51 protein-coding genes and 7 tRNA genes are annotated in these 50,965 nt (G+C 41.3%); 35 read left to right on the top strand and 23 right to left on the bottom strand.

Annotated elements, in window-relative coordinates; all coding sequences use genetic code 11:
• Positions 1–95: 95 nt before the first annotated feature.
• Positions 96–581, bottom strand: a complete 486-nt coding sequence (locus G3R48_RS16060) for a YajQ family cyclic di-GMP-binding protein (protein WP_153661464.1) — start codon at positions 579–581, stop codon at positions 96–98.
• A gap of 107 nt (positions 582–688) precedes the next feature.
• Here G3R48_RS16060 and G3R48_RS16055 point away from each other — a divergent pair, with 107 nt between their 5' ends.
• From G3R48_RS16055 to G3R48_RS16025, 7 genes are all read left to right on the top strand, one after another.
• On the top strand, positions 689–1,096 hold the full coding sequence (locus G3R48_RS16055; RefSeq protein WP_153662115.1) for a VanZ family protein: 408 nt from the start codon (positions 689–691) through the stop codon (positions 1,094–1,096).
• On the top strand, positions 1,089–2,042 hold the full coding sequence (locus G3R48_RS16050) for a ketopantoate reductase family protein (protein ID WP_212593396.1): 954 nt from the start codon (positions 1,089–1,091) through the stop codon (positions 2,040–2,042). The genes G3R48_RS16055 and G3R48_RS16050 overlap by 8 nt, the downstream gene beginning before the upstream one ends.
• A 140-nt stretch (positions 2,043–2,182) precedes the next feature.
• Positions 2,183–2,821, top strand: coding sequence for a phosphatase PAP2 family protein (locus G3R48_RS16045; RefSeq protein ID WP_153661466.1), 639 nt, complete (start codon positions 2,183–2,185; stop codon positions 2,819–2,821).
• Between the two features lie 611 nt (positions 2,822–3,432).
• Positions 3,433–3,819, top strand: a complete 387-nt coding sequence (locus G3R48_RS16040) for a tautomerase family protein (RefSeq protein ID WP_153661467.1) — start codon at positions 3,433–3,435, stop codon at positions 3,817–3,819.
• 285 nt (positions 3,820–4,104) lie between these two features.
• Positions 4,105–4,542 (top strand): GNAT family N-acetyltransferase, encoded by a 438-nt coding sequence (locus tag G3R48_RS16035; RefSeq protein ID WP_228497309.1) that lies wholly within the window; start codon positions 4,105–4,107, stop codon positions 4,540–4,542.
• Positions 4,543–4,900: 358 nt separating this feature from the next.
• Positions 4,901–5,908, top strand: coding sequence for a trypsin-like serine protease (locus tag G3R48_RS16030; RefSeq protein WP_212593395.1), 1,008 nt, complete (start codon positions 4,901–4,903; stop codon positions 5,906–5,908).
• Positions 5,909–6,358: 450 nt separating this feature from the next.
• Positions 6,359–6,571, top strand: a complete 213-nt coding sequence (locus tag G3R48_RS16025) for a DUF3955 domain-containing protein (protein ID WP_153661469.1) — start codon at positions 6,359–6,361, stop codon at positions 6,569–6,571.
• A 222-nt stretch (positions 6,572–6,793) separates the two neighbouring features.
• On the opposite strand, the gene G3R48_RS16020 is transcribed toward G3R48_RS16025, so the two are convergent.
• The 8 genes from G3R48_RS16020 to hemA form a co-directional block, all read right to left on the bottom strand.
• Positions 6,794–7,666, bottom strand: a complete 873-nt coding sequence (locus G3R48_RS16020; protein WP_153661471.1) for a multidrug transporter — start codon at positions 7,664–7,666, stop codon at positions 6,794–6,796.
• A 120-nt stretch (positions 7,667–7,786) separates the two neighbouring features.
• Positions 7,787–8,635 (bottom strand): 3-deoxy-8-phosphooctulonate synthase, encoded by an 849-nt coding sequence (kdsA, locus tag G3R48_RS16015; RefSeq protein WP_153661473.1) that lies wholly within the window; start codon positions 8,633–8,635, stop codon positions 7,787–7,789.
• A gap of 73 nt (positions 8,636–8,708) precedes the next feature.
• Positions 8,709–9,962 (bottom strand): DUF819 family protein, encoded by a 1,254-nt coding sequence (locus tag G3R48_RS16010; protein ID WP_153661477.1) that lies wholly within the window; start codon positions 9,960–9,962, stop codon positions 8,709–8,711.
• Positions 9,963–10,186: 224 nt separating this feature from the next.
• On the bottom strand, positions 10,187–10,978 hold the full coding sequence (locus G3R48_RS16005; protein WP_153661478.1) for a SirB1 family protein: 792 nt from the start codon (positions 10,976–10,978) through the stop codon (positions 10,187–10,189).
• An 11-nt stretch (positions 10,979–10,989) separates the two neighbouring features.
• Positions 10,990–11,385 (bottom strand): SirB2 family protein, encoded by a 396-nt coding sequence (locus G3R48_RS16000; protein ID WP_153661481.1) that lies wholly within the window; start codon positions 11,383–11,385, stop codon positions 10,990–10,992.
• A gap of 214 nt (positions 11,386–11,599) precedes the next feature.
• Positions 11,600–12,454, bottom strand: coding sequence for a peptide chain release factor N(5)-glutamine methyltransferase (gene prmC / locus G3R48_RS15995; protein ID WP_153661483.1), 855 nt, complete (start codon positions 12,452–12,454; stop codon positions 11,600–11,602).
• A 10-nt stretch (positions 12,455–12,464) separates the two neighbouring features.
• On the bottom strand, positions 12,465–13,550 hold the full coding sequence (gene prfA / locus G3R48_RS15990) for a peptide chain release factor 1 (RefSeq protein WP_153661485.1): 1,086 nt from the start codon (positions 13,548–13,550) through the stop codon (positions 12,465–12,467).
• 66 nt (positions 13,551–13,616) lie between these two features.
• A complete protein-coding gene (hemA, locus tag G3R48_RS15985) occupies positions 13,617–14,867 on the bottom strand; it encodes a glutamyl-tRNA reductase (RefSeq protein ID WP_153661487.1) in 1,251 nt (416 codons plus the stop codon).
• Positions 14,868–15,096: 229 nt separating this feature from the next.
• Here hemA and lolB point away from each other — a divergent pair, with 229 nt between their 5' ends.
• The 5 genes from lolB (at position 15,097) to G3R48_RS15960 (ending at position 19,371) form a co-directional block, all read left to right on the top strand.
• Positions 15,097–15,711, top strand: a complete 615-nt coding sequence (gene lolB / locus G3R48_RS15980; RefSeq protein WP_153661489.1) for a lipoprotein insertase outer membrane protein LolB — start codon at positions 15,097–15,099, stop codon at positions 15,709–15,711.
• A 13-nt stretch (positions 15,712–15,724) separates the two neighbouring features.
• The gene (gene ispE, locus G3R48_RS15975; protein ID WP_153661491.1) at positions 15,725–16,579 is read left to right on the top strand and encodes a 4-(cytidine 5'-diphospho)-2-C-methyl-D-erythritol kinase; all 855 of its coding nucleotides are present in this window, start codon (positions 15,725–15,727) and stop codon (positions 16,577–16,579) included.
• Between the two features lie 74 nt (positions 16,580–16,653).
• Positions 16,654–17,601: a ribose-phosphate pyrophosphokinase gene (locus G3R48_RS15970; protein WP_212593394.1), complete on the top strand. Its 948-nt coding sequence runs from the start codon at positions 16,654–16,656 to the stop codon at positions 17,599–17,601.
• 254 nt (positions 17,602–17,855) lie between these two features.
• Entirely contained in the window at positions 17,856–18,512 is a 657-nt protein-coding gene (locus tag G3R48_RS15965) for a DNA-J related domain-containing protein (RefSeq protein WP_153661493.1), read from the top strand.
• A 205-nt stretch (positions 18,513–18,717) separates the two neighbouring features.
• Positions 18,718–19,371 carry a thiol:disulfide interchange protein DsbA/DsbL gene (locus G3R48_RS15960; protein ID WP_153661495.1) on the top strand — a complete coding sequence of 218 codons (654 nt, stop codon included), beginning with the start codon at positions 18,718–18,720 and terminating at the stop codon, positions 19,369–19,371.
• Between the two features lie 297 nt (positions 19,372–19,668).
• Here G3R48_RS15960 and G3R48_RS15955 read toward each other — a convergent pair whose 3' ends face one another.
• The gene (locus G3R48_RS15955; RefSeq protein WP_153661497.1) at positions 19,669–20,193 is read right to left on the bottom strand and encodes a cytochrome b/b6 domain-containing protein; all 525 of its coding nucleotides are present in this window, start codon (positions 20,191–20,193) and stop codon (positions 19,669–19,671) included.
• Positions 20,194–20,213: 20 nt separating this feature from the next.
• Positions 20,214–20,735, bottom strand: coding sequence for a menaquinone-dependent protoporphyrinogen IX dehydrogenase (gene hemG / locus G3R48_RS15950; RefSeq protein WP_153661499.1), 522 nt, complete (start codon positions 20,733–20,735; stop codon positions 20,214–20,216).
• A gap of 450 nt (positions 20,736–21,185) precedes the next feature.
• On the opposite strand from hemG, the gene G3R48_RS15945 reads away from it, so the two are divergent.
• Positions 21,186–22,391 (top strand): MFS transporter, encoded by a 1,206-nt coding sequence (locus G3R48_RS15945; RefSeq protein WP_153661501.1) that lies wholly within the window; start codon positions 21,186–21,188, stop codon positions 22,389–22,391.
• Positions 22,392–22,637: 246 nt separating this feature from the next.
• Positions 22,638–23,465, top strand: a complete 828-nt coding sequence (locus tag G3R48_RS15940; protein ID WP_153661503.1) for a TIGR03899 family protein — start codon at positions 22,638–22,640, stop codon at positions 23,463–23,465.
• A gap of 79 nt (positions 23,466–23,544) precedes the next feature.
• Here the strand turns inward: G3R48_RS15940 and G3R48_RS15935 are convergent, their stop codons facing one another.
• The 11 genes from G3R48_RS15935 to G3R48_RS15885 form a co-directional block, all read right to left on the bottom strand.
• Positions 23,545–24,174 carry a PilZ domain-containing protein gene (locus G3R48_RS15935; RefSeq protein WP_153661505.1) on the bottom strand — a complete coding sequence of 210 codons (630 nt, stop codon included), beginning with the start codon at positions 24,172–24,174 and terminating at the stop codon, positions 23,545–23,547.
• A 490-nt stretch (positions 24,175–24,664) separates the two neighbouring features.
• Positions 24,665–24,739, bottom strand: a tRNA-Gln gene (locus G3R48_RS15930).
• A gap of 34 nt (positions 24,740–24,773) precedes the next feature.
• A tRNA-Leu gene (locus G3R48_RS15925) sits at positions 24,774–24,858 on the bottom strand.
• An 86-nt stretch (positions 24,859–24,944) separates the two neighbouring features.
• Positions 24,945–25,021 (bottom strand) — tRNA-Met (locus G3R48_RS15920).
• A 5-nt stretch (positions 25,022–25,026) separates the two neighbouring features.
• Positions 25,027–25,101 (bottom strand) — tRNA-Gln (locus G3R48_RS15915).
• Between the two features lie 28 nt (positions 25,102–25,129).
• A tRNA-Gln gene (locus G3R48_RS15910) sits at positions 25,130–25,204 on the bottom strand.
• Between the two features lie 47 nt (positions 25,205–25,251).
• Positions 25,252–25,336: transfer RNA gene (locus G3R48_RS15905), tRNA-Leu, on the bottom strand.
• Positions 25,337–25,451: 115 nt separating this feature from the next.
• Positions 25,452–25,528 (bottom strand) — tRNA-Met (locus G3R48_RS15900).
• 323 nt (positions 25,529–25,851) lie between these two features.
• A complete protein-coding gene (ychF, locus tag G3R48_RS15895) occupies positions 25,852–26,943 on the bottom strand; it encodes a redox-regulated ATPase YchF (protein ID WP_153661507.1) in 1,092 nt (363 codons plus the stop codon).
• Positions 26,944–27,016: 73 nt separating this feature from the next.
• Complete coding sequence (pth, locus tag G3R48_RS15890; protein ID WP_153661509.1) at positions 27,017–27,604, bottom strand: aminoacyl-tRNA hydrolase; 588 nt, start codon at positions 27,602–27,604, stop codon at positions 27,017–27,019.
• Between the two features lie 159 nt (positions 27,605–27,763).
• Positions 27,764–28,990, bottom strand: a complete 1,227-nt coding sequence (locus tag G3R48_RS15885) for an FAD-dependent monooxygenase (RefSeq protein WP_153661511.1) — start codon at positions 28,988–28,990, stop codon at positions 27,764–27,766.
• A gap of 211 nt (positions 28,991–29,201) precedes the next feature.
• On the opposite strand from G3R48_RS15885, the gene G3R48_RS15880 reads away from it, so the two are divergent.
• The 7 genes from G3R48_RS15880 (at position 29,202) to G3R48_RS15850 (ending at position 35,794) form a co-directional block, all read left to right on the top strand.
• The gene (locus tag G3R48_RS15880) at positions 29,202–29,564 is read left to right on the top strand and encodes a hypothetical protein (protein WP_153661513.1); all 363 of its coding nucleotides are present in this window, start codon (positions 29,202–29,204) and stop codon (positions 29,562–29,564) included.
• A 91-nt stretch (positions 29,565–29,655) separates the two neighbouring features.
• Positions 29,656–31,083, top strand: coding sequence for a tRNA (N6-isopentenyl adenosine(37)-C2)-methylthiotransferase MiaB (gene miaB, locus G3R48_RS15875; RefSeq protein ID WP_153661515.1), 1,428 nt, complete (start codon positions 29,656–29,658; stop codon positions 31,081–31,083).
• A gap of 146 nt (positions 31,084–31,229) precedes the next feature.
• Positions 31,230–32,315 (top strand): PhoH family protein, encoded by a 1,086-nt coding sequence (locus G3R48_RS15870; protein WP_153661517.1) that lies wholly within the window; start codon positions 31,230–31,232, stop codon positions 32,313–32,315.
• Positions 32,312–32,773: an rRNA maturation RNase YbeY gene (ybeY, locus tag G3R48_RS15865; protein WP_153661519.1), complete on the top strand. Its 462-nt coding sequence runs from the start codon at positions 32,312–32,314 to the stop codon at positions 32,771–32,773. Before G3R48_RS15870 ends, ybeY begins: the two co-directional genes overlap by 4 nt.
• A 49-nt stretch (positions 32,774–32,822) precedes the next feature.
• Positions 32,823–33,701, top strand: a complete 879-nt coding sequence (corC, locus tag G3R48_RS15860; protein ID WP_153661521.1) for a CNNM family magnesium/cobalt transport protein CorC — start codon at positions 32,823–32,825, stop codon at positions 33,699–33,701.
• A 3-nt stretch (positions 33,702–33,704) separates the two neighbouring features.
• Positions 33,705–35,282: an apolipoprotein N-acyltransferase gene (gene lnt / locus G3R48_RS15855; protein WP_212593393.1), complete on the top strand. Its 1,578-nt coding sequence runs from the start codon at positions 33,705–33,707 to the stop codon at positions 35,280–35,282.
• The gene (locus G3R48_RS15850; RefSeq protein ID WP_323741213.1) at positions 35,279–35,794 is read left to right on the top strand and encodes a prepilin-type N-terminal cleavage/methylation domain-containing protein; all 516 of its coding nucleotides are present in this window, start codon (positions 35,279–35,281) and stop codon (positions 35,792–35,794) included. Before lnt ends, G3R48_RS15850 begins: the two co-directional genes overlap by 4 nt.
• A 74-nt stretch (positions 35,795–35,868) precedes the next feature.
• Here G3R48_RS15850 and G3R48_RS15845 read toward each other — a convergent pair whose 3' ends face one another.
• Positions 35,869–36,369, bottom strand: coding sequence for a zinc ribbon-containing protein (locus G3R48_RS15845; RefSeq protein WP_153661523.1), 501 nt, complete (start codon positions 36,367–36,369; stop codon positions 35,869–35,871).
• A 120-nt stretch (positions 36,370–36,489) separates the two neighbouring features.
• On the opposite strand from G3R48_RS15845, the gene leuS reads away from it, so the two are divergent.
• The 14 genes from leuS to lipA all read left to right on the top strand — a co-directional run bounded on the left by leuS (position 36,490) and on the right by lipA (position 50,752).
• Positions 36,490–39,069: a leucine--tRNA ligase gene (gene leuS / locus G3R48_RS15840; RefSeq protein ID WP_153661525.1), complete on the top strand. Its 2,580-nt coding sequence runs from the start codon at positions 36,490–36,492 to the stop codon at positions 39,067–39,069.
• A gap of 174 nt (positions 39,070–39,243) precedes the next feature.
• Positions 39,244–39,750 carry an LPS-assembly lipoprotein LptE gene (locus tag G3R48_RS15835; protein ID WP_153661527.1) on the top strand — a complete coding sequence of 169 codons (507 nt, stop codon included), beginning with the start codon at positions 39,244–39,246 and terminating at the stop codon, positions 39,748–39,750.
• Positions 39,750–40,781, top strand: a complete 1,032-nt coding sequence (gene holA / locus G3R48_RS15830) for a DNA polymerase III subunit delta (protein ID WP_153661529.1) — start codon at positions 39,750–39,752, stop codon at positions 40,779–40,781. The genes G3R48_RS15835 and holA overlap by 1 nt, the downstream gene beginning before the upstream one ends.
• Positions 40,782–41,402 carry a nicotinate-nucleotide adenylyltransferase gene (gene nadD, locus G3R48_RS15825; protein ID WP_153661531.1) on the top strand — a complete coding sequence of 207 codons (621 nt, stop codon included), beginning with the start codon at positions 40,782–40,784 and terminating at the stop codon, positions 41,400–41,402.
• 175 nt (positions 41,403–41,577) lie between these two features.
• Positions 41,578–41,907, top strand: a complete 330-nt coding sequence (gene rsfS, locus G3R48_RS15820) for a ribosome silencing factor (RefSeq protein ID WP_212593392.1) — start codon at positions 41,578–41,580, stop codon at positions 41,905–41,907.
• Positions 41,907–42,377 (top strand): 23S rRNA (pseudouridine(1915)-N(3))-methyltransferase RlmH, encoded by a 471-nt coding sequence (gene rlmH / locus G3R48_RS15815; protein ID WP_153661535.1) that lies wholly within the window; start codon positions 41,907–41,909, stop codon positions 42,375–42,377. The genes rsfS and rlmH overlap by 1 nt, the downstream gene beginning before the upstream one ends.
• Before the next feature lie 83 nt (positions 42,378–42,460).
• Positions 42,461–44,317 (top strand): penicillin-binding protein 2, encoded by a 1,857-nt coding sequence (gene mrdA / locus G3R48_RS15810; protein WP_212593391.1) that lies wholly within the window; start codon positions 42,461–42,463, stop codon positions 44,315–44,317.
• On the top strand, positions 44,314–45,420 hold the full coding sequence (gene rodA, locus G3R48_RS15805; protein ID WP_153661537.1) for a rod shape-determining protein RodA: 1,107 nt from the start codon (positions 44,314–44,316) through the stop codon (positions 45,418–45,420). Before mrdA ends, rodA begins: the two co-directional genes overlap by 4 nt.
• A gap of 61 nt (positions 45,421–45,481) precedes the next feature.
• Positions 45,482–46,426: a lytic murein transglycosylase B gene (gene mltB / locus G3R48_RS15800; RefSeq protein WP_228497323.1), complete on the top strand. Its 945-nt coding sequence runs from the start codon at positions 45,482–45,484 to the stop codon at positions 46,424–46,426.
• Positions 46,416–47,258: a septal ring lytic transglycosylase RlpA family protein gene (locus tag G3R48_RS15795; RefSeq protein WP_153661541.1), complete on the top strand. Its 843-nt coding sequence runs from the start codon at positions 46,416–46,418 to the stop codon at positions 47,256–47,258. The genes mltB and G3R48_RS15795 overlap by 11 nt, the downstream gene beginning before the upstream one ends.
• Before the next feature lie 163 nt (positions 47,259–47,421).
• Positions 47,422–48,630, top strand: a complete 1,209-nt coding sequence (locus G3R48_RS15790) for a serine hydrolase (RefSeq protein ID WP_153661543.1) — start codon at positions 47,422–47,424, stop codon at positions 48,628–48,630.
• A gap of 123 nt (positions 48,631–48,753) precedes the next feature.
• Complete coding sequence (gene ybeD / locus G3R48_RS15785; protein WP_153661545.1) at positions 48,754–49,020, top strand: DUF493 family protein YbeD; 267 nt, start codon at positions 48,754–48,756, stop codon at positions 49,018–49,020.
• A gap of 114 nt (positions 49,021–49,134) precedes the next feature.
• On the top strand, positions 49,135–49,785 hold the full coding sequence (gene lipB, locus G3R48_RS15780; protein ID WP_153661547.1) for a lipoyl(octanoyl) transferase LipB: 651 nt from the start codon (positions 49,135–49,137) through the stop codon (positions 49,783–49,785).
• Position 49,786: 1 nt separating this feature from the next.
• Positions 49,787–50,752: a lipoyl synthase gene (lipA, locus tag G3R48_RS15775; protein WP_153661548.1), complete on the top strand. Its 966-nt coding sequence runs from the start codon at positions 49,787–49,789 to the stop codon at positions 50,750–50,752.
• Positions 50,753–50,965 lie beyond the last annotated feature (213 nt).

The following is a 50,965-nucleotide window of genomic DNA, read 5'->3' as shown; positions in this document are numbered from 1 at the left end:
ACATCTACATCTACATCTACATCTACATCTACATCTACATCTACATCTACATCTACATCTACATCTACATCAATTATCACAATGCCACAGCCAGATTAATCTCTGAAATTATTAAACTGAAACGGTTGGCCTAATTCTGATGTACGTGCAAGTTGCATCACCGCTTGTAAATCGTCACGTTTCTTACCAGTCACTCTGACTGAGTCGCCTTGAATGGCTGATTGCACTTTTAGTTTACTTTCTTTAATGATTTTAACTAATTTCTTTGCGATATCGGTTTCAATACCTTCTTTAAAACGCACTCGCAGAGAAAAGGTTTTACCTGTATGCAGGGCTTTTTCATCTACTTCCATCACTGCGGGATCAACATTACGCTTGCTCAAGTTCATCCGCAGGACATCAACCATTTGCTTACAGTAATAGTCATCATCCGCTGACAACGTTACCTGTAAGTCTTTAAATTCAATATTGACGTTTTTTCCGCGAAAATCATAACGACTGTCGATTTCACGGCGACTATTATCCACGGCATTGCGTAGTTCTACTGCATCGACTTCTGAGACGATATCCATTGACGGCATTAGCGGTTTCCTCAGTATAACCAAAAGACTTATTGTAAACCGAACCGCATGAAATTTGGGGATTAACAGGGTTAACAGTGACATTAAGCGTGAGTTTTTTTATGATGATGCTATTACACTTTTTAAAGAGGCCACTCAGGCTTGTGATGAATTATACAAACGTGTTTAAGTTGGCCTTATTAATTACCTTTGCGGTAGTCAGTTATTTGGTTTTTTCTAAGCCTAACTACCCTATTTATTTCACTAACATGGACAAATTAGGTCATGCAGGCAGTTTCTTCGCGTTGTCATACTTAGCTTATTATGCGTTCAAACCCAAATGGTACTGGTTAGCAAGCATACTAAGCTTATATGCAATGATGATTGAAGTGATTCAATCAATGTTACCTTACCGAAGAGCTTCAATTGCAGATGTCGCCGCTGACTTAGCAGGTATCACCTTTTTTTATTTATGCTTAATGTTGTATTCAAACGTTAAAGACTGGTATCAAACTAAGGCTAAAACAAGTGACTAAATCAACCTCGACTATCACTATTTTAGGTGCTGGTGCGATTGGGCAACTACTTTATCGGCAATGTTCAAGCCAAATTAACGCCGCCATTGATGTCCAGCTATTGGTAAAACAACACTCAACAAGCACACAAACTGCACTTGTATTTGATGATATTGAAGGTCATCGACATCAATACAACGGGCATGTTATCAGCCTTAGTGACAACGACTTAAGCGCACGCTTAGCATCAACTCAGTTACTTATTGTGTGTGTAAAAGCCTATCAGGTTAACAACGCTTTAAATAATGTCATTAACGCGCTACCAGGTGACTGTCATGTGTTATTGCTTCACAATGGCATGGGGCCACATTTAACCGTGGCCAATATACTCGCGCCTTTTACTGGGATGGGGCTATCAATCGGCACGACCTCACAAGCGGCACTTAAACACAGCCAGTGGCATATAGAACAAACAGGCAATGGCTTAACGACAATAGGCCACATACAAGGCACGCCAATAGCACCTCAATTAATGCAATTACTTAATGATGCCATTCCGGCATTAGCGCTAAGCGATAACATTCTCAATGCCTTATGGAAAAAACTGGTTATCAACTGCGCAATTAATCCACTCACCGCCATTGAACAATGCCGTAATGGCCAATTAAGTGAAAAACAATATCAGACACGTATTAATGCGATTATTGAAGAATGTGTCACGGTGGCAAAAGCTGATGACGTCGTCATTAACTTGACTGAAATGCAATCGATTGTCGCGAAGGTCATTGCATCAACGGCAAATAATTACTCGTCAATGCGCCAAGATATTCACTTTCAACGTCCAACTGAAATTCAACAAATTAACGGATATGTCGTTAGCCGCGCTGCAAAACATCAGCTTAATGTCCCGGTAAATCAAAAAATGGTCAATAAAATCATCATGATTGAAACGTTGCAGCACAGCTAAACGCATAATAATATTTCATCGCTGATCACTATCAGCGTTATTTTTCAGCGAGCTTACGTGCGTGTGGTGCACCTAGCCACCATTTGCGCGCCAATGACAACGATGACAATACGAACAACTGCAATGATAACAACCACAAAATGAATAACTGGATAACGCCCTCAGCACAACCGCTTGCCTTTCATCGACGTTATGTATTGGGCTACTTGCTGGCCAGCTTATTGGTAATACTCAGCGTACAATATGCTGACACACGTATTGCCACGTTTATGCATACCTATAATAGCGCCAACCTATTGTTTCATACTTTATCTGAAATACCGCTAGTACTAAGCATCATCGCGGCCAGTCTCATCGTGCTAGGGATGTTACCTAAGTGGCGACCCACATTACACCAAGTCAGTCGGCAATTAACTTGGTTGTTCATCATTGCGACGACAATTCGTGTGAGCAGCAAGGTTATCTTTGGCCGCACGTGGCCTGAAACCTGGATTAATCATAATCTGTCGTGGATTGATAACGGTATTGAAGGGTTTTACCCGTTTAACCTTGAGGCCGGTTTTCACTCTTTTCCTTCTGGACACACATTGTTCGCGTTTGCATTGGGCGGTATGTTCTGTCACTTAATGCCTAGACTGCGTGTTTTTTGGTTAGTGTTAATGTTTGCAACAGCATGTGGTCAATTAGGTCAAAACTACCATTACTTAGGGGATATTCTTGCTGGCGCGACGATGGGGTTACTGTTAGCGCATTGTTGTACCCATATTTCTAAGGTATGAAGTTACAACTGCACGTTCATAGTAACGCCGTGTCGCAACACGGAGAATATAAACGGCCAGTGAAACGGGTTTAATGTTCTTCAGGCACCAACATGGCAGGCCTAAGTTTACCTGACAGCGCATCATTGTTTAGTCATGCACAACAAGGGGGTTAATGGACAAGAAAAGTTGGCAATTTCACGCCACAGCCAATTTTAGTCAACCCTTTTTTGCTACTTATCGTGGCCTTGGTATGCAGCAAAATGCGGATGTAAAATGATTTAAACGGCAAAATGGGTAATCTTGATTCTTCAATGTATTACGTAAAATGTGATACGTCATCAACGGTGTCGGTCAACTCAAATACTGAGCCTCATACGCCTAAAGAAAATGTATCTCATTTTGCTCTGTTATTGCGAACATCAGCAATGATTCTGTTAGTCGATATTTTGGCTTGGCTGGCAGTAAAAGGCTTTTAAAGTCGTTATGCTAGGCACATACAATCAGTCGTTCAAGCGAAACAGCTAACCGTTTGCTCAGTTTCGCCTCACTACACCTTTTAGCAAACGGTTATCAGCCCCTTAAATGGGCATCATACGTTATGAAAATAGTGTATTCACAGGAAAATAATCATGATAGTTATTTATGGAATAAAAGAGTCTTTAAATCCGATAAAATCAACATTATCAGATATTATTCAATTTTGTATGTCGCAAGAATTAGGTTTACCAGAAAGTAAACGAGCCCACAGAATAATCCCAATGGACAAAAGTGATTTTTATTATCCACAAGGTCGTAATGATAGTTACACAGTCATAGAAATAAATATGATGTCGGGCAGACACGTTAAGACAAAGAAATCTTTAATTAAGCGTTTATTTTCAGAAATAGCGACTCAATTAAATATTTCCCCAATAAATATAGAAATCACGATTAAAGAACAAGAAGCCCACTGTTGGGGTTTTAGGGGAATGACAGGAGATGAAGTAATGGATTTGAAATATAAAGTCAACGTATAACGAGGACAAAACACAGCCGACGGTACTCGTTAGTCGAAACTCTATATTTTTAAATAGCTTAGCAAGTTATATGCATTTCCCTTTGTCAAATAATCGTATTCCGACAACAAATGCAGCGCTGCATTTGCGCTTGATTAGCTTGCAGCCTACATAAGGCCAATAAAAAGTATGTTATGTTTATTCATGCTGCTCTTCGATTTAGTTTCTTTGACAAAACGAGTCTGGCTCTGGCTTTGAGCTACTCCCCGATAAATTGCAAAGCACCATCTTTAGTGAGGCGTCATTATGTCTATGTTTTTTAGAATAACGAAAAGAAGTATAAAAATAAAAAAAATGACGACTGCAGATGTTTTACCCATTAGACATCAAGTGTTATGGCCAGATAAATCACCTTCATTTTGTGAAGTAAAAGGTGATGATTCAGCAATTCATTATGGTGTGTTTAATGACAATAAACTTGTCTGTGTTGCATCTGTTTTTATCTATGAAAATGAAGCAAGGCTTAGAAAATTTGCAACGTTACCTGAATATCAAGGTCAAGGAATGGGGACTAAAGCTATCGTGCATATTATTAACGATTTGAAGCGTAATAATATCAATTATTTTTGGTGTGATGCACGAACTTCAGCATATTCATTTTATAAAAAATTGGGTTTTAACGTAGATGGTGGTGAATTTTATAAGTCAGGGGTATCATACTTTAAAATGTCAATTTCGTGGTAATCACCACCACAAACATAACCAAACATAACCAAACATTCAGCAGGGATAAAAGCACTTAGCATTTTTGGTTTATAGCCAAGTTAAATACAAACACCTCACCCGTTAACTCAAAGTTAATTTTACGTTAGCTACCATCCTGTAATGAAATAATATTAAGAGTGATTGTTGGTTTAATTATATAACATTAAATAGGGTTTCTTACTTCGTATCTTTTTATTATCTAAATATTCAATAACAAGTTTATTTTACATTTTATTATAATCGTACAATTTCATCCTTAATATGTTAACTGTATAATTAACGCATTAAGCAATTAACACATTAAGTAATTAACGATTTAACTATACCGAGGTTCAGTGTGAAAAAATCCCTTCTAGCATTAAGTTTAATGGCTATTTCTTGCCATGCATTAGCTGTTGAAAATGGCACGGTCGTGAATTGGTCAGACAATGACGATAGTGTAATAATGAACTGTACTGGCACGATTATTGGCGGCAAATGGGTGTTAACTGCGGCGCATTGTGCAGATAAAGCCGCTTATGGGGTTGAAACTTATAAAAATGGGACGGTATACCCCTCAAATGTCTATATTGATCCTACGTATGACACAATTGGAACAGATGTTAGTTTGTGGGAATTGCCATTTAGTGTTGATACAACAAAAGCCACTTTTTTATCTACACGCATATTAACAGCTAACGAAAAAATTAAATTACTCGGTTGGGGCGCAGGGGATTACAACCCTTTGGACACGCTTAGTTATGCCATTGAACTATCAAACCCCCAAGATTTGACAATCTATAAAACTGTTTTAAAAGAAACGGGTCAAGGCATGTCTATAGCTGGCGACTCTGGCGCGCCTTATATCGACTCAAACAACCGCATTGTTGCGATTCATGTGGGGGGTGCGCTCGATGAAGAAACCCACGAACAAGCAGAGGGAATACGCTTGGCCTTGGCAAGAGATTTTATTTTATCAACGGTTAACGGCTGGCACTATCCAACTCAAGCAACAACACCAACAACGGGCGGCACTGTTACGGTTGAAGTGCAAAGTTTGCATCGAGATAGTTTTATCGACAACGCGACTTATTCGGGTGATGTAACAATTATAGGTGGTAGCTGTGTTGGGACTACGGTACAACCGTTTGACACTTGTACTTATGACATTGAAAGTGCCAACGGGTACGAGGGCAAAGTAACACTTGATAATGATCAGGTTATAACTATTAATCAAGGTCGAACCCCTCCCGTTCAAACGGCCTCACCAAAAACCAACCAAAACAAAGATTCAGGTGGCGCAATCGGATTTTGGTCTTTACTTGGTGTGTTAGGTTTGGCTTTTCAGCGCAAGTTTGCTAAATAAATGATTTTTAATGAGCTAAGCTCAAATTGAACTCAACAGTGCGACACTCTCCAACTTAAGCTACCACCCGTCATTTGATTTTAAATGACGGGTGGTAGCTTGAACGCTTAACACGCACGCGGGCGGTGGTTAATGCTTTGATAATGCGAATGTTATATTTTAATCATTTATCGTCAGAAAAATGGATTTAATTAAGCCCTAAAAATGCATCTATAAAAACAATAATAAACTTATTATTGCAAAACCTCAGCATAGTGAGGTTGAAATGGGTAACAAACAATAATCTCAAACAGAAAAAATACCGTAGCTTACTTTCACTGCGCTTAACATTATAAGCAACGGTATTTCTTCGTTTAAGTAGGCCTGATAACTTATTTGTTCCATTACACTTATGACGGTAAATTATGTATCCTTATAAAACATGTTAGCTATTTAAAACTTGAGAAACTGATGAATGTTATCCATAAATATAAAATAAGCTTTGTTTTTGGTATCTGCTCTGCTTTGTGTTTAATTGCTTATAATATTATCGGTACATACGTAGATGATAATGGTTTTTTAATTGAGCCTTTTGGGTTGATTTTTTTCTTTTGGCTTTTCCAACTACTGGCGTTAATAGCTTTGATTATCACCTTCGTGAAGCATAGAAAGGGTAAAAAATAAATTAGTTAGGTTGCAATAATATCTGCATTTAAGGCGTGATACCGAAACGCCTGTATTGCGTCGTTTATCCCAGTTTAGCTGGTGTGTTATCACGATGAACGCTAGCGCGTTTTACCTTGGTTATAATTGGTTCATCATATTAAAATAGTTAAGCTATTATGAGTAACGTTGCCTCATGACTAACATTAATGATTGAATGACGCTCCCAAACCAACGCCCTCTTTAGCTCCACATCACCAAAATTGCAGCAATGGCAATTAACAATAACCCAAGCATGTCACTTTTACTGGTGCCTTGTTTTAACCAGTACCGACTAATAAGCAGCATAAAAAACACCTCTACTTGGCCTAATGTTTTAACTAACGGCACCGATTCAATTGCCATCGCACTAAACCAACCAATAGAACCTATGCAACTGGTGACACTAATGGCAACGGTTAACTTACGTTTATGCCAAAGCGCTTTCAATGTGGCGCGATCTGTTATGCATAAATAGAGCATTAATAAACACGTTTGCAGCGCAATAACACATAACAAGACCCATGCAGCACGTAACGCAAAAGGCCCATGTAACTGCAAACTGGCTTCACGGACAGACAATGAGGTTAAAGCAAATGCGCTACCACTTGCTAAACCAATTAGCACAGTAGTAACAGATAACCCTTGGTGACTTTTTATGCCGCTAAGAATGAGCACCGCAACACCCCCTACGCATACGCCAACCCAACCTAAAGGCGTTAGCTGAGTGCCGAAAAATACCATTCCCAAAATGGCTGCAACCATAGCTTCGCTTTTAGCAAGCCCTGCACCAATGGCATAATTTTTTAAACTAAACAGTTTCACCATTAATGCAGTGGCAATAATTTGCATCAACGCAGCCAACAAGACAAATTTGGCAAAATGTGGATTAAATTGCATCGGCGCGGTATCCACAAATTGCTGTAGCGACCATAAATAAACAGCCGCTATAGGGCCTGCAATAATAAACCGCGCTAAGGTCACTCCGACCACATTGACATGGTGACTTAACTGCGACTGCAATGCATTGCGCCATGCCTGCATCATTGCCGCAAGAAAAGTAAATGCAATCCACATATAAGCGCTACCTTTAGTTAAATTATCTAGCTAAGCATTGAGAGACGGTAAACTATACCTAAAAAAATACCCTGATTAATCAGGGTATTTTCATCATTTAACAGCCTATACCAGTAATCGTTATTTGCTGGTATCAATAGCCTCAAACGATTTAACCAAGTCGTCAACTGACTTCATTTGGCTAAGGTATTTTTCTAACTGCTTCAATGGCAACGCACAAGGGCCGTCACATTTCGCATTATCAGGGTCTGGATGAGCTTCAATAAATAACCCCGCTAATCCAAGTGCCATGCCACTGCGAGCAAGCTCTGTTGCTTGCGCGCGACGACCACCGGCACTGTCTGCGCGCCCACCTGGGCGTTGTAAGGCATGTGTCGCATCAAAAATAACCGGATAACCCGACTGTTTCATCTCGTCCATACCCAGCATATCAACCACTAAGTTGTTGTAACCAAAACTTGAGCCGCGTTCACAAAGCATAATGTTGTCGTTACCAGCTTCGTTAAACTTGTTGATGATATGACGCATTTCATGTGGTGCTAGAAATTGCGGTTTTTTGACGTTAATAATGGCACCAGTGGCAGCCATTGCAACAACTAAGTCAGTTTGACGCGCAAGGAATGCTGGCAATTGAATCACATCAACCACATCGGCAACCGGCTGGCATTGGTGCACTTCATGCACGTCGGTAATAATTGGAACATTAAAAGTCGACTTAATTTCTTCAAAAATCCTTAACCCTTGTTCCATACCCGGACCACGGTAAGAATTAACTGATGAGCGATTGGCTTTATCAAACGATGCCTTAAATACATAAGGAATACCCAATTTTTGGGTTACTTCTACGTAGTGCTCTGCAATCGACATAGCAAGATCGCGTGACTCTAATACGTTCATGCCACCAAACAATACAAATGGTTTATCATTTGCGACTTCTAAGTCTTTAAAATTAATGACTTTTTGTTCCATAATAAATATCTCTTTTATCAAACATAACAACTAAGCACGTTGCTGAGCATTATAGTTTACTGAATAAAACTGATTATACCGCAATAATCTGCAATAACTGACCACATAACCACGCCATATAGGTGCCTACAGCATAACCCAGTACCGCAAGTAACACGCCTACCGGCGCTAACGCGGGATGAAATGCCGCCGCAACAACGGGCGCAGAAGCTGCGCCGCCAACATTGGCTTGGCTACCAACCGCCATATAAAACAAAGGCGCTTTAATTATTTTAGCGACAATTAACATAAAGCTCGCATGAACAATCATCCAAATAATGCCAATGGCGAAATACCACAGATTCTGTTCATCAAATAATGTCGACACATCCATATGCAGCCCAATGGTTGCCACCAAAATATACAAAAAGGCAGTCGCCACTTTGGATGCACCAGCCGCTTCAATATGGCGGACACGGGTAAATGACAACCCTAACCCCACTGTTGTTACAATGACCACTAACCAGAAAAACGTTGAGGTTAAGCTATAATCCCGTGTCCACGGGTAGTTATCTGTAAAGAAAGGGCCTAAAAAGTCGGCGACAAAATGTGCAAAGCCGGTGACACCAAAGCCTATAGCAACAATCAACATCAAGTCGCGCAGCGATGCAATACGTGCATTTTCAGCATGGTACTGTTCAACTTTTACTTTCAATGCTTCAATTGCACGGGTATCAGCGCCGGTTTTAGCATCAATGTCTTTGGCTCTGGCAGCCATAAACAATAACACTGCCATCCAAATATTGGCCACAATCACATCCACGGTGACCATCACTGAAAAGATGTTGCCACCCGCTTCATAAATTTCTTTCATTGACGCTTGGTTAGCACCGCCGCCAATCCAACTGCCTGCTAAGGTTGTCATTCCACGCCATACGGCGTCAGGACCATGACCACCAATCACATCAGGATTAATGGCAGAAATAATCAGCAACGCAATTGGGCCGCCAATCACAATGCCGACGGTGCCGGTGAGGAACATGACAATGGCTTTAGGCCCGAGGCTTAAAATCGCTTTAAGATCCACGCTTAAAATCAATAAGACTAAACACGCTGGCAGTAAATAACGCGAGGCAACAAAATACAATTGAGAAGCATGGCCATCAACCACGCCAAAAGTATTGAGTAGTGAAGGTAAAAAGTAGCACATTAATAATGCAGGAATGTATTTATAGAACTTTTTCCAGAATGGATTCGATGAGGTACTAGTGTAGAAAACAACACCAAGGATGACGGCCAATAAGCCTAACGCAGTCGCGTCATTAGTGATAAGTGCAGAAGTTGTCATGCAAGCTTCTCCCTTTGCAAATGTAGTGGTGCTAATCGTTATTATTATGTCGTCTCAATCATCTGTTGAGTATGTCATGACCTTAGCCATAACAAGCAAACCCGCGCTATAGCACCTCACCGCTGGTTTGAAATGTTTTTACACCTCTCTTTAATATCGTGTCTCATTAACTGGCCACAAAAGTTAGCAAAATAAGTGCTAATTTTTGTGGCCAAACAAAGCATTTAATGAGTCACTTGCGACTGCTGGCTTAATTCTTTTAATTGCATTTTAACCAATTCAGTAACGGGATCATGCGGGCTACTGTCGATAAAATGCTGTAAGTCAGACATCGCGACTTTAATGCAACCAAGTTGCTGCGCGATAAATGCGCGCTCACGGTTAAGATGAACATCACTTGGGTGCCATTGCAACAATAAATTACAACACTCTAAAGCTTGTTCAAATTTTTGAGCCAATATACAACTGGCTTTTAACTCATTGAGCATTCGGCTAATTAACGTTTTAACGGATGCAGTTTTAACATGCCTAGGAGTTAATTTAGCCGCATTACCTAATTCGCCACGCACAAAATTATGCAATTGGCGACGTGATAACGGCTCACCATTAAATGGATCATAATAAGTCGTCTCACCGCCTAATTTACTGCGCAGCACGGTATGTCCTGGCAATAATACCGCTTCTAATGGCAAATCTAATTGCTTAGCTAATAAAATAAGCAGAGTTGATAAGGTGGTACTGTTACCTTGGCGCTTAGTGACGCAATAACTTAAATCTGCCGCTTCAACACTAAAGTAATCGTCTTTGGCGCAAAAACCTAAATCGTTAAAAAACCAATTAAACAATCCATCAAGGCGAGCTTGTTGATCAACCACATAATGACTTAGCACGGAACCAGAAAGTTCGTACCAAGCCCATTGGGCAGCTTTTGCAGGTAAAAAACCGAGGTGTTCTGATAATTCAAACGCAGTCTCTGGAATTGAAACCACGTCATCGTTAAGTAAAATATTTGCCATTTTTGAACCAATTAACCCATTAATACAACTTGTTTAAAATGAGCCAGCTTGGCCGCTAACACTAACCAACCTAATGCGCCAATAAAGGCGAAAAACTTAAACAGTTTATTGCGGTTTGATTTCAGTGCCATAATCCCTAATAAGATATACGAAATAACACAAATGATTTTTTCAGTCATCCATGGGTCAACCCCTGGATACTGCTTGATCATAAAGCAAAGTGTCACACCAGACAGTAATAAAAAAGTATCAATTACGTGCGGCGCAATTTTCATCAGTTTTTTATCTAAAAGCGGTGATTGTTTAAGGTGTAGTGCAAAACGCACCATAAACAACAACACACTCAACCCAATAAACAATAAATGTGACTGTTTTATTGTTGGGTATAAACTATAAAATGTTTCCATATTGATTCTCTTTAATTGTTAATTTTGATTAAGAACCCCGTGATGTTGCGCTATTTTATTGGCTAACATCTCATATCGTCATTGCGCAACGCGCTTAAAGCCCGCAAAGTTTACTTGATAAACGAAACCAACAACACCTTTCAAAGCAGATGATTGTAATCGATATCGCCTTAAGTAAAAAAGTCATGACTAAATGTGGCTAAAAACTAATGGGTCAAGGGTGCCAACGGCCTAACGTGCAGCGATCGTTACTGCCAAAATCGCGGACAGTTGCAACATCTTGATAGCCAAGCTCAATCAGCTTTTCCCTTACTACCATTGCTTGCTCATATCCATGTTCCAACAATAAATAACCACCATCGGTTAAATAATGACGAGCGGTTTCTGCAATAAAAAACAAATCAGCAAAACCATGGTCTTTGGCGGTAAGCGCACTTTGGGGTTCAAAACGTACATCGCCCATGTGAAGGTGCTCATCAGTTTCGTCGATGTAAGGCGGATTTGACACGATCAAATTAAATTGCTGCAGTTGTAAAGCACTAAACCAATCTGATTGCATTATTTCAACGCGCTCAAGCTTTAAGTTAATTTGATTCGCCTTGGCCAGTTCAACCGCATCTTGCACTTTATCAACAGCGCTGACTTGCCATAGCGGTCGCTCGTAAGCTAATGACAATGCAATTGCGCCAGTCCCAGTGCCTAAATCTAACACCTTAGCTTGTTCAGGTAAGGTGAGGTTTAATGCCGTTTCGACCAAAATCTCAGTATCCGGACGAGGGATTAAGGTGCTGTCATTAACCAGAAATGGTAAAGACCAAAATTCACGTTCACCAATAATATGAGCAACAGGTTGACCCGCAACCCGTTTTGAAACCATGCTTTTATAAGCCGAAAATTGCTCAACCGTTAAGGTTTTTTCAGGCCATGCGTAAATAAAGCTGCGATTTTTTTGCAAACAATGCAACAGCAATACCTCTGCATCAACATTGGCTGATTCAGAGGTCGTACTTAATTGCATGAAAGCCCATTGCAGAGACTCTGCAATGGTAGAAAAAGAAGACTGTGGCAAAGGGGATTCCTTAATCTTCTGCTAGTGCAGCCAATTTATCAGCTTGCTCTTCCTGCATCAGCGGTTCAATGATGGCATGTAAATCACCTTCCATGATTTCGTTTAAACGATACAAGGTTAGGTTAATTCGATGCTCACTCATACGACCTTGAGGGAAGTTATAAGTACGAATACGTTCACTGCGATCGCCACTTGCCACTAAGTTACGGCGAGTAGATTCTTCTTCACTACGACGCTTTTCATCTTCTGCAGCTTGTAAACGAGCTGACAACACGCTCATGGCTTGGGCACGGTTTTTATGTTGTGAACGCTGATCCTGACATTCCACCACAATACCTGACGGTAAATGGGTAATACGAATCGCCGAATCCGTTTTGTTGACGTGCTGACCACCAGCACCTGACGCGCGGAAGGTATCCACTTTTAAGTCGGCTGGGTTAATTGAAATTTGTTCAGCTTCAGGGATTTCAGGCATCACAACGACAGTCACAGCGGATGTATGTACACGCCCTTGAGATTCAGTTTCTGGTACACGTTGAACACGATGTCCGCCTGACTCAAATTTTAATTTACCGTAAACGCCTTCACCGCTAACTTGGACAATAAGTTCTTTAAAACCACCATGTTCGCCTTCATTGGCGTTCATGATTTCCATTTGCCATTTGTTTGATTCACAAAAACGAGAATACATACGGAATAAATCACCCGCAAAAATAGCCGCTTCATCGCCACCCGCACCAGCGCGGATTTCAATGAAAGCATTGCGGTCATCATTAGGATCTTTTGGAAGTAATAAGATTTGTAAATCGTCTTCGAGTTGCGCAAGCGATTGTTTTGCTTCTTTTATCTCTTCTTGCGCCATTTCGCGCATTTCAGCATCATCTTCTTCAAGCATAGATTGTGCTGATTCAAGATCATCTTGAGCTTGTTGAAAGGCCTTAAAACTGGCCACAACATCTTCAAGTTGAGAATATTCTTTTGATAAAGCACGAAAGCGGTCTTGATCCGCAATAACACTGGCATCACTTAATAATGCAAGGACTTCTTCATTACGCTCTAGCAAGCCTTCTAGCTTGCGGATAACGGATTCTTTCATTTAGCTCGCTAACCTTTCATGTTTAACTAAACCGTGCCTAATGCGTTATTAAAACGGATTAAGCACTTAGTGTTTATCTAAACCGAGCGCAACTCTTAATTGTCCTAACGTATTCAAGTCACCTTGGCGACTGGCTGATGTTAATGCTTGTGTCGGTGCATGGATGAGTCGGTTAGTTAATTTATTGGCTAACTCGAGGATCACTTGCTCACTGTTGCTACCTTGATTGATTTTATTCAAGGCGCGTTCAACTAGCTCATCTTTTATCGTTACGCTTTGGCTACGATATTCACGAATACTGTCAACAGACGCTAAAGAACGCACCCACTCAATAAATACATGCGCTTGTTCTTCAGCTATTAATTCTGCTTGCTCGGCGGCTTCTTTACGCGAAGCCATATTTTGTTCAATGATACTATGTAAATCGTCGACAGTATAAAGGAAAGCGTCGTCTAACTCACCGACTTCCGCTTCAATATCTCGCGGAACGGCAATATCAACCAATAACATCGGTTGATGGCGACGTTGTTTCATTGCTTTTTCAACCATGCCTTTACCTAAAATCGGTAATGGACTGGCAGTTGAAGAAATAACAATATCGGCTTTAGGCAGATAATCAGGAATATCTTGTAAGGTAATAGCCGTGGCATTGAACTCTTCACACATTGCTTCAGCACGTTCAATGGTTCTGTTCGCCACCACCATTGAGTCAACTTCTTGATCTTTTAAATGCTTAGCAACTAACTCAATCGTTTCACCCGCACCAATTAATAGTACTTTGGTGGTTTTTAACGATGAGAAAATATGTTTTGCCATGCTCACAGCAGCAAAAGCAACGGAAACAGCAGCGGCACCGATATCCGTTTCTGTACGGACTTTTTTAGCAACTGAAAAGACGGTTTGAAACAAACGATCAATGGTAAGTGAAATCGTGCCAGCTTCTTTTGCTTTTACAAACGCCTGCTTCACTTGCCCCAGAATTTGAGGCTCGCCAAGCACTAACGAATCTAGCCCAGACGCCACTCGCATTAAGTGTTTTACCGCAATGTGACCTTCATAAGCATAAATACAAGGCACTAAGGCTTCGTGGTCGAGGTCGTGGTACTCCTCAAGCCAAGCAATAATTTCATCAGCTTTGACATTATTACAATACAATTCTGTGCGGTTACAAGTCGACACGATCACCGCTTCACCAGTGCTACTGCGACTGGCTAAGCTTTTCATTGCTTCATGAATACGATCCGGTGAAAACGCAACTTTTTCGCGTAAATCCACGGTGGCCGTTTTATGGTTAATCCCGATTACTACTAGACTCATGTGCTCGTTCTAAGTTCTTCTCGATCTCGTTAATTAGGCTATTCTACTTAATTGAACAAACTAAAAACACAATTGGGTTAACAAAACCGAATATATGTCTAAATTTTATTTGGTTTTATTAGCAATATATAAATGCAATATAAATTGCTTCAACCATTTTTTACATCTGCCAACTGAGTCAGTATCATGAGCGCCATCATCAATCCCAATTACGGAAATAGTGAACACCATGACGAGACAATTTACTCTATCTATTCAAGTCATTGCTCTTACACTTTTCACCTTGTTGGCCGGTTGTAGCTCTTTTAATCACCCTCAGTTTACTGCCGTTAATGTGGCTGATATTACCCAAGCACAAAACTGGGAGCTCCAAGGTAAAATAGCGGTTCGCTCTCCATCTGACAAATTTAGCACTAACTTATATTGGTTTCACCAAAAAAGTACCGATGAATTACGTTTAACCACGGTTATTGGTACCAATCTGTTGGTACTTAAACGTTCAGATACTGGCGCAACGCTCGAAGCGAACGGGGAAACCTACCATGATAAGGATCCGCAAGCTTTATTAGACTCAATGGTAACCATTCATATCCCCTTGGCACGTTTACCGTTATGGATAACGGGCCAAGCTAGCCCACAAGATACCGTTGTTAGCCATAATGATGATGGCAGCATTAAACAGCTCACCAGCAATGCCAGTGGCACGCAATGGCAAATCAAGTTTAACAGTTGGCAACAACAAAATGGCACTCAAATCCCAAGGCTTATCACTATATCCAGTGAAAAAGTACAAATTAAAATTCAAAATAACCACTGGCAAGCCATGCAGTTAGTAACACAATAACCAAGGAAGTTAGATGACAGCTCCTATTTCCAAAGGTTGGCCTGCGCCAGCTAAACTTAATTTATTTCTTCATATCACCGGACAACGTGCCGACGGTTATCATGACCTGCAAACGCTATTTCAATTTGTTGATCATTGTGATGTGCTCGACTTTCGGGTTACCGAGCAATCTGAAATAACATTACATTCAAGCATGTCTCAATTTGTTGCCGACAGCGATAACTTAATTCTAAAAGCAGCAAAATCATTACAGCAGACAACAAATTATGTCGGCGGCGCTGAAATATGGATAGATAAATTGCTACCTATGGGCGGTGGTTTAGGTGGTGGGTCATCCAATGCCGCCACTACATTAGTGGCATTAAATGCACTGTGGAATACCCAACTTTCCAATGAAAAATTAGCTGAAATAGGTTTAACCCTTGGCGCAGATGTCCCTGTTTTTATTAATGGTTATGCGGCTTTTGCTGAAGGCGTAGGTGAGAAATTACACAATGTGAATCCACATGAGTTTTACTACTTAGTCGTGGTGCCACCGGTACATGTTTCAACCCAAGCTGTCTTTCAAGAACCCGAGTTACCAAGACAAACACCCAAGTTAGATTTACAATCGTTAATGCAACAACCATGGTCAAATGATTGCCAATCATTAGTGGTTAATCGTTATCCTCAAGTTGCCAATGCATTAGACTGGCTGGTAGAATATGCGCCGTCTCAAATGACCGGTACAGGTGCTTGCGTATTTGGTAAGTTTGAACAATCGCAACCGGCTTTTGATGCGCTGGCTAAATTACCAGACTCAATGCAAGGCTTTGTTGCTAAAGGGTTAAATAGGTCTCCTTTATTGGAACGACTATCTCAACTCTAACTAATACATTCTTCTAAGTGCCTAACTCTTAGCGCATTTAGTTTTTATTCAAGTCCATACCTGAGGTTCATAAAGTGCCCGACATTAAGCTCTTTGCTGGTAACGCTACCCCTAATCTAGCCAATAAAATTGCCGAACGTTTATTCTGTAAACTTGGCGATGCAGTTGTAGGCCGCTTCAGTGACGGCGAAATCAGTGTTCAGATCAACGAAAATGTTCGTGGTGCGGATGTCTTTATCATCCAATCTACTTGTGCACCAACAAATGACAATCTAATGGAATTGATTGTAATGGTTGATGCATTACGTCGCGCATCTGCTGGCCGTATTACTGCTGTTATTCCTTACTTTGGTTATGCTCGTCAAGACCGCCGTGTTCGTAGTGCTCGCGTACCGATTACTGCAAAAGTTGTTGCAGATTTCTTATCAAGTGTTGGTGTTGACCGAGTATTGACTTGTGACCTTCACGCAGAGCAAATTCAAGGTTTCTTCGACGTACCTGTTGATAACGTGTTTGGTAGCCCAGTGTTACTAGAAGACATGGTTGCTAAGAAACTAGATAACCCTGTTGTTGTTTCTCCAGATATCGGTGGTGTGGTTCGCGCACGCGCTGTGGCGAAACTGCTTGATGATACTGATTTAGCTATCATCGACAAACGTCGTCCACAAGCTAACGTTGCACAAGTTATGCATATTATTGGTGATGTTCAAGGTCGTGACTGCATCATTGTTGATGACATGATTGATACTGGTGGTACATTATCAAAAGCCGCTGAAGCATTAAAAGAGCATGGCGCAAACCGTGTATTTGCTTACGCAACTCACCCAGTCTTTTCAGGCAATGCAGCTGAAAACATTGCTAACTCAGTCATTGATGAAGTCATTGTGACTGACACGGTGCCATTAAGCCCTGAAATGCTTAAAGTGGGTAAAGTGTCACAGCTAACTATGTCTGCGGTTCTTGCTGAAGCGATTCGTCGTGTTAGCAATGAAGAATCTATCTCTGCGATGTTCCGTCACTAATACCGATATCACCTAAACTGTCGTTTGGGTTGAACAACACAGATAGATTAAAAACGCACTTCAAAGTGCGTTTTTTTATGCCTGTCAATTCACTTTTTTTGCTCTTTCAGGTCATTGATTTATCATGGGCTAACGGCACTCTCGCCTCCAAGAATTTGACGGAGCAGCTTTGAGCATCATAAAAATAGACTTGCGCTTAACGATCGCTATGGCATAGTAGCCTTTATCGCCAACTGCAGATGGAACCTCAGTTTATGCCGCTTAACACTGCGCCAATAGCCAACGAACGTCCTGGCGATAACATCAAATCCATCAAACAAGACAACCCACTTATTTGGCCGATATTAACTTTATTACAGTCAAGTCATCAAAGCTGGAAAGTCCATCACTTAGCGGCACAATTACAACAGCAAGGTTTAATGCACAATCTTGACTCAGAACCAGACAAAGACCTCTTTAAACGTAACTTCCTACTAATGAATGCCTTGTATGAACTGCAATCTATTTTATTGCCTAAACAATGGCTGCAAGTACAAGCTATGGATATTCAATTATGTAGAATTGTACCTGCTGATGTAGGCATTGAGTTGGCTAATGATGCTAACTTGCGCAGCTATTACTTAGATTGGTCACATTACGATACCTGCAGCAATGTAGTTCAAGAAATGTTGGCCTCCTTCTGGTCTCGTTATCAACAACATATGGGCATCAATCAACAACTCATGCAAAAAGGTGACGCGCTCAAAGTATTTGAGTTAGATGAAACCGCAACGGCAAAGCAAATCCGCAAACAGTGGCGTAAATTAGCCCTGAAGTGGCACCCTGATCGTGTTGATGGTCATGCTGAGCGTTTTAAGGAAGTCTGTGAAGCTTGGCAAACCTTGCGCGACAATAACGGCATTGCTCCTTAAATGTATTATTTGTTGTCAATGCCGCACATCGACATCCGATGAAACACTACCCATGTTTATGGCCAGCTAAGTGTTACGCGATAAAACGACTAAAACGTGATATCAGCAGCTATATTTGAGATTAAACTTAGCCTTTTTCATAATCAATTCAGCCTCGCTAATTACACTTTGCTAAATTTTGTACTTGTCCCTATTTGAGGCCACCATGATTAAACATATCGCGTTAGCATTAACCTTAGCCGTTGCACCACTTTCGACCTTTGCTGCCCAGTTTATTGAAGGCAAGCATTACACTCAAATTTCAGATCGTGTTGCCCCGACTGAACCTAAAGTTACCGAATATTTTTCTTTCTATTGCCATAACTGCTTGAATATGGAGACGCAATATCTGCCCTTCATTAAAACCCAGCTTGATAGCAAAGTCGCTTTTGAAAATAAACATGTTGATTATATGAATAACGACTTAGGCACTGAAGTCATGCGCTCATTAGTGGTAATAAATACTTTACCAGAGAAAAAGCATGACCTTACGTTAGCCATGTTTGGTGCGATTCAAGGTGATGGTCATGACCATAGCCATGGCGCGCATGATCATAAACATAAGTCAGAAATCAACAGTCGTGATGATATTAAGAAAGTTTTCGCACAACACGGTATTGATTCAGCAGCTTATGACAAAATTGCAGATAGCGAACAAACCGACAAAACATTATCACAATGGCGCCAAGAGCAAGTCATGTACGGCGTGAGTAGTGTTCCAAGTTTTGTCGTTAACGACAAGTACATGATTAACATGAACGAAATGCGCAGTCTGGAACAAATTTCTGAATTGATGAATTACCTAGCACTACAAAAATAATTATTCGTATAGAAGTGATCAAGTAAATTGTTATTGGATAAATCGTTAAAAGAGGCTGTTTAACGACAATAAAAAAGGCGCTAAAAGCGCCTTTTTTTATTGTTAAAATCAATAAACATTTACCAAAGCCGAAGACATAAACTTGTATCACTTAGCATCACTTAGCATCACTTAGCATCACTTAGCATCACTTAGCATCACTTAGCATAGAACGATACCATCAAATACGAATTTACCATCACGTTGTAACAGCACACTTTTAATCCAACATGAATGTGATATGACACCGGGCTCTGGTTAAGCGTTCTTAATCATTTCAACAACGTGAATCACTGCAAACACCATATGCAGCAACACAAATCCACATAAACCTTGAGCAAAAATAATATGGTACTTTCGCCAGCTTAATGCATCAGCTTGTCCTTGGAAGATTAACCACATTAAACCGGTGACACACACACCCATTAATAAAATAAGCCCAATACCTTCAACAACACTTAATAAACCTTTGCCACCTGAACTAGGTAATTTGAGCTTACATAATCCTACTATGTCATCAATCAGCTGTGAAAACTGTAAATTCAACCACGGGAAAAACTGTCGCCAACCGCCCTTTAAGCAACACTTAACAACAAATAACACCCCTAAAATGGCTGCAATTGCACCAAGGTAAACATGGATGTATTCCCAAATATTGGCATTTTTTCTTAATTGTCGACCAATTAATATCCAAGAACTACTTGGCAATAAAACGAAACAACAAGCAATGATTAATACATGTAATTTATCGCTTAATACACGCATAAAACGGGGTAACTTCATCTACAGACCTTTTGACGACATTAAGCGTGGATCATACGTTCAACAAAGGCATCGACTTTATCCCAGTCGGTGTATTCTATTTTAGTTTGTAAATCGGTCGGACCTTTCGTCAGCCACATAATAAAACGAATAATGTAACGATCCATCAGTGGGTAATGTTGATAATCTAAGTTACCACCAAACACTTCAAGAATTTTAGGCTGCCAGACACTTTGCTTTAAGAAAGCCTGCATATACATGTTGGTATCAGCCGTGTTTTTCCCAGGTTTGCGGGCCACTAAACTCACTGAGAAAAATCCACTTGGTAATTGTTCAAGCTTGTCTTTATTTGCTTCGATAAACTGATACAAACCTGCTCTGTGTTTACCATGACGAATACTGGCTCCAAAAAAAACTTTATCAAAGCCATCAAGCGAAGGGTTATCGGCAAGGGTTGCAAGGGTAATTTCAGCACCTTGCTGTCGAGCTTTTTCTTGCATATATTGACAAATTTTAACAGTTTGACCGTGTACACTTGAGTGAATTAATAAAATCTGGCTCATATTATTCCATGCTGAAAGGTAAATGAATAAACTGAATAAGTTTACTACGATCCCTGAGTTGTTGAAACAAAACATACCTCAAAAGCCCAACTGTCAGCTGTTAGTGTTAAGTCAGCCAAAGAAGCTCACAATGAAACTTGGCCTACTGTCACGACCATGTTAACCGCTTTAGCGTCAATAGCATGAAAATACAAGGCCCATTGATAAACGCCTGTATTAACAGGACTGATTTAGGCCATTAATAACGGTTTATCATAGAGGATAATGGCATTAACCCTCTCTATAAATTGCCGTCGCTTGATTGAAAAATGAAGCAACAAGTTGGTGTTTCTTGTTGTTTCGCTAAACGGATTGTAGGCAACTTTCTATCGTTATCCATTCAACATAATGTGCAGTTTGTAAGAAATGTATAGAAATGTTACTTTGTGATTTTTATCATGGAAGCTGATCATGTCTTGGTTGAGCATTCGCTTTAATTCTCTCAAAACCATCACCTTACAACCCCAAATGTTGTTATTGGGAATGACGTTTGTTATGTCGATGGTATTTGCTGTATGGCAGGCGTTATTGAATAACTTTGTGATTGAACGTGCAGGTTTTACTGGCGTTGAAATTGGCTTATTACAGAGTTTACGTGAGATCCCAGGTTTTCTAGCATTCACTGCCGTCTTTGTTTTACTGCTCATAAAAGAACAAACATTTGCCCTTTTAGCGTTGGCTATTTTATGTATCGGTGTCGCTATTACCGGTTTTTTTCCTCACGTTTTAGGCTTGTATCTCACCACTATATTGATGTCTATCGGGTTTCATTATTTTGAAACAATTAACCAATCACTCACCCTTCAATGGTTAGATAAATCAGAAGCTGCTGCATTTATGGGCAAAGCATTAGCGTGGCGATCAGCCGCTGCACTGTTAGGTTACGCCAGTATTTGGCTTGTGATGACAGGGTTGAAACTCGACTACGTGTGGATGTATGCCATGATTGGCTTATTGGGATTAAGTATGGTGCTCGTAATGAGCGCCCTATTCCCGCGCTTTGAGCAAGGCAGTGTGCAAACTAAAAAGCTCATTTTGCGTAAACGTTATTGGCTGTATTATTTACTCACTTTTTTCTCTGGAGCACGCCGACAAATATTCATGGTATTTGCCGGCTTTATGATGGTAGAAAAATTTGGTTACAGCGTCACTGAAATTACCGGATTGTTTTTAATTAACTACGTGGTTAATTTACTTTTTGCTCCAGCCATCGGCCGGTTTATCGGGCGAATTGATGAGCGTAACGCATTGATGATTGAATACATTGGGTTAATTATTATCTTTACCAGTTACGCTTTCGTTGAAACAGCCTCAGTGGCAGCAACGCTTTATGTCATCGATCACCTCTTGTTTGCAATGGCCATTGCAGTGAAAACCTATTTTCAAAAAATTGCCGATAAACAAGATATTGCTTCAACGATGTCGGTGAGTTTTACCATTAATCATATCGCTGCAGTGGTGATCCCCGTATTGCTTGGCATCATTTGGTTAACGTCGCCATCTACCGTGTTCTTTATCGGTACTGGGCTTGCCATGTGTTCACTTTGTCTTGCCTTTATCGTTCCTCAACAGCCGCGGCCAGGAAATGAAACTAACTGGTGCAAAGCAACTAAATAACCAATAAGCAGTCATTATAAAGTGAATGGGCGATTAATCATTGCCAATCAATAGCATTATTTTCAGTATTTCTATCTTGTATCACGATGTCATTTTTAACGTTGTTTATAATTATTCATCCAACGTTGACTAAATTGACCTTATACCGTTTATCAACATACTTTATATCAACCAAGCAATTTGAACGGCTTTCCGGTGAGGCGCGTATCAATGTTGTAGCATTATTCATTTACTTTGGACGTATTGATGGCAGAGATGATTAAAAAAAAGTCTTCTAATGAATCTTCTCAAGTTTCTGCACGCCAAAAAGCCCTACAACTTGGTCGTGTGCTTGGTTTAGCCAGTGAAGCCGATTATCGTCCATCCAATGCTTCAATTAATGAACGAGGTCAATTTAGATTACAAAAACAGCTCAATCAACATCAAGAAAACTTAGAAGCCATTTTTGCTTTAGCACTTAATTACACCCCCTCAGATGTCACGGGTGTTGAACTAGATCCAGACTGGCGTTACCAGTTTTTTAAGATGGCAGAACAAATCCATAATCGAAAAATGCAGGACTTATGGGCAAGAATTTTATCGAGTGAAATCGTTAATCCTGGGCAATTTAGTTTGCGCACGCTGGCTGTCTTAACCCAGCTAACCTTACGAGAAGCACATATATTTGAAAAGGCGTTAGGCTTGGCAGTAAAAATTAATAATGAAACGCGGTTTAAGCTTTTAAGTGGTTATCGAATTACCGGTGGGCTAAAGCAATATTTCAGGCGAGATAATGCAATTTCAATTGGTTTGTCCAAATTTGGTTTGCCCTATTCAAGCATTTTAACTTTAGTTGATGCAGGTATTTTGCATAAAAGTGAATTTGAAACAGGCGTACTTGAGAGTAAAACACCGATAACACTTAATTTAAATGCTGAGCAATTGTTGCTTTCACCTAAAAGTAAGCATTTATTATTTACCTACTATAGATTCACGCCGATTGGCGATGAGCTCAGTCAATTAATTCAAGCCCAAGGAGACAGTCAATATATCAATACGGTACAACAAGTATTATCTAAAGACTTTACCGCCTAAGCGAATGGGCTAATAAACAAATGCTCTCAGTAAAATGCGACGTTAACGATTCTAACAAAGAGCCAAAGCAAGCATTAACCTAGCTATAAGCAACTTCACCCGCATATAAATGTGAATATTTGGCTTTATGCTCTCTAAACAGAAAGTGGCGTAATGCTTCACGTGCTTCGCCTTTAGTATTTATGCGTGCGGCCATCACGCCGTTTTCAGTTCTTACCGGTTCAAACTCAACCTCTATTGGATCTATCCCCGGCAACATCAATGAAGCCATTTTAAATAATGTTGAAGAGTGTTGTTTAGGAAGCTCAACTGTAACCCCTGAACTTGACAGTGACAGTACTTTCACTGGTTGACGCGTTTCGCTATCAAGCACACTGACATCTTGCAGATTATTGACTCGCCATGAGCGTTCACTTCCCCTCGCATCCAACACTTCTGGCACGCCCAATACTGGAATAAACTGGCCTAATTCATCACGTTTTAGTGCTAAAGGAAACCACAACCGATAATGACTAACCTCAGCCAGTAAAGTTAATGTTGCTTGCCCTAAAATTTTTGTTAGCACTTGCGGGATCTCAGTTGAGACACTTAAAGATTGTTCTACCAACACTCCATCTTGGGCACTTATTTTTACATTATCTCTGCTTGAATCATTTGACGGTTTTTGTGAAAAAAGCTCATTAAAACAAGCAAGTTCTTCTTCTGACAAAGTGGACACCATTTCACTCCCGTTATCAAATTGTAAACTTATGTATCAATATAACACTAACTAATCATATTGAACAATATTTACACATAACGTCATGAAAATAAAACTAATAACATATATATATCATCATTTACCTCGCCAATAAGCATTTAAAAGTAGTCTTTTTATGGAATAAATTAACTTGTTTAGCATCATTTTTAACGATTAATGTTGAAATTCTATTTATAGCGATAGGAATTTAGCGCTTTATTTTGTAATTGAATCACAATGGATACAGACAATATTAAATGATTAGTAAATAGCACTAGAAGCTGATAGAAGAAACAAACAAGATGACATGACACAAACCACAGGCATAAGCGAACAATATTAACTTTGGATATGCTAAACAATATAATTGGTTTTCATAAAATGTTGATTTGGCTTTGAGGCTCTGCACTGCTTTTAGCTAAAGCTAATGACAATAAAAAGAATTTTCTAACGAAGGAAATGGCTGGGATACCAGGATTCGAACCTGGGGATGCCGAGATCAAAACCCGGTGCCTTACCACTTGGCGATATCCCATTTGATTTCTTAATTGAGGATTTTGTAAATTTGATGGTACGGGAGGAGAGACTTGAACTCTCACACCTTGCGGCACCAGAACCTAAATCTGGCGTGTCTACCAATTCCACCACTCCCGCATCAAACTTTTACCAGATGTATTCTTGATGAATAGCACCTGTTTCTTACTAAGTAGAAACAGTCTTACCGATTCTACCTTTAAACATGGTAGCAATGGCGGGACTTGAACCTGCGACCCCAGCATTATGAGTGCTGTGCTCTAACCAGCTGAGCTACATTGCCGAAGATGGCTGGGATACCAGGATTCGAACCTGGGGATGCCGAGATCAAAACCCGGTGCCTTACCACTTGGCGATATCCCAATAATCTTTTCTACTTCTTACTTTAAAATGGCTGGGATACCAGGATTCGAACCTGGGGATGCCGAGATCAAAACCCGGTGCCTTACCACTTGGCGATATCCCAATCTAAAGCTTTTACAAAAACCCGCTTAAAGCCGATTTTTCAAATAATGGTACGGGAAGAGAGACTTGAACTCTCACACCTTGCGGCACCAGAACCTAAATCTGGCGTGTCTACCAATTCCACCACTCCCGCACTGACTCTGTTTTACATCCAGAACACGATGCCCAATAAATTGGAAAGCGCCAGTCATATGTCTAAAGTAAACTTTAACTAACCGACTAATCTCTAGTTTGCCATCTTGAGAAGATGGTAGCAATGGCGGGACTTGAACCTGCGACCCCAGCATTATGAGTGCTGTGCTCTAACCAGCTGAGCTACATTGCCACTTTGTCTTTCGCTGCCCTCGTTGTGAGGACGGGGCGTATTATGCTTATTCAGGGTATCAAGGTCAACCGCTTTTTTTCGCATTTTTCATCATTATCGTTTGTTAGGCTATAACTTCACCAAACTGAGTACCGATTCGACAAAAAACTTCATTCTATTAAGTTACCCCCTATTTCAACGGGTAACTTCACGCAATGCATTGACTACCGCTAAGCAAAAACCAAAACACATCACGATGAAATAACCAGCAAAAAACTAAAAAAACTATGGCACATATCATGATTCATAGACTAATGAGTATATTCTATGTGCAATAAAAAACATTACACGTTAAATAAGAAATGCATGACATCGCCATCTTTAACGATATAACCTTTACCTTCAACACGTAACTTACCGGCTTCTTTTGCACCCGCTTCGCCTTTAAACTCGATGAAGTCTTCATAGCTCATCACTTGAGCACGAATAAAGCCACGTTCAAAATCGGTGTGAATGACGCCAGCAGCTTGCGGAGCACTCGCACCAATTGCAACGGTCCATGCTCTGACTTCCTTTACACCCGCAGTGAAGTAAGTTTGTAAGTTTAATAAGTCGTAACCGGCACGAATAACGCGATCTAGACCTGACTCTTCAAGGCCAAGATCAGCCATAAACTCAACACGATCTTCTGCATCCATTTCAGCCAGCTCTGACTCAATGGCTGCGCAAACGGCAACAACAACCGCATTCTCAGTCTTGGCAATCGCTTTAACCGCATCTAAATGTGGATTATTTTCAAAGCCATCATCAGACACATTGGCAATATACATCGTCGGTTTAAGCGTCAAGAAGTTAAGATAAGCCACTGCGGCGATTTCTTCTTTGCTTAAGTCTAAAGAGCGTAGCATTTGGCCTTCATCTAAAGTTGGGCGCATTTTTTCAAGCACTTCAACTTCAAACTTCGCATCTTGATCACCACCTTTAGCCCGCTTTTGTTGGCGGAAAATAGCACGTTCTAAACTATCTAAATCGGCAAGCGCTAATTCTGTGTTGATAACTTCAATGTCACCTGCTGGATCAACTTTGTTTGCTACGTGAACAATGTTTGGGTCTTCAAAACAACGTACCACATGGCCAATTGCATCCGTTTCACGGATGTTGGCAAGAAATTTATTTCCAAGCCCTTCACCTTTAGAAGCCCCAGCAACGAGACCGGCAATATCAACAAACTCCATGGTTGTTGGTAAAATACGTTCTGGTTTTACAATCTCGGCTAATTTATCAAGACGCGAGTCTGGCACTGGTACAACGCCAGTGTTTGGTTCAATAGTACAAAACGGGAAATTTGCTGCTTCAATACCTGCTTCTGTTAATGCATTAAATAGTGTTGACTTACCTACGTTTGGCAAACCCACAATGCCGCATTTAAAACCCATATCAATACCTTTTACTGTGTCATTGACCCGTCATGGGTCATAAAAATGTTAAGCCCGTAAATACGTGACTTTATTACTCTGCTTTAAAGGAATGCAATCGATGCATCGCTTTTGCCATATCTTGCTTAAATAGTATTTCAGTTGAACGCACAGCTTCATCAATCGCACTGTCTATGCACTCTTGTTCTTTAGCTGGCGCTTTACCTAATACGTAACCGCTTACTTTATTTTTGTCACCTGGGTGACCAATGCCGATGCGTAAACGATAAAATCCTTTGTCGTTTGCCATACGAGCAATAATGTCTTTTAAGCCATTGTGACCACCGTGACCACCACCTAATTTAAATTTAGCAACCCCAGGCGGCATATCTAACTCATCATGAGCCACTAAAATTTCTTCAGGTAAAATACGAAAAAAATTAGCTAATGCCGCAACAGATTTACCGCTTAGATTCATAAAAGTGGTAGGAATAAGTAACCTGACATCTTTTGAGTGCAACACCACTCGTGCTGTAAGTCCAAAATACTTACTGTCTTCTTTCAATGATACTTGGCAAATACGGGCTAATTCTTCCACATACCAAGCGCCAGCATTATGACGAGTTTGAGCGTATTGCGCACCAGGGTTAGCTAAGCCAACAATCAGTTTTATATTACTCATTATCACTACAGTGTGTTTATCGGCACATTAAAAGTACCAATAGGCTATAAAAGGCGGCATTTTAACACCCTATTGCTCAAGCAACAAACATCATCAGTCAGCGTAAAAAAGTGACTAACATTTAACGAAAAAATGCCCTACTGCACCGTTTAATGATGCCTAATCAATTCCGATGGCATATTTCAACACCTTACGCTTTAATCCTGAATCAATATTTGCCAGTTTTAAAGCGCCATTGCGTAAAATTTTTAAAGGTAAAATATCATTACTAAAACCGGCATAAAACGCATCCATTGCGGTCATCATTAATTGATTATCGTAATAACGTTTACATTGATATTGCTTTAACACTGATGTGCCATACCACAATTGATTGTCACCAATGGCTTTAGCCACACTTGCCACCAACACGTCGACATCTTTAAAGCCAATATTAACCCCTTGACCAGCTAACGGGTTGATGGTGTGTGCCGCATCGCCAACAATCACGACATTATCTACATAATATTGTTGTGCATGGCGCCGAGTTAATGGAAAACTGCCTTTATCTACCACGGTAAAGTTATTAGGAAGGCGACTTGGAAAATGCTGTTTAATTTGCTCAGCTAATTGAGACGATGACAATTGCATCAGCTGCTTTATACGACTAGGGCTGTCATACCAAACTAACGAAGCATGGTTATTAGGTAATGGTAATAAACTGCGCGGCCCAGAAGGCGTAAATTGCTGCCATGTTACCGCAGGAATCGGCTCTTCAAGGGAAATATTAATTAACATTGCCCATTGGCCATAATCCCAACCTGTTACGCCAATATTAGCCCATTGACGCACTTGTGAATTAGCACCATCAGCCCCTACCAATAATGAGGTTGATAATTCGGTGTCATCGCTAAGTTTAATGGTTAAGCTTTGCTGGGTATCTCTGGTTATGCTTGCAACACTAGCAGGACATATAATATCGACATTATTGATATGATCAATTTGCTGCCACAAAGCCAATTGAATTAAACGGTTCTCAAAAAAATATCCCAGTTTATCTTGTGAAATTTGTTCAGCACTAAACTGGGTAATAAAACCGTCAAGTTCCCATGTTTCTAACCCCGTGTATGCCACATGACGCATACTGAGCAGTTGCTCCATTACCCCTAAGCGACCTAATAAATTCGCAGAAGCCACACTCAAAGCTGAAATGCGCACATCAAGAGGTTGCTTATCATCAAATGCACTGGGCTTATTTGTGTCAATAACCGCAACTGAAAGCCCCAGTTGACCTAAACCAATTGCTGTTGCCGCGCCAATCATGCCGCCGCCAACAACAACGACATCAAAATGTTGGTTCACAGGTATTGATGGATCAGTTGAGCTGTTATGGGAAATGTCTTGCATAAATACACCCTGTATAAATACATCAAAAAAGTTATGTCTAAACATGTCAAGTAAAGACAAATCATGTCGATTCACACTAATGCGTGATCAAATGTGTCTCAATAAGCACTTTGCCACACTTGCTTACATAGCAAACTAACCTCATGACAACCTCTTCCTATACTCAACTTGTCTGATGAATATTCTAGCGATAAAAGTAAGAGAGGATGCCATGAAAAAGTCACTAATGCGTCATTATCTTAAACCGGCAATGCTTGCCTCAGTTTTGTCGATAAACAGTTCAAACATGGTTTTTGCTGATACAAATAATCAGCACCAAGTCAGCGAAAATACCAGCGTGATGGAAACCATCACCATTGTCTATAAAAATGCGTTTGATTATGCCTTATATCGCCATACCACAGAAATGTTGACGACTTTTAGGTTGCAACTGCAAAGCGATATTATGGTCGATGCCCGTCAGCAAAGTAAAACAATGGCCTGTGATTTTGGGATTTCAGTAGCAATATCAGCACCTTTATTAGAAACCCCAATTCCATTAGATTCAACAAGGGTATTAGCAGCGCCACATTAAAGCCGCCCAAAACACCACAAAAGCTAGCCACAAGAGTGAACAACAGTTAAAATGTCGCGCTATTTTTACTATGGGTTACCGGCGAGCACAGATGAGTAAAAAACTTCATATCAAAACTTGGGGCTGTCAAATGAACGAGTACGACTCGTCAAAGATGGCCGACTTACTTGACGACTATCAAGGTTATACCTTGACCGAAGAAGCGTCAGAAGCAGATATTTTACTGCTAAATACCTGTTCTATTCGCGAAAAAGCGCAAGAGAAGGTATTTCACCAGCTTGGTCGCTGGAAAAATTTAAAAGATAAAAACCCGAACCTCATCATTGGTGTCGGTGGCTGTGTGGCATCCCAAGAAGGTAAAGCCATTAAAGAACGGGCACAATGTGTTGATATTGTATTTGGCCCACAAACTTTACATCGCTTACCAGAAATGATCGGCCAAGTTGAACGCGGCGAAAAAGCCGTGATTGATATCAGCTTCCCTGAAATTGAAAAGTTTGACCGTTTACCAGAACCTCGCGCAGAAGGCCCCACCGCATTTGTTTCTATTATGGAAGGGTGTAGCAAATACTGTTCATTCTGCGTAGTGCCATATACTCGTGGTGAAGAAGTCAGTCGCCCGCTTGACGATATCATTTTAGAAATTGCACAGTTAGCAGAACAAGGCGTACGTGAAGTCAATTTACTTGGTCAAAACGTTAATGCTTATCGCGGTGCCACCCACGACGATGACATTTGCAGCTTTGCTGACTTATTACGTTTAGTGGCGACCATCGATGGTATTGACCGTATTCGCTTCACCACCAGTCATCCAATTGAATTTAGCCAAGACATTATTGATGTATATGAAGATACACCAGAATTAGTCAGCTTTTTACATTTGCCAGTGCAATCAGGTTCTGACCGCATTTTAACCTTAATGAAACGCGGACACATGGCCATTGAATTTAAATCAATTGCTCGTCGTTTACGTAAAGCACGTCCTGATATTCAAATTAGCTCAGACTTTATTATTGGCTTCCCAGGTGAAACACAACAAGACTTTGAAGACACAATGAAGCTGATAGAAGATGTGGCATTTGACCATAGCTTTAGCTTTATTTATAGCGCCCGTCCTGGTACGCCAGCGGCAGACTTGCCAGATAACGTCTCAGACGATGAAAAGAAACAGCGCCTTGCAATATTACAAGAGCGTATTACCCAACAAGCCATGCGTTACAGCCGTCATATGTTAGGCACAGTACAACGCATCTTGGTAGAAGGGCCTTCAGTTAAAAACCCAATGGAACTTCGTGGTCGTACTGAAACCAACCGCGTAGTGAACTTTGAAGCGCCTCACCAGCATATTGGCAGTTTCGTTGATGTGGAAATTGTTGACGTTTACACCAATTCATTACGCGGCGAATTTATTCGCGGTGAAGATGAGATGGATTTACGTAAAAGCCTTCGCCCAGCAGATATCCTCGCAAAACATAAGCAAGATGATGACTTAGGTGTCACTCAGTTTACCCCTGAATAAATCTAACTCGTGGTAGAAAAAGGCGGCTTAGCCGCCTTTTCTTTTGCTTATTGATTAGCGGACATCTGGTGTCACTAGCATTTCCAGCAACAGCCTCGTACACTTAAGGTAATAGGCAGTATTTGATTAACGATTTGGAGCCATAATTGACCACGAAAGTCACCACCATGAATTTGTATCTAGAGCCGTCTGATACCCGTCGTTTATCTTCTTTATGCGGCCCTTTTGATGACAACATCAAACAACTAGAGCGACGCTTAGGTGTAGAAATTATTCATAAAAATAATCATTTCACTATTGTTGGTATTCCCAAAAGTGCACTCAACGCCAATAACTTACTTAAACAGTTATACATTGAAACCCAACCAATGCGAGGCAGCACCCCGGATTTAGAGCCTGATACCGTCCATCTTGCCATCCAAGAAGCCATCGCCATTGAAGCAGACAATACCGACACTGATAGCGACCTGCATATTAAAACCAAACGCGGCGTTATTAAGCCTCGAAATCCAAATCAAAGTACCTATGTCGCCAATATTACGCGCCATGATATTAGCTTTGGCATTGGCCCTGCAGGTACAGGCAAAACTTATCTTGCTGTTGCTACAGCCGTTGATGCATTAGAGCGTCAAGAAGTGCGTCGTATTTTATTAACTCGCCCCGCCGTTGAAGCGGGTGAAAAGCTCGGGTTTCTGCCGGGTGATTTAAGTCAAAAAGTCGACCCATACCTGCGCCCACTTTATGATGCGTTATTTGAAATGATGGGATTTGAGCGTGTAGAAAAACTCATTGAACGTAACGTGATTGAAGTCGCCCCGCTTGCCTATATGCGGGGTCGCACCTTAAATGACGCCTTTATCATTCTTGATGAAAGCCAAAATACCACGGTTGAGCAAATGAAAATGTTCTTAACCCGTATTGGTTTTAATTCTCGTGCGGTGATAACCGGTGATATTACCCAAATAGATTTACCTCGCAGCCAAAAGTCTGGCCTTAGGCATGCCATTGAAGTGCTCAGTGAAGTGCCCGAAATCAGTTTCAATTTCTTTATTGCCCAAGACGTGGTTCGTCACCCGGTTGTAGCACGTATTGTTGAAGCCTATGAAGCATTTGACCAACAGCAAAATCGTGAAAAAGAAGCCAAACAACAAGCCTATTTAGCACGACAAGCCTCAGCGGATATTAACAACACCATTGCAACTGAGTTTAACCATCAGGACAAACAAGCATGAGCTTAACTTTAGATTTAGACTTACAGATTGCCATTGAACACCCGAATTTGCCTTCGCAAACTGATTTTGAGAAATGGGCAACCACGGCCATTGGCAACAGCATGAACCAAGCACAATTAACCATTCGTTTGGTTGACATTGAAGAAAGCCAAACATTAAACCACACCTACCGCAACAAAGATAAGCCGACCAATGTTTTATCTTTCCCTTTTGAAGCACCGCCAGAAGTTGAATTATCTTTACTTGGTGACTTAATTATTTGCGTAAATGTTGTGGAATTAGAAGCTAAACAACAAAATAAAACCTTACAAGCCCATTGGGCTCATATGGTCATTCATGGCTGCTTGCATTTGCTAGGGTATGACCATATTATCGATGCAGACGCCGAAGAGATGGAGTTACTAGAAACTCAATTAATCCAAGGCTTAGGCTATGACAACCCATACAAGGAAACCTAAATAAAATTAGACATTGTGATTGGCACATTTTCTAATTTTGGAAATAACTATGAGTGACGAAATCCCCCCGAGTACAAACGCCCCAAAGAAAAGCTGGTTCGATAAATTTAACCAATTATTCCAGGGCGAGCCTAAAAATCGCGAAGAATTAGTCGAAGTGATTGCAGATGCTGAACAACGCGACTTAATTACTGAAGACACCCGCGAAATGATTAAAGGTGTATTAGAGGTAACCGACATGCGTGTACGGGACATTATGATCCCAAGAGCACAAATCGTCACCTTACAAATTGACTCCACTGTTGAGCAATTACTTGCAACAGTCATTGAGTCAGCACACTCCCGTTTTCCTGTCGTTAATGAAGACAAAGATCATATTGAAGGCATTTTACTGGCTAAAGACTTGATCCAATACGGTTTCAAGCAAGCAGAAACGCCGTTTTCATTAGCTAAAATTATCCGTCCTGCTGTCGTTGTGCCTGAAAGCAAACGCGTCGATGTATTATTAAAAGAATTCCGCTCACAACGTTACCACATGGCCATTGTCGTCGATGAATATGGTGGCGTATCCGGTGTTGTCACCATTGAAGATATCCTAGAAGAAATCGTTGGCGAAATTGAAGACGAATTTGACCATAGCTCAGTAGAAGACACTGAAATAAAACGTGTCGGTAACTCGGTCTTCTTAGTTAAAGCATTAACTGAAATTGACGATTTTAATGAGGCTTGCGGCACGCAATTTAGTGATGAAGAGTTTGATACCGTTGGCGGATTAGTTGCTCACGCATTTGGTCATCTACCAGAGCGTAATGAAAGCATCATGATTAGCGGTATTGAATTTACCGTTACCAACGCCGACAGCCGCCGTCTAAATCAACTTAGAGTCAAGCTCCCCGATCAACGTCACAGCGAAGGTTCAACTGACTAACCCGTGTTAAATCCATCCTTACTTAAGTCCCGTTCAGGGCTAATAGCACTGGTGACAGCATTTTTTGCTGGCGCCAGTACTGCAGGTGCATTTGCACCCTATTCTTGGTGGGTAATCTACCCTCTAGCATTAGCATTTGGGTTATATCAAAGCCGATATTTATCCCCTAAACAAAGCCTACAATATTGGCTAAGTTTTGGTTTTGGTAGCTTTGTTGTCGGGATCAGCTGGGTGCATGTCAGCATGGCGACCTATGGTGGTATGCCATTGATTGCCTCGATGGCGTTAATGGCGCTGTTGGCGCTATATTTAGCGCTGTATCCAGCATTGTGCGGTTACTTGCTGGCTAAGTTAATGCCCAATCAGCAAGCAAGCATATCTTCAACGAGCAACTATTGGCGCTTTCTAGGCTTGTTCCCTGCTTTATGGGTATTAACTGAATGGCTCAGAGGATGGATATTAACCGGCTTCCCTTGGTTATGGGCCGGCTACAGCCAAACCAATGGACCATTAAGTGAGCTTGCCAGTTATATTGGCGCATTAGGAATAAGCTTTGTTATTGCGTTGTGCGCTGGCGCACTGGCGTTACTTGTGCAAAAAAAATGGTTAGCCAGCGTGGTTATTTTTCCCGTTGTGACTATTGCGGTAATCTTAGCGCCACATTACAACCCGATTCACCCCAACGGTAAAAGTATTAATGTTGCCCTTGTACAAGGCAATATTGCCCAGAGTATGAAATGGGAGCCTGAGCATTTATGGCCAACCATGCTCAAATACATGGACTTAACTCGCGATCACTATAATCACCAACATGATATTGATTTAGTTATTTGGCCAGAAGCTGCCATTCCAGCACCTGAAATGATGGTCGATGATTTTCTATTTACCGCCAATGACTCTGCAAATTTAAACCAAACGGCCATTATCACCGGCATTATTAGCAAAAAAGATAGCGGCTACTACAACGCATTAATTGTGTTGGGGAACCAACATAAAAAACAGCAAGCTCAAGGTGACTATCAGGTCAATGGAGACAACGAATACTTAAAGCACCATTTGTTGCCTATAGGTGAATTTGTGCCACTTGAAGCATTATTACGCCCTATCGCGCCATTTTTTAATTTGCCAATGTCTTCATTTCAACGCGGGCAATATCAACAACCTAACCTTAATGCATTAGGCTTTAAGGTTGCCCCTGCCATTTGCTATGAAATCGTTTTTCCAGAGCAAGTTCGTGCCAATACTTATGCCGATACCGATGTGCTGTTAACCGTTTCAAATGATGCTTGGTTTGGCACATCTAATGGCCCGCTACAACACATGGAAATTGCTCAAATGCGCGCAATTGAAATGGGAAAACCACTACTTCGTGGCACAAACAACGGCGTAACGGCAGTGGTTGACCCTTATGGGAAAATCACTCAACAATTGCCGCAATTTGAAAGTGGCGTACTCGTTCAAAAAGTGGCGTTATATCGCGGCGACACTTGGTTTAAACACTTTGGAGAATCACCAATACTGCTTTTATGTAGTTTGCTACTATTATTAGGCGTAACAATAAAAGCAAAGGCAAAAGTGTGATCTCTATTAGCAATAACAATACAGTCAATAACAAAGCCGCTGGCTTTACATTGATAGAGCTCGTTGTGGTGATTATTATCCTCGCCGTCATTGCCATCATTGCCGCGCCGCGCTTTATTAACCTCACAACGGATGCAAAAAAAGCAGCGCTTGATGGCATTAATGCCTCAATTAAAACGGCAAATAGTTTGGTTTATGCCAAATCGCAAATACCCAGCACGCAAGTACAACCTGTTTCAGGACGTGATGACATCATTGATATTGACTTAGATGGTGACGGTATTTTTGAAACCCGCTTAAAATGGGGTTACTTAGACAATACCGACTTAGATAAATGGGCCGATATCGATGACAGCTTTACGACTCAATTCCAAGGGATTGCCAACACTTATGTAGGTTATGACCTCGATGGCGATAATCAAGTCACTGACGATAATTGTTATTTCCATTATGTCCAGGCTGCAAACAGCAGTACAGGCCCGCAATACAATATTGTCGACTCAAATTGTTAACCCACATCACGCTTGAACAGACTACTAAGCACGCTTAAAGAGTCTGTTCAAAGATAACTTTATTATCCAGTGTTTTACGGCGCTAAAGCCTCACGACTAAATTCACCATGATCACAGTTTGGGCAACCAGGAATAATTGATGGAAACTCGATATCCAATTCATGATGGCATTGATTACATATCACCTTTCCTTGGTTAATCACTTCACCCGCCCGATACACACCTTGATGCTCAAAATCACTGGTTATTTCATGCCACTGAACTTGGCTACGATCAGATAATCCTCCCAACCATTGCCATAATGTTTCTTCCATGGCGATCACCGCAGGGCTAAAACGAAAATTATCGGCATTTTCTTGTTTTAAGAAACTGGCAATATCACGCTTTAAAAAATCTTCTACTAAATCTAACTCATCATCTTTAACGGTCGATTTCAGTTTTAAGTAGTCCTTTCCTTTAGTGACAGAGTCAAACAAACTTTTAGTTGTCAAAGAGTTATTTTGTTCGTATTGGCGTTTGACTTGTGTAATTAAGGCTTGATACAAGTCTAATAAAGCAGAACTTCTTTCACTCATAATCAATACTCCTTCATCCGAACCTTTTTAATACATCACTTCTAGTTTATTCTATGCAGTTATTCGTCACGCTAATTAGCGTTAGATCAAACAATGGGCGGCATAGCCGGAAATAGATTGATGCAAGAGCAATATAATCCCTCAGAAATTGAAACCTCAGTCCAAAAGTACTGGGAAACCAACAAAACATTTGAAGTAACAGAAGATGCGAGCAAAGAAAAGTTTTACTGCCTTTCTATGTTTCCATACCCTTCAGGCCGACTTCATATGGGACACGTGCGTAACTACACCATAGGTGATGTTGTTGCTCGTTACCAGCGTTTACAGGGTAAAAATGTGCTTCAACCTATTGGTTGGGACTCGTTTGGTCTTCCCGCTGAAAACGCAGCCATTAATAACAAAACGGCACCTGCACCATGGACCTATGAAAATATCGACTACATGAAAAACCAACTTAAATTATTAGGTTTTGGTTATGATTGGAGCCGTGAAATCGCCACGTGTACGCCTGAATATTACCAGTGGGAACAATGGTTCTTCACCCAACTTTACGAAAAAGGCTTAGTTTACAAAAAGACGGCGTCTGTGAACTGGTGTCCAAACGATGAAACTGTGCTTGCCAATGAGCAAGTACAAGACGGTTGCTGCTGGCGCTGTGACACTGAGGTGGTTCAAAAAGAAATTCCTCAGTGGTTCATTAAAATCACTGATTACGCTGAAGAGCTGTTAAATGATATTGATCAGTTAGACGAATGGCCTGAACAGGTTAAGTCTATGCAACGTAACTGGATTGGCCGCAGTGAAGGTATTGAAATGACCTTCAATGTTGCAGGCAGTGACGACACATTTGATATCTATACCACTCGTCCAGATACTGTCATGGGCGTCACCTATGTTGCTATTGCAAGTGGTCACCCATTGGCTGAGCAAGCAGCGAAAAACAACCCAGAATTAGCAGCATTCATCGAAGAATGCAAAAACGTTGATACAACCGAAGCCGCTATGGCTGCAATGGAGAAAAAAGGCGTTGCAACCGGTCTTAATGCCGTTCACCCACTGACTGGCAAAGAAGTGCCAATCTGGGTCGGTAACTTTGTATTAATGAACTACGGTACTGGCGCAGTGATGTCTGTACCAGCTCACGATCAACGTGACTACGAGTTCGCTAAAAAATACGGCTTGAGCATTGAAGCTGTAATTAAGCCAGCTGACAGCGATGTCGACGTCTCAGAAGCGGCATACACTGAAAAAGGTGTATTGTTTAATTCTGGCGAGTTTGACGGTCTTGAATTCCAAGCGGCATTCGATGCCATTGACGCTAAACTGACTGCACAAGGTAAAGGTAAGCGTCAAGTTAACTTCCGTCTACGTGACTGGGGTGTATCTCGTCAGCGTTACTGGGGCGCGCCAATTCCAATGGTGACCCTTGAAGACGGTACAGTAATGCCAACTCCAGCAGAACAACTTCCGGTTATCCTACCTGAAGATGTGGTGATGGATGGTATTCAAAGCCCAATCAAAGCAGACAAAGAATGGGCTAAAACCGAAGTTAACGGTCAAAGCGCACTTCGCGAAACAGATACTTTTGATACCTTTATGGAATCGTCTTGGTACTATGCGCGTTACTGTAGCCCGCATGCAGATCAAATGCTTGACCCTGCTAAAGCCAACTACTGGTTGCCAGTGGATCAATACATTGGTGGTATCGAGCACGCTTGTATGCACCTATTGTACTTCCGCTTCTTCCATAAATTGTTACGTGATATCGGTTTAGTTGATTCAAATGAGCCAGCAAAACGTCTTCTGACTCAAGGAATGGTATTAGCTGACGCTTATTACTATAACAACGAGAAAGGCGCTCGAGTTTGGGTTTCACCAACCGATGTCACCGTTCAAGAAACTGACGACAAAGGCCGTGTTGTTAAAGCGGTAGACAAAGAAGGTCATGAACTGGTTTATACCGGTATGAGCAAAATGTCTAAGTCTAAAAATAACGGTATTGACCCGCAAGAAATGGTCGATAAATACGGTGCTGATACCGTACGTTTATTTATGATGTTTGCAGCACCTCCTGAGCTAACACTTGAATGGCAAGAGTCTAGCGTTGAAGGCGCACATCGCTTTATTAAGCGTTTATGGAAAACCACCCATGACCACGTTGCTCAAGGCGAAGTGGTTGCTCTAAACCCTAACGCACTAGACAACAACCAAAAAGCACTGCGTCGTGAACTGCATAAAACCATTGCTAAAGTCAGTGATGATGTTGAGCGTCGTCAAATGTTCAATACTGCTATTGCCGCCATTATGGAGTTAATGAACAAACTCCAAAAGGCACCCGCTAACAACGACCAAGACCGTGCATTAATGCAAGAAGCATTATCAGCGGTAACTCGTTTACTTTACCCTATTATTCCTCATACTTGCTTTAGCATGTGGAACGCATTGGGTAATGACACTGACATTGAACATAGCTTATGGCCAACAGTCGACGAGTCTGCCTTGGTTGAAGACAGCAAACTTATTGTCGTGCAAGTTAACGGGAAAGTGCGAGCCAAAATCACCATCGCAGCGGATGCAACTAAAGAAGAAGTTGAAGCGCTAGGCATGGCAGACGAAAACGTCCAGAAATTTGTCGAAGGCTTAAACATCGTTAAAGTAATTTTTGTTCCTGGTAAACTACTTAGCATTGTTGCTAAATAAACTGCCACAATAATAGCTTGAAAGATAAAGGTTCAGTTCTGGTTGGAACTGAACCTTTATTTCACTTAACATACCCACATATTAGTCTGTTTATTAATGGTTTTAATTACTGTTAATATTATTAATAAGCATGATTTAATTGCCCACTAATCGCAGCGTAACACAGGAACTACCATGTCCCTTTTCAAAGCTTTTTCTTTCAAACAGGTTGTGTCAATCGTCTTAGTGACCTTGATGATGTCCGGTTGTGGCTTTAGGTTGCAACAAAGTTACTCTATCCCTACCCAGTTAAGCACCTTGCATTTAACCAGTAGCGATGAATACAGCGAGCTAACTCGTATTCTCAATGACCGATTACGGGTCAATAGCATTAACCTTGTTCAGGCCAGCGATAATGTTCCAATACTTCGCTTGGTAAACGACTCTTTAGAACGTGCCACGCTGTCACTGTACCCAACAGGGAATGTGGCCGAATACGAACTGATTTACCACGTCAATTACACCGTGGTCTTGCCCAATGAAGAGCCACAACACTTTAAAACGGCTATTCGACGTGACTATAAAGATGATCCGCGTACCGCGTTAGCCAAAAGCCGAGAAATGGAACTGTTGGTAAAAGAAATGCGCAGCCAAGCAGCGGATCGTATTGTCCAAACATTGGCAACTATCGGAAAAAGTTAATGCGGGTATACCCAGATCAACTTAAACTACAGCTTTCGCCTTTACCTAATATCGTATTGATCTTTGGTGATGACCCTTGGTTAGTTGATAACAGTAAACAACAGGTACTCAACGCCGCGCGTAAACAAGGGTTTGAGGAACGTATTCAGCTCACCCAAGAGTCAGGGTTTAGCTGGCAAGATTTATTGCAAGAATGGCAATCAATGAGCTTATTTGCCAGTCGCCGCATAATAGAACTGACCTTACCTAACGCCAAACCTGGGGCAGAAGGCGCCAGTGCCTTTCAAAGCATTTTAAGCGATCTCAATCCCGATATTTTATTGATTCTTCAAGGGCCAAAAGTCACCGCGGAGCAAACAAACAGTAAATGGTTTAAATCTCTGGACGCCAAAGGCGTATACATCCCTTGTACGACCCCTGAAGGCAAACAATTTGAACGTTGGCTAGATAACCGCATTAAGCATTATCAATTAACCATCAATAGCGATGCCAAAGCGATGATGTTTACTTTATTTGAAGGTAATCTATTAGCAGCCGAACAATCTATGCAGATGTTGCAACTCGTTAGCCAAAATGAGCAAGTCAGCGCCCAGCAATTACATCAATACTTTGAAGACCAATCTCGTTTTAGTGTATTTCAGCTCACTGACGCGTTGCTGCTCAATCAGCAGAAAAAAGCCCAACACATTTTGGCGCAGCTACAAAGTGAAGGCACTGCCATGCCGATTTTAATGTGGTCGTTATTTAAAGAAATTAATTTATTATTAACGTTAAAAGTGGCTAGTGCCCAAGGCACGCCATTGGCTAAGCTTTATTCTCAACATCGTATTTGGGACAAACGCAAACCCTTGTATCAATCAGCATTAAGCCGTCTTGAATTAGATCACTTAGAACACATGCTCAGTTTTACCTCAAAGCTTGAGCTCAACTTAAAGCAGTATGGCAAAGAAGATTGGGTCGCCACAGCGCACTTGTGCTTGCTGTTTGACCCTCGAGCACACAATCGTCTTGCCCATATTGAGTTAACCTAAATGCGCATTGGTATTTTAGGCGGCACCTTCGACCCAATCCATATTGGTCATATTCAACCCGCCTTAGATGCTTATCAACAACTCCAACTTGATAACGTTTGGTTGATGCCCAACCACATACCGCCACACAAAAGCCAAACATCGGTCAGCACTGAGCATCGATTAAATATGGTCAAGCAAGTGTGTCAGCAATTTCAAGCGTTTGAGCTGTGCGATATTGAAGCCACCAGAAACGCCCCATCGTATTCTGTCACCACATTAAAGCTGCTGAAGCAAAAATACCCTCAGCACACATTTTATTTCATCATGGGCATGGACTCATTTATCAACTTGCCGTCTTGGTATAACTGGCAGTCACTGTTTAATTATTGTCATATTGCCTTATGTGCTAGACCCGGTTGGCAACTACCTGCTGACTCTTGTATGCAGCAACAACTCAACCAAAGAAACCAGCACGATAATCAACAAACAGGACAAATCCATCGTATTAAAAGTCAGTTACTAGCCATTTCATCAACTGAAATTCGTGCGCGCATTCAACATCGCAATAGCACCGACGCCATGTTAATGCCATACACCGCACAATATATTCAACAGCATCAATTATACGGTGTTAGTTAAGCCTAATTTCATATCCAAGCTCTAACGTCACATTAACATCAACAAAATTGCACCATTTAGATAACATCCGCGAAGGAATGAATAAATTTACTCCGTCTAAGCTGGCTCTTAATTGCGCATTGATAGGCATTTTGCGTATAATGCTCCGTTATTTTTGACTAATGAGGTAATTCGCGTGCAAAGCACCGAACTGAAACAATTTGTTCTCGATAAAATCGACGACTTAAAAGCAAAAAACATCACAGTATTAGATGTTGCCAATCAATCAACTATCACTGAAACCATGGTGATTTGTACTGGTACTTCAAAAACTCACGTACGCGCAATTAGCGAACACGTTGTCGTTGAAGCTAAAGGGGCAAACGTGCCACCGCTTGGTGTTGAAGGCCGCGATAGCAGCGAATGGGTTCTGGTTGACCTTGGTGACGTAATCTTGCACGTCATGCAAGAAGACACACGCGAATATTACCAACTTGAAAAATTGTGGACTGAACAAGACGCCTAATGAAGCTACAGCTTATTGCCGTCGGCACAAAAATGCCTGCGTGGGTTACCACAGGTTTTGAAGAGTATCAACGCCGCTTCCCAAGGGATATGGCGCTTGAGCTCATTGAAATCCCTGCAGGCAAGCGTGGTAAAAATGCCGATATTGCCCGAATACTGCAAAAAGAAGGCGAACTCATGCTCGCTGCAGTGAATAAAGGTAATCATATTGTCAGTCTCGATTTACCGGGCAAAAACTGGACCACGCCTCAACTGGCTCAGCAAATGGAAAAATGGCAACTCGATGGCCGAGATGTCAGTTTACTCATAGGCGGCCCAGAAGGTTTATCACCTGCTTGTAAAGCTGCGGCTAATCAAAGCTGGTGTTTGTCAGCACTCACCTTGCCGCATCCGCTTGTACGTGTTTTAGTCAGCGAAAGTTTATATCGCGCCTGGAGCATCAATAACAATCACCCTTATCACAGGGAATAATTGTCAGCCGCTTATGTTAACCTTGTGCAACTGCTAAAGTGATCGTTTTATTCGCCTTCATAGACTAAGCTGGAGATAATTGAGTGTCGCCAAGAAAGCGCGTTACCATGCACGATCATGCCGCTGAAGCTTCGTTGTTTAAGCGTCGTGCATTATTTACCTTTATCGGTGTATTCCTGCTATTAGGTGTTTTGCTATTTAATCTTTTTCACCTGCAAGTGTCACAATTTAGTGCCTATGAAATGCGCTCTAATGATAACCGAATTAGAGTTATCCCGACCTCTCCGAGTCGCGGTCTTATTTATGACCGTAATGGTGAGATCATTGCCGAAAACCAGCCGTTCTACTCACTTGAAATCATTCCTGAAAAAGTCAAAGATATTAACGCGTCATTAGACAAACTTGAACAATATGTGCCGTTGTCTAAGGATGAACGAGAGTCTATTACTGAAAAACTCGCTCACCATCGTCGCTTTAAACCAATGACGATTAAAAACCGCTTAACCGAAAAACAAGTGGCGACGTTCAGTGTCAATCAACATGAATTCCCGGGTATTTCAGTGCATGCAGGTTTACGCCGTAATTACCCTTATAAAGATTTAATGACCCATGTCTTAGGTTATGTTGGCAAAATTAATAGCCGCGACAAAACCATGTTAGAAAAGAATGACCAATGGAAAAACTACGCTGCCACGAAAGACATAGGTAAACAAGGTATTGAAAAATACTATGAACACTTACTTCATGGCACCCCTGGGCATTTAGAAGAAGAGGTAAATAACCGTGGCCGAGTGATCCGCACCCTAAAGGTCAACCCCCCGATCCCTGGTGAAGATATTTATTTAACACTTGATTTAAAATTACAGCAAAAAGCCATGAAGTTACTCGATGGTAGACGCGGTTCAGTCGTGGCTATCGACCCACGTGATGGTGGTGTTTTAGCCATGGTGTCTAGCCCAAGTTACGACCCTAACGCATTTGTTCACGGCATTACCTCAAAAGCTTATAGCGCATTGTTAAACGATAAATCACGGCCATTAATTAATCGAGCGACTCAAGGGCAATACGCCCCAGCATCTACCGTGAAGCCTTTTATTGCCTTAATGGGACTCGAAAATAAAGTTGTCACTGAAAAAACCCGTATCTGGGATCCCGGCTTCTGGCAAATTCCTGGGGTAAAACGTAAATGGCGAGACTGGAAACGTTGGGGTCATGGTTGGGTAGATGTCTATCATGCCATTGTTGAATCTTGTGATATCTACTTTTATGACTTGGTTTATAAATCTGGCATCGACAAACTCAGCTCATTTATGACTCCTTTTGGCTTTGGTAGCAAAACCGGCATTGATATTTATGAAGAATCCACTGGAATTATGCCATCAAAAGATTGGAAACGAATGCGCTACAACCAACCTTGGTATGTAGGCGACACCATTTCAGTCGGTATTGGCCAAGGCTATTGGACAAGCACGCCATTACAGCTTGCCAACGCGGTTGCTACGCTTGCCAATAAAGGTCAGCCACATACACCGCATCTGTTAATGTCTGAAAAAATTAACAACGTTAAAACTGACACCCCAATCGCACCTATTGATCCGATTGTGTTAAACGATCTGCATCATTGGGACATCATTAATGAAGCCCTACGCCAAACGGCTCATCATTCACGCTTTACTGACGCCAAGTACACCGCCGCGATGAAAACCGGTACCGCGCAGGTTTTTAGTGTCAGAGAAAATGAGCGCTATGATGCTGATACTATTGCCGACCATTTACGTGATAACGCATTAATTGTGGCATATGCCCCTTACGAAAAACCCACTATTGTATTAGCTGTCGTATTAGAAAATGCGGGATGGGGCGGCGCAAATGCCGGTCCATTAGCACGGGCATTATTAGACGAATATATTTTACGTGATGACGCTAAGGTGACACCTTGAATATCCATCATCAAAAGAAAACACTGTGGCAGCGGATCCATATTGATCCGCTGTTACTCATTGGACTGCTCACCTTAATGGTGTTTGGCTTATTTGTGATTTATTCTGCCAGCGGTGAAGACCTTGCCATGATGGAGCGCCAACTCACCCGTATTGGTTTATCATTAACCATTATGTTCATTTTTGCCCAAATTAACCCTGAAATTCTCAGGCGTTGGGCGCTACCGATTTATATTGCAGGCATCATTTTATTACTCGGAGTGCATTTTTTTGGCACGATTAATAAAGGGGCGCAACGCTGGTTAAATTTAGGGTTTATGGAGTTCCAACCCTCTGAATTAATCAAACTGGCATTCCCTATTACAATGGCGTGGTATATCAGTAAGTTTCCTCTGCCGCCCAAAAAACGTTATTTGGCCGGTGGCGCAATTATTTTGTTAATTCCTACATTATTAATTGCCAAACAACCTGACTTAGGCACCTCAATTCTCGTTGCGGCATCAGGCGTTTTTGTATTATTTTTATCGGGAATGAGCTGGATAATTGTCGGCGCAATTGTGGCATCAGTTTTAGCCATGTTGCCTATTTTGTGGTACTTCCTCATGCATGATTATCAGCGAACTCGGGTGTTAACGCTACTCAACCCAGAAAGCGATCCCCTTGGTGCAGGTTATCATATTATCCAATCTAAAATTGCCATCGGCTCTGGCGGGATTTGGGGAAAAGGTTGGCTTGATGGAACACAATCGCAATTGGCTTTTTTACCCGAACGTCATACCGACTTTATTTTTGCTGTCATTGGCGAAGAATTCGGTTTAGTGGGTAGCCTATTGCTGTTAGCGGTTTATCTGTTTGTTATCGGCCGCGGCTTAGTGATTGCTTCACGCGCCCAAACCAGTTTTGCCCGCTTATTAGCTGGCAGTATTACATTAACGTTCTTTGTGTATATTTTTGTCAATATTGGCATGGTCTCAGGTATTTTACCTGTTGTTGGCGTGCCGTTACCGTTAATCAGTTATGGCGGCACCTCCATGATGACCTTAATGACTGGATTTGGCATTTTAATGAGCATTCATACTCACCGACGATTTGTTGATAGGTAAATTAAATATGTATAAAAAAATAACAACAATCTGTAGTGCTGGCATACTTGTCTATACCTGCATGACGACCTGTGCTGTTGCTGATAACGATCCTCAGGCGTTGAAACAAGCTTTTATCACCAACCAAATAGCCAATGGGTTCACCCAAGCTGAAGTGAGCGATTTTCTAGCGTCATCTCATCATAACCAAGCGGTGCTTGACGCCATTTCAAGACCTTGGGAAGCGAAACCTTGGCATCAATATTATCCGATTTTTTTAACTGAAAAGCGTTTACAAAAAGGGCTTGAATTTTGGCAAGAAAATGCCGGAATCATTGAAAAAGCGGCTAAAAAATTCCAAGTCGACCCACAGATCATTGTCGCTATTATTGGTATTGAAACCTTTTATGGTGGATACATGGGTAAATACAAAGTGCAAGATGCATTATATACACTTGGATTTTACTACCCACCAAGAGCCAAATTTTTTCGTAGCGAATTTGGCAACTTAATGTCATTAGTCAAAGAAGAAGGGCTAAATAAAGACAGCTTATTTGGTTCGTATGCCGGTGCAATGGGTTATGGCCAATTTATTCCATCAAGTTACCGCCATTACGCTGTCGACTTTAATGGCGATGGCCGCCGAGATTTACTGGGCAGCAAAGCCGATGCCATTGGCAGTGTGGCCAACTATTTCCACCAACATGGTTGGCAAATGGGCGCACCTGTCGCCCTAAAAATGAGCTACAACGGCGATGACAAACCCAAGGCCAACGTTTGGAAAAGTGAGCCTTTGCATTACAAAGTCTCAGATATTATCAGCCCTAATTTAAGCTTAAAAAAAGCCAAAGATATTGATGCCTCACAAAAGGCATTATTGGTGAAATTACAACAAAAAAACAGCACTGAATATTGGCTCGGTTTAAAAAACTTTTATGTCATCACTCGTTATAACCGCAGCCCGCTTTATGCCATGGCAGCCTATCAATTTAGCCAACAATTAGAAGCGGCATATCATGCAAATTAGTCTTAAACGCACTTTACAACTTGTTAGCGCATCAATGATAGTGTCATTGACCCTTAGTGGGTGCTCAACATCAAACCAACCGAAAAGTCAAAGTGATCGTTATCAGCTTAAACATGATGTTGCACCAACCAATGCACCTGATGTCAGTAAAATTGAAGATGCTCACCCAAGGTACGAACCTTATAGCCGCCAAGGCAATAACATGACCTACACGGTAAAGGGCAAATCTTACACCGTGCTTGACACAGCCAAAGGCTTTACTGAAACAGGTGAAGCCTCTTGGTATGGCGCTAAGTTTCATGGCCACCTCACCTCAAATGGTGAAACCTATGACATGTATTCAATGACAGCTGCGCATAAAACCTTGCCGCTACCTAGTTATGTCAAAGTAACCAACCTAGCAAACAACAAACAGGTTATTGTCCGTGTCAATGATCGCGGTCCATTTCACCCCGGCAGAATTATCGATTTATCTTATGCTGCAGCATATAAAATTGACATGTTAAAGACCGGCACAGCCAAAGTATCTATTGAAACGATACATTTTGATTCCCCTCATTCCATTGCATTAGCCAACTTACAAGACGATAGTTTGCACTTTGTTCAGGTTGTTGCCTTAAAAGATAAAAATAGGGTTGAAGCATTGGCGCAGCAGATGTCAAAGCAATATGATATTGCCAATGAAGTCGTTGCCGGAAACGGTTTTTATCGCTTGCAACTAGGCCCAATAAATCAGCAACATCTTGCTGAACAATTATTGCAAAAAATTAAGCAAAGAGGTTATCCACAGAGCTACTTATTACAAAAAGAACCCAATAACAGCAGCCACTAAACTCTGGTAGGCAATTTATTAAGCTGATGAATGAACCTTAATAATGAAACATTGCCTACAAGTGATATAATCTGCAACATTGTAGCGACATAAGAGTGCCCCATTGCGGATAACTTACTTCAACAGTCATGCTAAATTCATTAACAAGAGACGTGCCCAATCCATGAACAATATTGTTAACCGCCCTATTAAGTCACTCGTACTACTTTGTGCCGTGTCTTTTTCTTCGCTAGCGGCGATGCCTCAGCCAGATATTCGCCCACATGCAAGCGTGCCAGTTGTCACTCCTGACGTGCCGCATGTTGCTGCCGAAGCTTATGTATTAATGGATTATAATACTGGCCATGTGATCGCAGAAAAGAATTCTCACCAAAGTCGCAATCCTGCAAGTTTAACGAAAATGATGACCAGTTATGTTATTGGTCATGAAATTAAAGTTGGCAATATCTCACCAACTGATGAAGTTACCATCTCTAAAAAAGCGTGGTCTAAAAACTTCCCAGACTCTTCAAAAATGTTTATTGAAGTGGGTAAAAAAGTCACTGTTGATGACTTAAACCACGGTATTATCATTCAATCAGGTAACGACGCTTGTGTCGCAATGGCTGAACATGTTGCAGGCACAGAAGATGCATTTGTCGATTTAATGAATTCATGGGCAAAACAGCTTGGCATGAATCATAGCTTCTTTGAAAACTCACACGGTCTAGATTCTACCAACCATAAAACCACCGCTCACGATATGGCGATTTTAGGTGCTGCGTTAATTCGTGATGTGCCTGAAGAATATAAAGTGTATTCCATTAAGTCATTCACTTATAACGGCATTAAACAATATAATCGTAATGGTTTATTGTGGGACACCAGCTTAAACGTCGATGGCATTAAAACCGGTCACACCTCAGGTGCTGGCTTTAACTTAGTCACCTCTGCGACTAACAACGGCATGCGTTTAATTACTGTTGTGATGGGCACGAAAAGCTCAACTGCACGAAAAGCTGAAAGCAAAAAGTTACTTAACTATGGCTTCCGTTTCTTTGAAACGGTAACGCCTTATAAAGCAGGTGACACTTTCGTTACTCAAAAAATCTGGTATGGCGATCGCCCAACTGTTGATTTAGGGGTAATGACTGACACACCAATTACAATTGGTAAAGGCCAAGCTAAAAACCTAAAAGCTAATTTCGAACTCACCAAAGAATTAACTGCGCCATTAGGCAAAGGTGAAACTGTTGGTTTTGTTTACTTCCAACTAGACGGTAAAGATGTGGCTAAATTCCCATTAGTGACCTTAAATGAAGTAAAAGAAGGGAGTTGGTTTAGTAAATTAATGGATTATTTCAAACAAATGTTTGCGAGTTGGATAAGTTAAAAAACATTTTTTTCAACTACTTAAAGCCGCATTTATGCGGCTTTAATTTTTTCAGCTCCCCAAAGACTTGAATAAGGTATAATCAGCACCATATAAGTTTTAAATACACTGAAAGAGTAAACCATGTTAAATACAACGTTTGACGAAGTAATGGAATTCCCTAATTCATGCCCATTTAAAGTGATTGGTGATGCAGATGATACGCTCGTCGATCGCGTAGTTGCAGTGGCACAAGCTTTAGCTCCTGGGGATTACATGCCAACCACGAAAGCATCCAGTAAAGGCAGTTATTACTCGATCACTATTCGTATTACCGTCACCAGTAAAGAACACATTGAGCGAGCTTACACAGAGCTTGCTGCCATTGACGGCGTTAAACGCGTACTATAAAAACAAAAATATTCCCTGCCAACACTAAAGTTCAGTATAATCCCGACTAAATTAGTCAGATACTGTGCTTTAGGTTAGTTAGGCTCGCGTATCTAATAAGGGGAGAGGTTGCCCTTGCAAACTCAAACATTACATATCAGACACCTTGGACGTCAAGACTACGAGTCTATCTGGCACGCCATGCAGGAATACACCGACAATCGTAATAGTGACAGTCAAGATCAATTATGGATTGTTGAACACAACCCCGTTTTTACTCAAGGACAAGCCGGTAAAGCTGAGCATATCCTTAACCCGGGTGACATTCCTGTCATTCAAGTTGACCGCGGTGGACAAGTCACCTATCACGGCCCCGGTCAATTAGTGTTATATCCTCTTATCGACATCAAACGTAGCAAACTTGGCGTACGCCAACTGGTTAACCATATAGAGCAGAGCATTGTTGATATGTTAAACCAATATGATATTGCCGCTTACGCAAAAGCCGATGCTCCTGGCGTGTATATAAATGAACGTAAAGTCGCATCGTTAGGGCTGCGGATAAGAAAAGGTTGCTCTTTTCATGGGTTAGCACTGAATGTAGACATGGACTTAGCCCCATTTCAACGCATTAATCCATGTGGTTATGCCGGTCTTGAAATGGTGCAATGTAAAGCCCTTGGCGGCCCACAAACAGTGACTGAAGCCGGTGACAAGCTAGTACAAACATTAAGTAAAATATTGGGTTACCAAGATTTGGTACATCATCAAGGATTAAAAGAATAATATGAATAGGCCTGAAAGATTACAACCCGGTGTCAAACTGCGCGATGCAGACAAAGTATCTCGTATTCCTGTTAAAGTCGTACCGTCAGAAAAAGAGACCATGCTACGTAAACCTGATTGGCTGCGAGTAAAACTGCCAGCATCTAACCAGCGTATTACTGAAATCAAATCTGCATTACGTAAAAATGGCTTGCATTCTGTGTGTGAAGAAGCGTCATGCCCTAATCTTGCAGAATGTTTTAACCACGGCACGGCAACCTTTATGATTTTAGGTGCTATTTGTACTCGTCGCTGCCCATTTTGCGATGTAGCCCACGGCCGCCCACTTAAACCTGATGCCGCAGAGCCTAAAAAACTGGCTCAAACCATCCAAGATATGAAGCTCAAATATGTTGTGATAACCTCAGTGGACCGTGATGATTTACGTGATGGTGGGGCGCAACATTTTGCTGATTGTATTCGCGAAATACGTATTCTCAATCCTGAGATAAAAATTGAAATCTTAGTGCCTGACTTTCGTGGCCGTATTGACGCTGCATTAGATATCATTGCTACTGAGCCACCAGATGTGTTTAATCACAACCTAGAAACGGCACCAATGCATTACCGTAAAGCTCGCCCAGGTGCGAACTATCAGTGGTCCTTAGACTTACTTAAGCGCTTTAAAGAGCGTCATCCTAACGTACCGACTAAATCGGGCTTAATGATGGGCTTAGGGGAAACCAATGAAGAAATTGCCGACGTGCTGCGCGATCTGCGCGCCCACAACGTTGAAATGCTCACTTTAGGTCAATATTTACAGCCGTCTAAGTTCCACTTACCTGTTGAGCGTTATGTCCCACCAGGAGAGTTTAATGAGCTTAAAGCCTTTGCTGACAGCATTGGCTTTACCCATGCAGCCTGTGGCCCAATGGTGCGCTCTAGCTACCATGCGGACTTACAAGCTCAAGGTAAAGAAATAAAATAAATTAACCTATTGAATTAAAACAACAAAGCCACTTAACAGTGGCTTTGTTGTGTCTACGCTCGCAGCGCATATCAATACAAGTACAGCTGCGTGTTTACGCGAGTCTCTTAGCCACAATACAGGTTCTTTCGACTAATTTTAATTATCTGCTTATCTGCTTATCTGCTTATCTGCTTATCTGCTTATCTGCTTATCTGCTTATCTGCTTATCTG

The sequence above is a fragment of the Shewanella intestini genome (genome assembly GCF_018221465.1).
Classification (GTDB): domain Bacteria; phylum Pseudomonadota; class Gammaproteobacteria; order Enterobacterales; family Shewanellaceae; genus Shewanella; species Shewanella intestini.
This window is presented reverse-complemented; position numbering and strand designations above follow the sequence as displayed.

Bases quoted from the DNA above. Each gene is read 5' to 3' on its own strand.
- G3R48_RS16060 (WP_153661464.1), bottom strand. From the start codon at position 581: ATGCCGTCAATGGATATCGTCTCAGAAGTCGATGCAGTAGAACTACGC.
- G3R48_RS16055 (WP_153662115.1), top strand. From the start codon at position 689: ATGCTATTACACTTTTTAAAGAGGCCACTCAGGCTTGTGATGAATTAT.
- G3R48_RS16045 (WP_153661466.1), top strand. From the start codon at position 2,183: ATGAATAACTGGATAACGCCCTCAGCACAACCGCTTGCCTTTCATCGA.
- G3R48_RS16040 (WP_153661467.1), top strand. From the start codon at position 3,433: ATGATAGTTATTTATGGAATAAAAGAGTCTTTAAATCCGATAAAATCA.
- G3R48_RS16035 (WP_228497309.1), top strand. From the start codon at position 4,105: ATGTCTATGTTTTTTAGAATAACGAAAAGAAGTATAAAAATAAAAAAA.
- G3R48_RS16025 (WP_153661469.1), top strand. From the start codon at position 6,359: ATGAATGTTATCCATAAATATAAAATAAGCTTTGTTTTTGGTATCTGC.
- G3R48_RS16020 (WP_153661471.1), bottom strand. From the start codon at position 7,666: ATGTGGATTGCATTTACTTTTCTTGCGGCAATGATGCAGGCATGGCGC.
- kdsA (WP_153661473.1), bottom strand. From the start codon at position 8,635: ATGGAACAAAAAGTCATTAATTTTAAAGACTTAGAAGTCGCAAATGAT.
- G3R48_RS16010 (WP_153661477.1), bottom strand. From the start codon at position 9,962: ATGACAACTTCTGCACTTATCACTAATGACGCGACTGCGTTAGGCTTA.
- G3R48_RS16005 (WP_153661478.1), bottom strand. From the start codon at position 10,978: ATGGCAAATATTTTACTTAACGATGACGTGGTTTCAATTCCAGAGACT.
- G3R48_RS16000 (WP_153661481.1), bottom strand. From the start codon at position 11,385: ATGGAAACATTTTATAGTTTATACCCAACAATAAAACAGTCACATTTA.
- prfA (WP_153661485.1), bottom strand. From the start codon at position 13,550: ATGAAAGAATCCGTTATCCGCAAGCTAGAAGGCTTGCTAGAGCGTAAT.
- hemA (WP_153661487.1), bottom strand. From the start codon at position 14,867: ATGAGTCTAGTAGTAATCGGGATTAACCATAAAACGGCCACCGTGGAT.
- lolB (WP_153661489.1), top strand. From the start codon at position 15,097: ATGACGAGACAATTTACTCTATCTATTCAAGTCATTGCTCTTACACTT.
- ispE (WP_153661491.1), top strand. From the start codon at position 15,725: ATGACAGCTCCTATTTCCAAAGGTTGGCCTGCGCCAGCTAAACTTAAT.
- G3R48_RS15965 (WP_153661493.1), top strand. From the start codon at position 17,856: ATGCCGCTTAACACTGCGCCAATAGCCAACGAACGTCCTGGCGATAAC.
- G3R48_RS15960 (WP_153661495.1), top strand. From the start codon at position 18,718: ATGATTAAACATATCGCGTTAGCATTAACCTTAGCCGTTGCACCACTT.
- G3R48_RS15955 (WP_153661497.1), bottom strand. From the start codon at position 20,193: ATGAAGTTACCCCGTTTTATGCGTGTATTAAGCGATAAATTACATGTA.
- hemG (WP_153661499.1), bottom strand. From the start codon at position 20,735: ATGAGCCAGATTTTATTAATTCACTCAAGTGTACACGGTCAAACTGTT.
- G3R48_RS15945 (WP_153661501.1), top strand. From the start codon at position 21,186: ATGTCTTGGTTGAGCATTCGCTTTAATTCTCTCAAAACCATCACCTTA.
- G3R48_RS15940 (WP_153661503.1), top strand. From the start codon at position 22,638: ATGGCAGAGATGATTAAAAAAAAGTCTTCTAATGAATCTTCTCAAGTT.
- ychF (WP_153661507.1), bottom strand. From the start codon at position 26,943: ATGGGTTTTAAATGCGGCATTGTGGGTTTGCCAAACGTAGGTAAGTCA.
- pth (WP_153661509.1), bottom strand. From the start codon at position 27,604: ATGAGTAATATAAAACTGATTGTTGGCTTAGCTAACCCTGGTGCGCAA.
- G3R48_RS15885 (WP_153661511.1), bottom strand. From the start codon at position 28,990: ATGCAAGACATTTCCCATAACAGCTCAACTGATCCATCAATACCTGTG.
- G3R48_RS15880 (WP_153661513.1), top strand. From the start codon at position 29,202: ATGAAAAAGTCACTAATGCGTCATTATCTTAAACCGGCAATGCTTGCC.
- miaB (WP_153661515.1), top strand. From the start codon at position 29,656: ATGAGTAAAAAACTTCATATCAAAACTTGGGGCTGTCAAATGAACGAG.
- ybeY (WP_153661519.1), top strand. From the start codon at position 32,312: ATGAGCTTAACTTTAGATTTAGACTTACAGATTGCCATTGAACACCCG.
- corC (WP_153661521.1), top strand. From the start codon at position 32,823: ATGAGTGACGAAATCCCCCCGAGTACAAACGCCCCAAAGAAAAGCTGG.
- G3R48_RS15845 (WP_153661523.1), bottom strand. From the start codon at position 36,369: ATGAGTGAAAGAAGTTCTGCTTTATTAGACTTGTATCAAGCCTTAATT.
- leuS (WP_153661525.1), top strand. From the start codon at position 36,490: ATGCAAGAGCAATATAATCCCTCAGAAATTGAAACCTCAGTCCAAAAG.
- G3R48_RS15835 (WP_153661527.1), top strand. From the start codon at position 39,244: ATGTCCCTTTTCAAAGCTTTTTCTTTCAAACAGGTTGTGTCAATCGTC.
- holA (WP_153661529.1), top strand. From the start codon at position 39,750: ATGCGGGTATACCCAGATCAACTTAAACTACAGCTTTCGCCTTTACCT.
- nadD (WP_153661531.1), top strand. From the start codon at position 40,782: ATGCGCATTGGTATTTTAGGCGGCACCTTCGACCCAATCCATATTGGT.
- rlmH (WP_153661535.1), top strand. From the start codon at position 41,907: ATGAAGCTACAGCTTATTGCCGTCGGCACAAAAATGCCTGCGTGGGTT.
- mltB (WP_228497323.1), top strand. From the start codon at position 45,482: ATGACGACCTGTGCTGTTGCTGATAACGATCCTCAGGCGTTGAAACAA.
- G3R48_RS15795 (WP_153661541.1), top strand. From the start codon at position 46,416: ATGCAAATTAGTCTTAAACGCACTTTACAACTTGTTAGCGCATCAATG.
- G3R48_RS15790 (WP_153661543.1), top strand. From the start codon at position 47,422: ATGAACAATATTGTTAACCGCCCTATTAAGTCACTCGTACTACTTTGT.
- ybeD (WP_153661545.1), top strand. From the start codon at position 48,754: ATGTTAAATACAACGTTTGACGAAGTAATGGAATTCCCTAATTCATGC.
- lipA (WP_153661548.1), top strand. From the start codon at position 49,787: ATGAATAGGCCTGAAAGATTACAACCCGGTGTCAAACTGCGCGATGCA.